Genomic DNA, 49,512 nt, shown 5'->3' with positions numbered 1-49,512 from the left:
ATGCAAAAGTAGTGAAAAAGGACGATATTGAGAGAATCATTAAAAATTTCTCAACTCCAATCTTTGAATATTCCAAAGTTGTCAATTTAAAAGCCATTAATAATATACTTCGTGAAACTAATGACATTAAAATTAAAAAATTCTTTGGATTCAAAACATGGATGGTGAAATATCCTTACATCTTTACGCACACATTTACATTTAACCCATATGTTGAATTCGAAAATGTGGATGATATTTCTGGGTATTTCTACTATTATTATGACTTTTCAGACCCTATACTACTTATCCCAAACATAAAAATCGAAAGATACGACATGGTCACGAAAAAGAAAATACCCATAATAAGCATAGATGACTACATAAAATTCGTTAATGATGTATATCGTTTACTGGATTACAAAAATAAAAAACCTATTTTTGTACCAGTGTCTCTTAGATTTGGAATGAACGATATTAAAAAATTAGCAAAGTACTATATAAAAAATGATTTCTTATGCGTATGGTTCGATTTTGAGGGTTCTGCAATTACTAAACCAAAAATCTCGAGAATAAGAGCCTTTGTTAGAGAATATGAACGAATCGAAAGATTAGACAACCTTGTAATATATTCTACAAATATTAAAAGAGAGATTATCTCAAACTTGAAAAGTGAAAAAACTCCCGCATCTGATGTGCTAATATCTCTGACGGGATCCAATTTGGTTGGGGTTAATAGAGAGCCACCAAGACCAATAGGCATAACTTTGAGCAATGAGGAACGTAAAGAATTAAGAAAACATAAAGCCAGAGTGTTTGATCCTTCTACATATTACTATACTAAGGTTGCAAAATATAATTCCCATGCTTATGATTTGTTAATGAGACAGTCATACAATATCTTATTTAATTCACAACTTCTTGATACTGAATTTAGAACTCAAACAGAGCATCTTTTAGAGACAGGGGAACTTGAAGAATATATAACCAAAAAACAGATGATAAAAGAATATAAAAGAGGAGAACTTGGAAAAGTTCTCTTTCATAAAAAAGTAAAAAAGATTACAGAGTGGTTCTAAATTGAGGGAGAGAAATGAGCGGGGTTCGGGATTCTTGCAATCCTTCGGATTTGACTCGGCATTTTGGAGGGACGTTTTACCCCATTTTGATGTTTACGTCTCAGAAGTGGTTCTTGATGAAATCAGAGCAACAGCGGAAGCGAATCTACGAAAAGCATTGGAGAACCTGATAAATGACTTTGAGGTTCTGGAAATGACGGAAGAAGTTATTGAATTGGCAGATATATATTTATCTTACAGACGCTTGCCTCGTGGTGATGCTCTTCATCTTGCTTCGGCAAGTATTGGAGAGATGAATTTCTTAGTCACATGGAATCTCCGACATATTTATAAGCGTGGAACACAAGAAATGATACGTGAGGTGAATACAAGGTTAAGGATTCCCGTCCCCACAATTGTAACACCCGAAGATTTCTTTGGGGAGGAGTAAAATGACAAGAAGAGAAGTTACTGAGAAGCAAAAAGAAGAAATACGAAAGAAAGTAAAACGGGAATTCCCGGGATGCAAGGCCTTACAGGACATTCACTACTATCGCTATGTGAAAGAGATAAAATGGCAAACGATGACGCCCTCCGAGATTGTAGAGGATATAAAGAGGGGTGCTGGCGAGATCAAAAAGGAAATGAAGGCGTCCACGATAAGATGAAACCGCCACTTCATATAACAGAGCGTATCTGGCTTCGTGCCTTTGGCACTCCGTCCAAGTCCAGCCTTACGGCTGGACTTCAGATACGCTCGGAACGTTGTTCGAAATTCTGAACTCCGCTCAACAATTGGAGATGTATAGTAAAATGGAAATATACCAGAAGTCTTTATGTAAGGCTTCTTTCCCGCTTAAGAAGGACAGTATGTTTCTCACGCCTTATTATATTCCTGTTTACTCTGTCCCTTACCTTTCAATTTCAGTGTGATTTTCTTCTTTGGCTTCTTTTCTGCCTCAGTGCTTTCCGCAACGCCGAGTAGCTTCCTTGCAGCTCGCACGAGTGCGTGTCGCATGAATCTTGTAAAGTCGAAAACGTCTTCTACCGGGATATCCTCATCGCTCATCTCCCGCCCATAGAGCACACGAAGCTCGTTCTCGAACTCCGGCTCGTAAAGCTGTAGGAAGAAGAAAATACGGAGGTAGGACAGTGGGCGGAACATGATGCACCACTCCGTAGCGTCGTCGAGGGCAGCGTCCACAAGCTCGCCGCCCGCAAGCTCCGCCAGCTCCTCAGCCTTATCCCTTCTCACGTTCCAGAGAATCTCGGCGCCCCCTACCATCATGCGTTTTAGCTCCTCGGTCATATACCAGCCGCCCTTCATCTCGTCTATCGACATCAATTCGCTTAGCCTCACGCCCTTCATCTCACACACCTCACAACTCAACCTCGTCTTTCCACTTTTCGTAAGCACTCTCAAAACCATTTTCCTTCAGCACAAAGTCAATAAATCTTATGTGTTCGCCGATGAGCCGCCGCACGACGTCATCAGACACCCGCTCCCCGAACAGAATCTCACGCCGCAGTCTCGCCGCCAAGACGTCCAGCGGCTTACGTGAGCGTTCGATGCTTATTACGCTGACCTCAAACCCCTCGCTCTTGAGGTGTTCGATGATGTCATCAGATAGGTTCAAGCAAACGTCGCCGTCCTCCGCCGCTCTCGCAATATACTTGCCTTCTTTCCTCGAAAACTCAGCCTCAAGGAGGATATAGTCAGCAAGAATCCGCCGCCACTCCCCCACGTCTATGCCCCGCACTTTCGCCCTGAAGGTTTCCATCAGGATGTCGTCCAAGAGCCTGAGCTTAAAGTCGTGGTGTCGTGGATGCACGTAGCAGCGAACCTCGCAGTCGAGACCTCGCAACCCCTCAAAAAGATGCTTGCTCGTCTTATATGTGTGCGCTTCTTCAGGCTTCACCACGCCACGTGCCTCCAACTCCGACAAAACACGCTCGTAGTCCCGCACGCTCCTTACTATGCAATTAACGAGTTCCTCATGCCCCATTGGCAAATCCAAGAAGAAATTCTTGAAGCTCCCCGCCTCCTTCAACACTTTTAACCGCTGCGCCGCCCTCATCAAAGCGTTGCTCGTCCTTGTCGTGTTTATCGCCACAAGCATCGGAGCGCTCATCTTTGTTATTTTGTGCTTCACGTATATGTCTTTTATGCCACTTGCGTTACCATTTTTCCACCAAGAAAGCCTCGCCGGGCGGGGATGAATTGGATAGGTATGGAGTTGGTGCAGATGAAGCGAACAAACATCTTTAAGCTAAATCCGGGGAAGGAAGAAGAAGCAATACTGCGCAAGTGGGCGGACAACTGCTCTCGAATGTTCAACGAGATAAACTATAAGCGTAGGCAATCATTCTTCAGCGGCGAATTCGACTGGAACACTGACGAATTCTATCACAAATATAAGAAGCTTATAGGTTCGGCGACGGCACAGCAGATAATAATTAAGAACAACGAAGCTTGGAAATCGTTTTTTGCACTGCTTAAAGCCTACAAGGCGGGAAAGATCGAGGATAGACCTCATCCGCCGGGCTACTGGAAGGACAGAGCCACGGGTAAGCGGATATTAAGGATACTGGTAAGGAACGATGCTTATAAGCTCGATAATAAGTATCTGAGGCTGCCGTTCAAACTAAAAGCGAGGGGGAAGGGGAAAAACAGATGGGAGGGTAAGCAGGGGAGACTGGAAATAGTTTATGACGAGCTCTCGAACAGATGGGTATGCTACCAGCCGGTAGAGGTGAAACCTCTACATCAGCCAAAAGGTGATAAGATAGCATATGTTGATCTGGGAGTGAAATGCCCGATAGTGGTGAATATAGAAGGGGAAACATGGGGTTACAGAGCGAATTCAATGCTTGCGGACTGGTGGTATCTAACGAAGGAGATAGCGAGGGTGCAGGGAGAGTTAGAGAAGATAGGGAAAAAGAGCAGCAAGAGACTGAGGAAGTTGCACAGGAAGCGGAAGAGGCGGTTTAGAGATAGTATAAACAAGATAGCGGCGGATTTCGTCAGGAAATGCTGGGAGCTGGGAGTGGCGGAGATGGTATGCGGCGGCGACCTGCGAGGAATAAAAATGATGCAAAGTTCAACCCGAAGGCAAATGCATGATTCATAATTTCTGGCCTTCCAGCTATCTATATAAGCGGATAAGCGAGAAGGCGGAAGAATACGGAATAAGAACGAGAAGGGCGGATGAAAGGGGCAGCACAAGCAGCAAATGCCCACGCTGCGGCGGCTCAAAACACGTAACAAAGAGCGGCAGACTGTTAAATGCATGAAATGCGGGCTGGAAGCCCATAGAGATGCAGTAGGTTGTATAAATATAAGGCTCGCTCAGGGAGAAAGATTCCCCTGCGGGGGTCATTAACCGGGCGGTGAGGATGTCAGAGGCGTTGAGCTGGACAAAGCAACTCAGCCGACGCTACCGAACAGAAACTCGCACGCAAGGCACTTGTATTTGTATTCGCCGAGTAGGATGGCGATGCTGCCGTCGGCTCTAAACCTGCCCCGCACCACTGACATCTTCCCGCATCTTGGGCATTGGAAATTAGGCACCGGTTCATATGGCGTCCGCACCATTTTCTTCCCCTTTTAAGTGTCCGCATGTGAGCACAAAAAAATAACTCCTATGCATCTCAAACAGGCACATGCACGCCCCAGCATTTTGACGCCGTCCTTCTCGATTTGTGACCATCGGGTTCGGGGCTCACGCTTCTGCCCGAACCGCAGTCGGGTTCCTGCCTGCACTGTTGCTCGGCACCTCGTTGTTGTTAAAATCACCGATGATGCCTAGTAGTTCTCGTAGCACGTTTTTTGTCATCGCAATGTTGCTGCTGGTATTCCCAGAGGCAGATGCCGCCGTAATGATTGTTGTTGCATGTGGTATTCATGCTTACAATGGTCAGCGTTGAGACGGGCTTAAAAGAATGTATCTTCGAGAGGGAGTCAGAGACGTTCACGTGTCGGCGGAGATGCTGAAAATGTGATAGACGGAGTTAGCGGCGTGGATGATGCGCGTGACCGTCACTTGAATTAAAGAGCGTGGGCACGTAAATGACGGCGGGTTCGCAGTCGTCATAAGCGCTAAGAAAGCAATGAAGCCCAACGTTAAAAGCATCGACCTCTCATGCTCTTCTCGTCCTCCGTTTCAAAATTCTTTCCACGTGCATTTGTTTGCGATGAAGTGCGACGACAAGCCTGTTTCTTACGTCCATGCCAAGCGGCTTAGAGTTTAAAATCCCCCGCCGTTCCATCACATCGGGTCGGCATAGGGTTAAATGCAGCGATGTATATTTATTAATGAGAGTGGTAAAGGTAAATTGGGCTCGTAGCTCAGCCAGGTAGAGCAGCAGGCTTTTAACCTGTTGGTCGGGGGTTCAAATCCCCCCGAGCCCGTAATGAAGAGGCGTGAGAGAATCGTGGTGACGGAGCACGTGCTCGTGCCGAAGCACGAGATATTATCTGAGGAGGAAGTGGAGGCGCTCCTCCGGAAATACGAAATTAGGAAGGAGCAGTTGCCGAAGATAAAGGCAAATGACCCCGTCATAAAGGAAATAGGAGCGAAAGTCGGCGATGTCGTCAGGATAATACGGAGGAGCAGGACGGCAGGAAAGTTTTTGGCATACCGGTTGGTTGTAAAGTAGGAGGAGGTAATGAGGATGCTTGATCGGAAAGTCCTTTCTAATGCATATTTCACGAAGGAGAAAATCGTGCAGCACCAGCTTGATTCATATAACCATTTCATAGAGCACGGGCTGCAAAGCGTGGTGGACGAGCAGGGTGTCATCGAGACGAGTATTGAGGACGAGGACGAGAAAGGTCTCTACAAAATATATGTGCGTCTCGACAGGGTGCGTGTCGGGAAACCTCGTGTCAAGGAGGCTGATGGCTCCTACAACGAGATCTTCCCAATGCAGGCGAGGCTCCGCAACCTCACTTATGCCGCCCCGATCTACCTAAAAATGCGTATTGTCAAGGAATACGAGGACGGCACCGAAGAAATAATCGACGATAAGGAGGTGGAGATTGGCGAGCTGCCTGTGATGCTGAAGTCCAAAATTTGCAACCTCCACGGGCTTTCCGACGAGGAGCTCATAGAAGTGGGTGAAGACCCGCTCGACCCCGGTGGCTATTTCGTAATCAATGGCGCAGAGCGCGTCATCATCACGCTCGAAGACCTCGCCCCGAATAAAATCCTCGTGAGCCGTGAGGAGAGTTACGACACGAAAATAGAAGTGGCGAAGGTGTTCTCGCAAAAACATGGCTTTAGAGTGCCAGTATCGGTGGGACGTGGCAGGAAGTCGATACTGGAGGTCTCGCTACCGTCCATACCGGGGAAAGTGAATTTCATAACCTTGATGCGGGCTTTGGGACTTGAAAGCGATGAAGAAATAATAAAGGCGGTTTCTGACGACGAAGAGATAATAAAATTCATAAAGGACAACCTGGAAGTGGCGGACACGAAGACCAAAGAGGATGCAACGCTCGCTCTTGAGCGACGGGTAGCGCCGGCACAGCCCAAAGAATACAAGGAGCGGCGTCTCAATTACATCCTCGACCGATACCTGCTGCCGCACCTCGAAGACCGCATCACAAAGGCTCACTTCCTCGGCAAAATGGCGGAGGCATGCCTCGAACTCACACTCGGACGACGTGAGGAGGACGACAAAGACCATTACGCAAACAAAAGGCTTAAGCTTGCCGGCGACCTCTTAGAAGACTTATTCCGAGTCTCTTTCGGAAAGCTCGTCAGGGACATCAGATACCAACTCGAAAGGGCGAACATGCGGGGCAGGGAGCTTAATATAACCACTGCTGTCCGCTCAGATGTGCTGACGGAACGCATAATGCACGCCCTCGCCACCGGGAACTGGGTCGGCGGACGCACAGGCGTCTCGCAACTCCTCGACAGGAACAACTTCATGAGCACGCTCTCGCACCTCCGCAGGGTGATTTCGCCGCTATCGAGGTCGCAGCCGCACTTCGAAGCTCGTGATTTACACCCGACGCAGTGGGGGCGCATCTGCCCGTGCGAGACGCCTGAAGGTCCGAACTGCGGACTCGTGAAGAATTTCTCGCAACTCGTCGAAATTTCGACCGGTATCGAGCACGACGACCTCAAAAAGCTTTTATACGACATCGGCGTCGTGCCGCTCCCAGCCGAGGTAAGCACGATGTTCAATGTCAAAGTTTTCATCAATGGCGAGTTCCTGGGCATTTGCACCGACCCCGAGAAAGTTGTCTCTGAAGTCAGAAGGCGAAGGAGAAGCGGTGAGCTGTCCCATCAAGTGAATATTGCTTACTACGAGCGGCGACGCGAGATTATAATCAACACCGACCGTGGCAGGGTGCGACGCCCCTTAATAATAGTGGAGGACGGCAAGCCCTTGGTCACCGAAACGCACATAGAAAAATTAAAGCGAGGCGAGCTCACCTTCGACGACCTCGTGCGTGCAGGCGTCATCGAGTATTTGGATGCAGAGGAGGAGGAGAACGCATACATTGCGGTGGGCGAGGATGAACTGACGAAGGAGCACACGCACCTCGAAATAGACCCGTCGCTGATTGTAGGCATCTGCGCCGGTATGATCCCATATCCAGAATACAATTCCTCGCCTCGTAATACGATGGGCGCCGCCATGCTCAAGCAATCTTTGGGACTGAACGCCGCAAACTTCAGAATTCGCCCCGATACCCGTGGGCACTTGCTACACTACCCGCAGAAACCTCTCGTAACAACGAGAACCGCCGATGCTATCCTCTACGACAAGCGTCCTGCGGGTCAAAACTTTGTCGTCGCAATCCTCTGCTACGAGGGTTACAACATGGAAGACGCTGTGATACTGAACAGGGCGGCGATAGACCGAGGCTTAGGAAGAAGTCACTTCTTTAGAAGCTACGAGTGCGAGGAGCGCCGCTACCCTGGCGGGCAGGAAGACCACTTCGAAATACCGGACTCAGAAGTCGTGGGCGCTCGTGGTATGGACGCCTACGTCCAGCTCGACGAACACGGCATCATCAATCCCGAGACGGAAGTCGCACCAAACGAGGTTTTAGTCGGCAGGACGTCGCCTCCAAGATTCCTCGAGGAGAGCACCGAGCTCATAAGCCCGCTACGCCGTCGGGACACTTCCATCTGCACGAGGTCTAACGAGAAGGGCATCGTGGACTCGGTGATGCTCATGGAGTCGAGCGGCGGACGCAAGCTCGTAAAAATAAAGGTGCGAGACCAGAGAATTCCCGAAATCGGAGACAAGTTTGCATCTCGCCACGGGCAGAAGGGTGTCGTCGGGCTGATTGCGAACCCTGAAGACCTGCCGTTCACCGAAGACGGCATCATCCCTGACATGATTCTGAACCCGCACGCGATACCCTCAAGAATGACCGTCGGGCACATCCTTGAGATGATTGGTGGGAAGGTTGGCGCCTTGGAGGGGCGCAGGATAGACGGGACGGTGTTTTCAGGGGAGGTTGAAGACGAGCTTAGGAAAGCGTTGCTAAAGGCAGGCTTCTCGCATACCGGGCGTGAAGTCATGTATGATGGCATCACCGGCGAGAAACTGGAGGCGGATATCTTCGTCGGCATTGTTTATTATCAAAAACTGTATCACATGGTTTCCTCGAAAATACATGCGAGGTCGAGAGGACCTGTCCAGATACTTACAAGGCAGCCCACCGAAGGACGAGCTCGTGAGGGCGGTCTGCGTTTCGGCGAGATGGAGCGGGACGTCCTCATCGGGCATGGAGCGGCGATGGCGCTCAAAGATAGGCTTCTTGACGAATCTGATAAGGTAATAGAGCTCGTCTGCGGTAACTGCGGTATGATTGCATCGCTTAGCAAGACGGGGGATGTTTATTGTCCAAGCTGCGGCTCCGATACTGATATTTACCCCGTGGAGATGAGCTACGCCTTCAAACTCCTGCTCGACGAGATGAAAGCGATGTGCATAGCGCCAAGGCTTGGGCTGGAGGACGCCATATAACGAGGTGAAACGATGCCGCCGAAGAGGATAAAACTGATAAAGTTCGGGTTGCTGTCGCCGAAGGAAATAAGGAAGATGAGCGTGACGAAGATCATAACGCCAGATACCTACGACGAGGACGGCTTCCCAATAGATATGGGGTTAATGGACCAGCGGCTTGGCGTCATCGACCCGGGGCTGAGATGCAAGACGTGTGGCGGGAAGATGGGCGAGTGCCCCGGGCATTTCGGGCATATTGAGCTTGCGGCTCCCGTTATTCACATCGGCTATGCGAAACAAATCGCCAAAATCTTACGCTCCACCTGCCGGAGTTGCGGGCGTGTTCTTCTTACCGAGGCGAGGAAGAAGGAGTTTTTAGAGGAACTTGAGAAGAACAAGGACAACGTTGATAGAGTGGTCAAGGCGGTCATCAAAGAGGCTTCGAAGGCGTCGGAGTGCCCTTATTGCGGCGAGAAGCAGCGGGATATAAAGTTCGAAAAGCCTCTGACATTCTTAGAGAAGGATGAAAGCGGCGAGGAACACAAACTCATGCCGACAAACATTCGAGAACGCCTTGAAAGAATCCCGGACGACGACGTTCGTGTTTTCGGAATGGACCCTAAGAACGCAAGACCGGAATGGATGGTCCTGACCGTGCTGCCAGTGCCTCCTGTTACCGTGCGCCCTTCAATCACCCTCGAAAGCGGGCAGCGCAGCGAAGACGACCTCACGCATAAACTCGTCGACATCATCAGAATTAACCAGCGCTTCATGGAGAACAGGGACGCTGGGGCGCCGCAGCTCATCATCGAAGACCTTTGGGAGCTGCTTCAGTATCACGTCGCCACATACTTCGACAACGAGGTTTCGGGGCTGCCCGCCGCCAGACACCGCAGCGGTCGCCCGCTGAAGACCCTCGCTCAAAGGATGAAAGGCAAGGAAGGTAGGTTCCGTGGCTCGCTCTCCGGAAAGCGTGTGAATTTCTCAGCTCGCACTGTCATCTCTCCAGACCCTAACATCAGCATCACCGAAGTCGGTGTTCCCGAGGCGATTGCTAAGGAGCTTACGATTACCGTGACGGCGACGCCCCGCAACATCGAGGAGCTGCGGGAAATCGTGCGCCGTGGACCGAGGCACCCCGGCGCCAATTACGTGCGCAGACTCGACGGGCGGCGTGTCAAAATCACAGAGCGCAACTGCGAGGAGCTCGCAAATCAGCTCGAGCTCGGCTGGAAGGTCGACCGCCACCTGCGAGACGGCGACATCGTCCTCTTCAACCGCCAACCCTCCCTGCATCGAATGAGCATCATGGCACACCGGGTTAAAGTCATGCCCGGTAAGACCTTTAGGCTCAACCCGGCGGTCTGTCCGCCCTATAACGCGGACTATGATGGCGACGAAATGAATTTACACGTCCTGCAGACAGAAGAGGCGAGAGCGGAGGCAAAGATTCTGATGGAAGTGCCGAACCAGATAATCTCAGTGCGTTTCGGCGGTCCGATAATCGGCGGCATCCATGAGCACGTCTCAGGCTTGTTCCTCCTCACGAACGGTGAGAAGCTATTCACAAAGGAGCAGGCGGTAGAGATTCTGAGAAAGACCGATGTGCGTGCGTTGCCCGAGCCTGCAGGCTTTTTCGAAAGTGATGACAAAATGCCGTATTGGACCGGAAAACAGCTCTTCAGCCTCATACTGCCGAGAGATTTGAATATGGAGTTCCACGCAGAGATATGCGAGAAATGCTACAAGAGAGGAGAGCCATGCTTAAAAGAGAAGTGTCCAAGAGATGCTTACGTGGTGATAAGGGAGGGGGAGCTGGTATGCGGCACCATAGACGAAGCTGCGGTCGGCGCATTTAAAGGCAAAATCATAGACAAGATCTTCAGGAAATATGGGGCGGAGGAGGCTCGCAGGTTCATAGATGAGGCGACACGCCTTGCAATCCAATACATAACAAAGACCGGCTTTAGCTTCGGAATAAGCGATGAAGACATTCCGAAGGAAGCTGAAGACCAGATAATGGGGGAGATACTGACGCAGGCAGAAAGAAGGGTCAACGAGCTGATACGGGCATACCTCGATGGGGAACTCGTGGCGTTGCCGGGGCGCACGCTTGAGGAGACGCTCGAATTAATGATAATGCAAGAGCTTGCTCGTGCGAGAGATTCCGCCGGTGAGATTGCAGGCGAATATCTCGGCTTGGAGAACCCGGGCGTCGTGATGGCGAGGTCTGGCGCTCGGGGTTCGATGCTGAACCTCACGCAAATGGCAGCCTGCGTCGGGCAGCAGTCCGTCCGTGGCGAGCGCATAAACCGTGGTTATCTTGGCAGGACGCTCCCACACTTCAAACGTGGCGACCTCAGTGCCGAGGCGCACGGCTTCGTCCGCTCTTCGTTCAAGAAGGGACTTTCGCCTGTGGAGTTCTTCTTCCACGCCGTCGGCGGGCGTGAGGGGCTCGTGGACACGGCTGTCAGAACGTCGCAAAGTGGATATTTCCAGAGACGCCTCATAAATGCGCTGCAAGACCTCGAAGTCCGTTACGACGGGACCGTTCGGGACACGAGGGACGTTGTCGTGCAATTCTTATACGGCGAAGATGGCGTTGACCCCTCGAAGAGTGAGTTCGGCAGGGTTGTGGATGTTGAGGAGCTTGTGCAAGATGCTTTGAAGGAGGCGCTGGGCGAGAGCGCAAAGGTAAAAGAGGCGACAGGCGAGGGAGGGGTGAGATTATGAGCGTAGCGAACTTAACGGAGCTCGAAAAGAACATAATAAAGGAGCTTTCAGAGAAGTTTGAGATCAAGGAGTTCGACGTTGAGGCTTTCGGAAACTTGTTTAAAAGCTTGAGCGAGGAGTTTGGTGTCGAAACTCTGGACGAGAAGGAACTTAAAAAGATTCTGATGACGCTGAAGGCTAAGGAGGGTGAGCTCACTGAGGAAGAAAAGGAGTGGGAAATCAGTGCGCTTCCAGTGCCTGAGAGCATCAAAGAGGAGCTTCTGAGAAGATTACGGGGCATAAAGCTGGATAGGCAGCTCTTTGCTAAGATTTTGAATACCGTTGTGGAAAAATACGAGACGGCAAAAGTAGAACCATGCGAAGCCGTGGGCATAGTCGCCGCGCAGTCCATAGGTGAGCCCGGCACGCAAATGTCCCTGCCCTACGGCGAGCGGATTATAGTAAAGGAGGGTGAGGAAATAAAACCCGTAGAGATAGGAGCGCTTGTAGATCGCTGCATTTCAAAATACGGCTGTTTAAAGTTTGGTGGCAGTGATGCCGAGGTTTGTGAGCTGCCTCTCGACGTGAACATCCTCGTTCCGAGCTTAGACGCCAACGGGAAAATCCGCTGGAAGAGAGTTCTGGCATGCATAAGGCACAAAGCCCCCCAACGGCTGTTAAAGGTGAGAACGGCGTCCGGCAGGGAGATAATCGCCACTGATTACCACTCCTTCGTAATCAAAGAAGAAAACAAAATTGTCCCAGTAAGGGGAAGCGAGCTCAGACTCGGGGACAGGATTCCCGTAGTGAAATTCTTGCCCGTGAGCAGTATTGAGACCTTGAATTTTGAGGGTCGCAAGGTTAAGCTTGACTACGATTTGGGGCGCGCCTTAGGAGCATACTTCAGCAGCGGCAATGCAACGGCAGCAGCGCCCAAGCTTGATTGGGAGTCTAAGATGCTGCAAAGACTTACAGGCAGGAACAGATTGCCAAATTTTGTGTATAACGCAAATGAAGAATTTGTAAGAGGCTTGTTGCATGAGTATTTTGATGTGAGCGGCGAGGTTGAGCTGCGTTTGCGCTCAAAGGAGCTGGCGGACGGATTTGCACTACTCCTCACGAGGTTTGGGATTTTCTCCACGAAGAGGCGTGAGGGTAGTCAGTATGTATTGAGGATTCCAGAAGCGGCAGACGGCGGCAACAACGACGACGGGGACGCAGAGGACGTTGTCTGGGATGAAATAGTGGAGCTTTGCGAGGTTAAGTGTGGCGACGAGCACGTTTACGATGTCTCAGTCGAGGGTTTCGAGACGTTCATGACGTTTGAGGGCATAATCACGCACAACACGATGCGGACGTTCCACTATGCGGGGGTCGGAGCGATATATGTGACGCTGGGCTTGCCGCGCATTATAGAAATCGTGGATGCGAGGAAAAACCCCTCAACGCCGGTGATGACGGTCTATCTTGAGGACAAATACGCGCACGACAAGAATAAGGCGGAGGGGCTCGCCATGGAGATTGAGGAGACGAGAGTCTCGCACATAGCAGAGGTTAGGGCTGACGTGGACAGGATGCTCGTCGTTGTGCGGCTGAAGGAAGAGATGCTTGAAAAGAAGCGGATAACCGTGGAAGATGCGATTGCAAAGATTGAGGAAGGACTTTCAAAGAAGGGGTTTGGATTAGAATTTATTGAGGAAGAGAAGTGCATATTGGTGCATTTGGGTGAGAAATCGTATCGCAAGCTCCTGCGGCTCGAAGAAGAAATAGCAAACATCCTCGTCAAAGGTATAGAGGGCATAAAAAGGGTCATCATACGGATGGATGAAAAGAGTCGGGAATACGTGCTTTATACCGAGGGGTCCGCCCTGAAGAAGGTCATGCAGATTGAAGGTATCGACTACCGGAGGACGACGACGAACAACGTCCATGAAATAGCTGAAGTCCTCGGCATAGAGGCTGCACGCAACGCAATAATCGAAGAGATGATAAACACGCTTGAGGAACAAGGGTTGAACGTGGACGTGCGGCACATCATGCTCGTTGCGGACATGATGACCGTGGACGGCGAGATCAAGCAGATAGGACGGCACGGCGTCGCTGGCGAGAAGGCATCCGTGCTCTCAAGGGCAGCGTTCGAGGTCACGGTAAACCATCTGCTCGACGCTGCGATGTATGGGTATGTTGATGAGCTCCGTGGCGTCACCGAAAACGTAATCGTCGGGCAGCCGATAAGGCTTGGGACCGGCGATGTGGAGCTTGTTGCGAAAAGGTTTGACCAATTGATGAAGGAGCTGAAAAAAGCTAAGGCGTAAGGGGAGAGAGCATGCTTGATGTGAACAGGGAGTTGCAGATTGCAATACGGACGGGGACCGTGCTCATGGGGACGAAACAGACGCTGAAGGCGCTGGAAAGCGGGAAAGGGAAGCTCGTGATATATGCGGCGAACTGCCCCGTAGAAGTAAAAGAGAAAATGAAAGCTTTTCAAGAAATCGCTTATGAATATCCCGGGACGAACATGGAGCTCGGACGGGCGTGCGGCAAGCCTTTCTCAGTAGCGGCACTCTGTGTCATCGATAGCGGGGAGTCTGAAATCCTACATTTGAAACGTGAAAGCGAGTAAGTCCCGCTCCTGCGATTCCATGGCTGCAAAAGCTTTATAAATAATAAATGAGGAGAAGGAGGCAGAGGACGGTGAGTGGGGGCAGGGAAGGTGCGTATGCATGAATTTAAGGCTTGATACTGACAAAATAAGATATATAAGCCTATTTGAGAGCCTGACTGGTGCTACCGTTAAAGACTGTGTCATCGACGAGGATGGCAACAAGCTGATAATGGTGGTCAAGCAAGGGCACATGGGACTCGCCATCGGGCGGCGGGGGTGCAATATCAACAAGGTGAGACGCCTCTTAGGCAAAGAGATAGAGGTCGTCGAGCATTCTCCTGACGTTCGTGAGTTTCTCGAAAATCTCCTTCGTCCGATTTGTGTGAAGAACGTGCAGATTTTCGACAGGAACAACAAGAAATGGGCTTACGTCGAGGTGCTGGCGAGGGACAAAGCCATCGCCATCGGGAAGAACGGGCGAAATATCCGGAAGATAAAGCTTTTAATGCAGCGGAACTTAGGAATTGATAACGTGATAATAAAGTGAGGGGAATGAGCTACGGGCTATATGCGGTAAGGAAGCTGAAAAAGGACCGGAGGAGGTGGAAGAAGAAGGACAAGGACTACGTGCGGCGCCTGTTCCGCCTGAAGCAGAAGCACGACCCCCTCGAAGGCTCGCACATGGCGAGGGGTATCGTCCTTGAAAAAGTGGGTATTGAGGCAAAACAGCCATGCTCCGGCATACGGAAATGCGTCCGCGTCCAGCTCATCAAGAACGGCAAGCAGATTACAGCCTTCGCCCCCGGCGACGGCGCCATCAAGTTCATCGACGAGCACGACGAGGTTCTCGTGGAGGGCATCGGCGGACGTAAAGGACGTTCGATGGGAGACATCCCCGGCGTCCGCTACCGAGTAATTGCGGTGAACGACGTTTCGCTGAAAGAATTGGTCAAGGGTAAGAAGGAGAAACCGATAAGGTGAGACTGAGGAGAGAGGCGAACTGGACTGGGCTGAAATTTGAACTGGGGAGCCGCAATGCCGCAGAATTTGATATTTAGGAAGTGGGACCCCACAGAGGTTGATATTAAGGACATAGCGCTGCACCGCTACATCGCTCTGGAGCCGAAGTCCGCACTCCATACCGGCGGACGTCACGCAAAGAAGCCGTTTGCGAAGGCGGAGGTCTGCATCGTCGAGCGGCTGATAAACAAGATGATGCGCTCTGGGAAGAACACGGGCAAGAAGCTCAAAGCTTACAACATCGTCAAAGACGCCTTCGACATCATCTACGAGCGGACAAAAGAAAACCCCCTACAATTGCTTGTGGATGCCATCATGAACGCAGGACCAAGGGAAGAGACCGTCCGCCTCAAATATGGCGGCATTGCAGTCCCGAAAGCGGTTGACACGTCAACGCAGCGTCGAGTCGACCAAGCTCTGATGTTCATAGCCAAAGGCGCGCAGAGAGCAGCATTCAAGAGTGGGCGCAGCATAGAGGAGTGCCTCGCAGAAGAAATAATTTCGGCAGCGAAAAACAGAAAGTGCTTCTCCATAAGTCAGAAGGAAGAGAAAGAACGAATAGCAAAGGGCGCCAGGTAACTCTTGACCATCTCGAGCGAGCCCGAAACCGCTAAGGGGCTAAGTGGCGGAGAATGTTGCCTACAAGGGATGCCTTTTCTCATCATTAGAGGTTTTAAATAATTAAAGATTAAATACTGCTTGGTGGTGGGAATGGCGCATGATGCCATCATACTGCTCGCTGTTGAGACCTTTGTGGGCAGGGAGATGGAGGTTGCAGAGGAGCTTGTGAGAGCGAAGGAGGCATCTGAGGTTTATCTCGTAACTGGTGACTTCGATATCCTCGTAAAAATCGAAGTCGAGCGTGTGGATGACGCTTTAGATTTTGTGATGAATAAAGTGCGGAAGATGGATGGCGTCCTGAGGACGAGGACTGTGTTTACTAAACGGCTGAAGTGAGGGGGTAGGAATGAGTTGCCCGAGATGTGGGAAGGATGACACTGTTGTAGCGCTCGGACTTAGGGATTTGGAAGTCGAGCGGACAAGAAAGGAAAGGGTGAGCGTGAAGAAGTGCGGATTAGCAGCAATTTACGCTCACGGCATTTGGGTCCCAGACTCAAGTCCTTTGGACGGGGTGGTCTACAGTAGCTCTGCTCTCAGCACGAGAACCCTGTTGTTTTCTCACGAGCGCTTAGACTGGAGGAATTCGCACAACGTAACCGGCTTCTCAACTCTCACTAATTAAATATCCTGGTCTTAAAGAGCCGCTGGGGGGATTTGAACCCCCGACCTGCTGATTACGAGTCAGCCGCTCTTCCGGGCTAAGCTACAGCGGCTTTATTACTAATTACGTTGCCATTTAAAAAATTTGTTAGAAGTAATCAGCGGCGTTTTCGAGGGCTTTAGCTAGCAGCTCCGCACACCTATCGAGGTCTTTTAGGCTCAAAACTTCGACAGGGGAGTGGATGTAACGAGCGGGCACGCTCACGACGCCCGCAGGCACGCCGCTCCGCGTCAGGAAAATTGCGGTGGCGTCGGTCGTGCCGCCCTCAGAGACGCTCAGTTGGTACTCAATTTTGTGTTTTTCTGCCGTTTCGGTGAGCCAGCGGAGCACGAGCGGTGGCGTTATTATGCCGCGACCGGCGGCGTCCGAGACTGTGATTACAGGACCTTTGTCGAGCTCTATAGCAGCGTCTTTCTTCTCGACGCCGAGCTGTCTCGCAACCGCAATTTCGGTGGCGACGGCGACGTCAGGATTCAGCTCGAACGCTGACGTCCGGGCGCCCTTCAGTCCGACTTCCTCCTGAACAGTCGCAACTGCGTGAATCGTGCACTTCGCATCCGTTCGCCTTAATGCTTCAATCATCATCGTAACGCCCGCTCTGTTGTCAAGCGCCTTTCCAGTCACCCTCCCGTTCACGAGCGTTGTCAGCTCCCTGTCAAGCGTCACAGGCGTGCCGGACATGATTCCCATGTCCTCGACTTCTTTGCGGCTGCTTGCGCCGACGTCGATAAACATATCCTTAGCCTCCACAGCCTTCTTTCGCTCCTCCTCTTTCATGAGGTGCGGGGGCTTCGAGCCGACGACGCCGACGATTTTGCCTTTGCGTCCGTGGAGGACGACCCGCTGGCTCAGGAGAGTCTGGTCGAACCAGCCGCCAATTTTTGTGAACCTGATGAAGCCGTCGTCCTCGATATACTTGACCATCAGTCCAATTTCGTCCATATGCGCTGCAAGCATCACGGATGGCGGGCTGCCGTGCTTCGTCGCCACGAGATTTCCAAGTTTGTCCACTTTTATCTCGTCAACGTAATCTTCAAGCTCCTCAGCCACGATCTGTCGAACCTCGTCTTCATAGCCCGCAATGCCATGGGCGTCCGATAACCTCGTCAATAGGGCCTTTAGCTCTTCCATCTCAACCAACCCTCGATGTTGTTTCAATCTCCCTTCTATTTATCTTTCTGTTATTACACGCTCATTCTGCGCATGTTTTGCAAAGCGGCAGGGATAACTGGGAAGACGCTTACGTGCCTTCCCAGCAGGCATCTCTTAGTATGAGGCAGAGGGGGAGGAAAAGTTTAAATATAAGTTCAAAGCTACTTCCAGTAGGCTGGGACGCATGCTCCAGCAAGCTACCTTGGCGGTGGGCAGGCTGAGCATGATGAGCGTAACCTGCCCACGACGTCGAAGCCGCTGAGGAGCTGGAGCCGCCGGTCGGCGGTGAGACGATAACAGAAAGCGGGTGGGAACATGCCGGAGGACAACGTGATATACGTAGGTAACAAACCTGTGATGAGCTACGTGTTGGCGGTCGTGACGCAGTTCAACAACGGCAGCGAGGAAGTGGTGATAAAAGCCCGAGGACGTTCTATTTCGAGGGCTGTGGATACCGCAGAGGTCGTGCGCAACAAGTTTATGCCGAACGCTGAGGTAAGAGACATAAAAATAAGCACCGAAGAAATCGAAGGAGAAGGAGGACAAAAAGCGAACGTCTCCTCGATAGAAATCGTGCTGGGCATAAAGAAATAGTTTTTTATTTTATTCCCTTTTTTGATTTTCAGGGCTGTAATTTTATCTGTTAGCATTATGCACTATTTGTGATGACTGGTAGTGGGTTGCGATTTGTTAGCAAGGATGTTAGCGCTTTTAAGAAGCGGCACATAATTTCGATGCGGGATTTCACTAGAGAGGAAATTGATTTCATTTTGGAGGTTGCAGAACGTCTCGAACACTATGCAAGAGGGGAGCGCCGCAGCGACGCTCTCGCCGGCAAGCTCCTCGCAAACCTGTTTTTCGAGCCGTCAACACGAACCCGCATGTCGTTCGAGACCGCCATGAAGCGGCTCGGCGGCGACGTTCTGAACATGAGCGGCGTCGAAGCTTCCTCGATAGCGAAAGGCGAGAACCTTGCCGACACCATTCGTGTCATCAGCAAATATTGCGACGTCATCGTGCTGCGGCACCCGAAGGAGGGCGCCTCGAGGCTTGCCGCTGAATTCTCGGAAGTTCCGGTGGTGAATGCAGGAGACGGCGCCGGGCAGCACCCCACACAGACGCTTCTCGACCTTTACACGATGAAGAAAGAGTTAGGGCGGCTTGAGGGTCTTAAAGTCGCACTCGTCGGCGACCTCAAATACGGGCGGACCGTGCACTCCTTGGCTTACGCGCTCTCGCTCTACGGCGCCGAAATTTATCTCGTGTCGCCGGAGTTGCTAAAAATGCCGCAGGAGATAAAGGAGGACTTGCGTGGCGCTGAAATTTACGAGACTTCAGACATAAAGGAAGTAATAAGCGATGTCGACGTTTTGTATGTTACGAGAATCCAGCGTGAACGCTTCCCAGACCCCACCGAGTATATGAAGGTCGCAGGCTCTTACCGCATAATTCCCGACATGCTGAAAGAGAACGAACGATTAATAGTCATGCACCCCCTGCCCAGAGTGGATGAAATTGCCCCCGAAATCGACAAGACGAAATACGCAAGATACTTCGAGCAGGCGTTCTACGGCGTCCCCGTGCGGATGGCAATTCTCGTAACGCTCCTCGGAGCTGAAGTGTAAGCTGTAACGAGCTGCAGCAAAGTTCCCTAAGCATCACCAGACGGCGTTGTGCGTTAGCTTGAAATGCTCAGCGCCTAAAGGAAGCTTATGAAACGCGGGATAACCGGGTTGTTAGATGCGTTTAGGGAGAGTCTCAAGGATGTAAAAGAAGACGCAAAGGTGGTTTTTACGGGCACGGTCGGCGTCTGCACGCCGTTTGCCGAACTTCTCGCATACGCCGTCCGCAACAGAAATTTCAAGATGGTTTACGTGCCGAACGCTGACGTTAACGAGGCAAGGAGTATGAAGCTTGTCGAGAACGTCGGCTATTGCGTCATGGACGAGCCTGCTGACCCGAAGAATGCAGATGCAGTCGTCGTGCTTGGCGGGCTGGCGATGCCGAAGTATCCGTGCGACGCCGACGACGTTCTTAAATTCCTAAAAGAGGTCTGCAAGCCGTCGGCGAGGGTCATCGGCTTCTGCTTCATGAACATCTTCGAACGGCAGAACTGGCTCTCAAAAATAAAGTTCGACGCCGTCATAAACGGTGTAATTGACGTTGCGAGCGGCGGCTATCCTTAACCGCACGCCTCGACTAAGGGCTCACTACTGTTCCAAGAACTTTCTCGCCGCGTAAGAATTTCAAAACGTTACCCTCCTTTTCAGCATTAAAAATAAGAGAGGGCACGCTGTGCGCCGTCGCCAGCCCCAAGAGCCTCTCGACCTTCGACAGCATGCGTCCCGTGACGTCGTGCTCTTCCGCCGCCGCCGTCGCCACCGACTCCGACAACAGAAAACGCTCGAACTCCTCAATTTCGGGGCGTAATGCCTCAAAATTTGAGGGCGTTATTTCACGGAGCATATAAATTTTGGAATCTTGCTTTGCGAAGACGCCGTCTTCTCGCACGCCTGCCCCCGCTTTTGATGCTTTGAAAGCGGCGGAGACGTGCACGAGAATTTCGTCGCCAGAGAGTATGGAGAAGCCGCGAAGCTCGTCTAAGCAGATGTCGCCGTGCAGCACCGGGATCACACGCTTCGTCAAAGCAAGACGGACGGGCTCAAGGCTCATCGTCCTCAGAACGCCGCCACGCATCACTGCACAGCTCATCGGGTGCACAGGCACGACTTCAAGACCGACATCGCTTAAAGCTTCGAGGAACATGCCGTTCAGCCTTTTGACGGCGGCATGCGTTTTTAAAGCGTCACGAACGTCCTTGCTCTCGAAATACTTCTTTGCCTGTGGGTGTCCGAAGGAACCGGCGCCGTGTATTAAGACCAGTTTTGAAACGCCACTTCTTTTTACCTCTTCAGAAATCCGCCGCATCTGGTCGGGTTTGGGAGTCTCCTCTTTGCTTTTATTGGTAATGACGCTGCCGCCGATTTTGAGGACACGCAACTCACTCATTTTCAAGTTAAGGACCAACGAGCCTCTCCACAAGCCAAGTGGCATCAAACTTCTGGAGGTCGTCGTAGCCTTGTCCAGTGCCGACGAAGATTATTGGTTTGCCAGTAACATGGGCTATTGAGATGGCGGCACCCCCCTTAGGGTCGGCATCGAGCTTTGTTAATATGGAAGCGTCAATCCCGACGGCGTCGTTGAAGCGAGTCGCCCGCTCGACGGCGTCATTGCCCGCGACAGCTTCGTCAACGAAGATTTTTAGGTGTGGTGAGTTCACTCGGCAGATTTTGCGGAGCTGCTCCATCAGGTTAATGTTCGTGTGCATCCTGCCGGCAGTGTCCGCAAGAACAACATCGCGGCGGTGCGCCCTTGCATATTCGACGGCGTCGTAAACGACGGCGGCGGGATCTGCGCCGTATTGGTGTTTTATGAGTTTCACGCCGAGGTTCCTTGCGTGCGTTTCGAGCTGCTCGGCAGCGCCCGCTCTAAAAGTATCGGCACAGGCGAGCACGACAGAATATCCATTGTCAAGGAGGCGTTTTGCGAGTTTTGCGATCGTGGTAGTTTTACCTGTACCGTTCACGCCGACAAAGACTATGCGAACGGGCTTCTCGCAATGCTTGACGAACTCGTCGAAGTCGAACTCACACGGAAAGAGCGAGCGCAGCAACGCCTCCCGCAAAGCCTCCATGACGACATCTTCAGTGCGCCGTAGCAACTTCTTCCGCCGCCCCACAAGCTCGTTTTTTACAGCCTCAATGATGCTCTCAGCCACGGGCAACGCCACGTCGCTCTCGAGCAGTGCGAGCTCCAACTCCTCCAGCGGCTCTTCTAAGTCTTTACTGTCGAGGATTACTTCGCCTTCAGTGATGACTGTTTTGACCTCCTGCACCTTCTCCCCAACGCTCTTCGTAAACGCCTTGAACTTCTGCCTCAGCCGCTCGAACATCTGAACCACGTCGCCGTGCGTATTGTTATCCTTGTCTCGCCTGCTCCTGCCTTGCGAGTATTTCTTGGAGCCGTGCCTGCACCTTTTGCGCCTCCTGCTCCAACCTCTGTAGCAGTTCTGTTATTTCAGCCCGCCGCTTATCCAACTCGTCCCTTCGCTCCTTCAAGCTCTCAATGGCGCTGTCGGGGTCCTTTTCGGCGCTCACACCCGCCCCCAAATTTATTATTACCTTTTCAGGAGTGCTCAGCGTCGCATACACCGAAGCGCCAGCGCCGACGGACACAAGCAGCTCATCGCCCGCCTTCAATTTCTTCAGGTATTTTATGGTCTCCATAGCCCTCTCATACTCGGCTACCGATTGCTGAACAAGGACGAGCTCCTGCGTCAGGGCGTCCGCTTGCGTCTGGTATTGTCGAAGCCGCATCATTAACGCCTGCGCCTCTTGCGCCTCCGCACGCTCATTCCTCCCAGCACGCTCTTCCATCTTTTACCACCCCTGAACTAATTGATTTTCTTTATATTGGAACTTAATGGCAAGAAGCCCCCTCCCCTTCACCGAACAACATACCGCCTAACGGTCCCCATCCAGCAGACTTATAAATTCTGGCGGGATGAAGTCCGCGACGTAAACACGGTCGGTCGCCTTTTCTATCCGAACGCCCTCCGCCAGCGCTGCCTTCGCATCTATTCTCAAAACGACAGGTCTGTCCGTCCTTCTCTTTCCGACTTCGATGGCGTCCTCGACGCTCGCCGACAGGTGCACTTTACGCCGGCCCACGGGCTTCAATCCCTCTCGCAGAATCTCAGCGGCAGCATCTTCGGTCGTGCCGTGGTAGAGTGTGGCGACGTCCGCCGCTGGGAGCTTTATTTGAACGTCTATCGAGTGTCCATATCTCGCCCGTATCATCCCATCCCTAAGCTCGTAACGCCCTTTGGGGTCGTTTTCCACGACCTCAACTATAAGCTCTTCATTCGCATAAGGGACCCTCTTGCGCAAATCTTTTAAAAGCGCTTTTAAGCTCATGAAGCCGTCTTTCCGCATTTTCGGCGACGGCTTGTGCCTTAGGATATAACTTATCGCCTTGCTTATCTTTATTTTGGTCTCAAGCTCCATAAGTGGTCTTATTTTTAAAATTCTACTGTTGTCAATGCGTTTCCAATCTATACCCACCGGTCTTTTCCTCGGCTTTTCTATCTTGATCATTTGGGAAGGCGTGACAATGAAGTTCACGGCAACGTCGTTTTTGTCATGAGGCAGTTCGTCAAAGACTTGTGAGTCGTGGACGACGGCAATGATGGGCGTGGTCTCGCCGACACTTCCTATTTCCTTAAGGATTGCGTATTCGAGGTCGAAGAAGCCGGTGCCCTTGCCGATGCGGCACCCATCACCCCGGCTCACGGCAACGGCGCCAGTGACCATCAAATCAACCTTTCCGATATCCTCAAGCGAAGTTTTCAGCCGCCTACCGTATTTAAAGACCTCCTTGCTGCGGACAGCTAAGCGCCACACCTTTTCGTCGACGGCGGTGGGATCGAGCTCGTAAAAGCCTTCGGCAAGCGCAGGCGTTGCCATTATGACCACCTTTCCGTCTTTCAGAGCGTTAAGTCTAACATGGTATTGAGCGGCGTCCGGAGGCACGAATATCCTCGCAGCGTCTTTATAAACGTCAAGTGTCCGCAAGAGGGAGGCAGCGGCTTCCTGCCCGGGGAACGGGGGAATTTTGTTAAAAGGGCGGGCGACGTCCAACTCGAGCATTCTCCCCCACACCTCCGCCCTCACTTGCTTCTTGCTCTTAAATGCTGCCATAATACCACCGGCAAGCTCTCTGCTCAAATTAGCATTGCCCTTGATATAAGGCTTGCGTGCTGCGAGGAGCGGAGCGCCGCAACGCAGCTTAATGGCTGGTTCGAGCTTTACACACTTTTTCAGGCGTCAGCAATGTATGATGCCTGATTTCGACCGATAATTTTATATATGCTCAAATCATAAAGTTGCTGCGATTACCGACAAGCCGGCGCTGAGCCGAAGCACGCAGTCGGCATCGCAAGCAATCCCGGAAGCGTTTGCGGACGGGATAGAGGGTGTGGGTTGCACCCGGTGCGATGGACGAAAGATGACATCGCACGAAGCATTTTGAGTTTTTCGGCTCAAAATGTATAACCTGGCTCTGTTTTCATATCTCGTCCTTAGTCACAAGGAATCTTTTTTCACTCGTGGATGCCACTCGTAGCCGCAGAATTCATATCTCGTCCTTAGTCACAAGGAATCTTGACTCTCACAATCGCCACAATGACGGTTCGGGAATCTTCACGCCAGCAATAACTCTTAGCGTATCTTCTCGTGTTCTTCCCCTGGCTCCCTCTCCGCCTCTTGGAAAACTCGCTCCCCTCTTCGCCTTCAAGAGGTTTTTATCCGCCTCACAGCCCGCAACTGACAAGTCACACTTTACTCAGCAGTTCGACGACACGCCGCCACGCCGCCCTCAGGGGGCGCCAGATTTTCTCCCGTTTTTCCTCGTCCAGTTCGTATTTCCGTAGCCAGAGCGCCGCAATTAGGAACACGAAAAATGCGGCGCCGAAGATTTTCCTCAACCCGCTTATTTCCACGTTGTGCAGAATTGCAAAGCTGTTACAAAAAAGAATGCCGAGCGAGAAGATGCATACTGTCGTGAGAACATGCCAGAGGGAGAGCTTCCGCTCTGCATAAACGCAAACAGCAAATATTAATAGCGGCATAACGTAAAAATCCAGCAGCGAAAGCCCGAAAAGGATGCTGCCGATGCCTGAAGCCAAAGACTTCTCGATGCAACTTTCCACGGCGGAAATGTGCTCAATGTAACCAGCTACGACCAATGTCTCGAAAGACATGCCGTCAAAATAATCATAATCATGCCAGTCCACATACCACTCCGCAATCTTGTCCTTAACGAGCAGAACGTCACCTTCGGAAACGCCGCTGTCACCTCTCACAACGACGAGCGTTCTCTCTCCAGAAACGCTATCTTCAAGCAGTAAAAGGAAGTAGTCGTTCCCACCGTCAGTTGGCAGTATCTCAGAAATTTCGTGCGGAGAGAGCTTCTTAACGGCTACTACGACGCCCGCATCCCCAAGTCCCTCATGAACGGCGTAAGGCAGTAGCAACGCAACGTATGCGACTAACAGTACCAGCAGCATTGCTCTCGCTCTCATTCTCCCCTCCTCTGCACGAAATAAATTCCAACGAGCAATATAATCGTAATTATCAAAAATGCAACCACGTAACTGAGTGGGATGGGCGAAGCTTTTTCCAGAACGCTCACCTCATAAATCCTCGTGTAGTTATATTCCTTGCCGAACCGGTCGCTGTAATAAACATTTATCTTAAGGGCATACCGACCGACCCTCGCATCGTCGGCGACGTAAATGCCGAATGCCGCCGTTTCTGAGGCGTCAGGCGGAATCTCGCCGATGAAGTAATAAGACTCCGAGAGAAGTCCAACGCTCGAAACTTCGACTCTCACGTCCTCAGCGTCCTCAGAGCCTACATTCGTCAGTTTTAGTAAAAATATGCCCTCGCTCCCCTGCTGCAGGGTGCTCGGCTCCAGCGTTATTTCTTGGATATAGATCGAAGGCTCACCACGCACAAGAACGCCCACCTTTTTTCTCTCTACGTTGTTCCTGCTCGTCTCGTCCTCGTAACGGAGCGTAAGCTCGAAGACATGCTGCGAGGTCTTTGCGTCTGCAGCGACGCTGAAGTTGAACTCCACAAACGCCTCCTCCCCGCTCTTGAGCACGCCTAAGTATTCCTCGACGTCGCCGCCAACGGGCATAAACGGCTCCTTTACCGAAATATTCGCACGCAAGTTCCTTGCATCCGAAATTCCAACGTTCCTCAGCCGTATCCTTAGGGAAAAAGTCTCCCCGGGCTCTACAACCTCTGGAACTGTTTCCACGCTCAAAACCTCAAGCTCCGCCTTTTTAAGCGAGCCTGTGACTCTTAACGAGAAATAAATGATTTCGCTATACAGCTCGCCCTCTGCACCCCACTCGTCGTTCCAAAAAACCTTCAGCGGGATGTAATAAACGCCAACGTCAGCCCCCTTGTCCACGTAGACTTCATAGGTCACAGAAGCTTCCTTGCCGCCGGCGACGGTGCCTATCTCTTTGCGGGTTGCCCCCACGATTTTTATCGGCGACTCAACGGCGGCTACGACCTCGACCGCAACGTGGTAGACCTCAGTGGTGCCAAGGTTGCGAATTGAGATCTCCACCCCCCTCTGCTCCCCCGGAGATAGCCCCTTCGGCGAGACTTGAGAGACGCAAAACTTGGAAACCTCGGCAGCCAATGGCGACGTAACGAAAGACAAAAGCAAAAAAGCAACGACCGCAAGAGGCGCACTGCTGAGCAAAGTCGCCTTGCTGCTCCACGCCGCTCGCCGCTCCATAAAATCACCGCTTTAGGTTCAGTGGTCCCAAAGTTTTCACGGTCTCAGTAAACTCGCGCACGACGTTTGCGAACTTTTGCCCCTCAGAGGCGGAAATCCACTCCAAACGAAGGCGTTCCGCCTCAATGCCCAGCAGCTCCAAAGCTTTTTTTGTGCGTTTCACTCGCTCTTCAGCCTTTAAATTTCCTGTCTGGTAATGGCAGTCGCCGATGTGGCAGCCGGCGACGAGGACGCCGTCCGCCCCGTTTTTAAACGATTCGAGGATGAACGACGGCTCCACCCTCCCCGAACACATCACCCTGATGATGCGGACGTTCGTCGGATACTGGAAGCGGGAGACGCCTGCGAGGTCGGCGCCTGCATAGGAACACCAGTTGCAGCAAAAAGCTACTATCTTCGGCTCGAACATATTTCCTCATCAATATTTTCCCTGATATTTTTAATATTGCATGTATGGCAGGGTCAGCGGGAATGTTATAAATGCTTCGATGGCAGCAGCAACGGCGAGCAGCGGCACGACTACGGCAGCAAAAAATCTTAACCCCTCTAAAAGCTCTATTTTGAGCTTTTTCTTATCGTTTCTGCCGAGGGCGGCGTTCAGCGTTTCGTGCCCGAATTTTATGCCCACGGCGATACTTAGAATCATGGCTGGGACTTCAAGGACGCCGTGCGGCAGCACGCCGATGACGAAGGCCGCCCAGCCAAGCCGCTCCCTGACGACTGCTGCTAATATCCCCAAAAGTGCGCCGTTGGACGCTGCAAACAGTATTGGAACTATACCGAGAGCCACACCCAAGAGCATCGCAACCAAGCTCAGCAAGGTGTTATGGAAGAAAATGTAAAGAGCGATTTGGGGGCTGCTCATCTCCATAATCGGGCGGAAAGCCTCGCTTATGATATCAATGAGCGTAGAAGCGTTTTCAGGATACGTCATCGTGTAGAAGTAGCCAAACACTCCTGAGAGCAAGAACGTAAGAGCCGAGAGCGCGATGTGGAATTTTATCCCTCGCAAGTATCCCCGAATGTTGATCATCAAAACACGATTGTCATTTTTACTTTTATCAGGTGCGAATGGCGTAAAGGCGTTTACAAGAGGCAGCAAACAATTTTGCCCGCTCTTCAATTAAGGCGTTGCTTAAACATTGCCCCACATGCAACATTCAATATGAGACGAAATTTCCAAAAATTATTTATATACGCAATATTTTCACCCCATCACGGGCATAATTGGACAAAATAGCCTGTTCTACGGAGGAATGGTGCGTAATCGGCGGCTTGGCGGCGAACGCCTTCGTCACGACAAACACGGCGGCGGCTTCTGCGGCGCTCACATGGATGATTTTGAGCCGGCTTCGGGAGGGGGAGCCGAGCACTTTGGGAACGATAACAGGCGACATCGCAGGACTCGCCCCGCGCCGCAGGTTTCGTATCGCCTTTGCTGCGGCGATTGCAATAGGAATTGGTGCGGGCATCGTCTGCTATTTCGCAGTCCGAATGAAAAAGAACATGAACGCCCCCTTAGACGTTTGGGGCGTGCACGGCATAAGCGGGATGCTCGGCACGTTAGCTGTCGGGATTTTCGCAAGCGTCGCCGTGTTGTGAGGGGGATGGCGGAGTATCTCCCAGTTTACAAGAAGCTTAATTACATACTTTTATCCAATTTTTTGGCATAGGGGGGTGTGCACGTGGACGGCGGCGTGCTTGAAGGCGTGAGGGCGTTTCTGATAGACATGGACGGCACGCTCTACGTCGGGAAGAGTCCGGTGGAGGGCGCGAACGAGATTATTACCTTCCTGCGGGAGAGGGGATACAAGTTCAGAATCGTGACGAACGCAACAAGGAGGAGCCGCCACTCTCTTTGTGAAAGGCTTAAAGGTCTCGGCTTTGAAGTTTCTGAGGCTGAAATTTTCAGTGCGCCGCTTGCAACGGCTCGTTATGTGACGAACAAAGCCAAAGAGCTGGAGTATGAGCCCAAGTGTTTTTTACTCACCACAGGGGACGTTCACAAGGATTTTGAGGAGGTTGGCGTTATAATAACCGATAAAAGCCCAAAGTTTGTGGTCTTGGGCGATGCAGGCGACAACTTCACGTATGCAAGCCTTAACAAGGCGTTTCGTTTTGTTTTAGACGGTGCGGAGCTTGTCGCCATGGAAAAAGACAGATATTGGATGGGTTCTGACGGTTTAATGCTTGGGGCTGGGCCTTTCGTTGCCGCCGTCGAATACGCAGCGGGCGTAGAAGCTAAGCTCATTGGGAAGCCTTCCAGAAATTTCTTTGAGCTTGCGCTTCGAGACATGAGTGTGAAGGCTGAGGAAGCGGCTGTGATAGGCGATGACGTGGTGAGCGACGTTGCAGGCGGCAAGAAGCTCGGAATGAAGGGCATACTCGTGAAAACAGGGAAGTTCCGCAAGGAAGCTTTGGAGAAGGCTGAAGTGAAGCCTGACTTGATTTTAGATTCCGTGGCTGAGTTGCGAGGGTTTATTTAGGGCAGAATGCGCGCTCGTTTCTGGCATCAGTAGTGGTGTTAAGCAGAAAGTGAGAGAGACTTCCTCCCCTTTCGAAATGGGCTTCTGACTTTTCCTCTGCTATTTTACGCCAACATACCTTCGGCGCGCATTTTGCCCGAAGCTGCGGGAGGACTTCTACTTCACGAGAGAGCCTTGCTCTCATCGACTGCCTTCTCAACCGCCTCGCCGCCCCTCTACAGACGTCCATAGGCACTCCGCCCCACATACATACAAGAACAAAGAGCCGACAATTCCAGCTCTTAGCTTCTCCTTCCGGGAAGGAGATTTCCTGCCGATAAAGTTAAAGCAACTTCATCAAATTACAGACTCATCTAAAAGTTCTCAGCCATAAGCTATATGTCCGAATATATTCGGCGTGCGGCCAGAGGAGCGGCGTCGTCACATAGGCAAAACCGTCCTTCCACTTCGGGTGCTGCTTTATGCCGTTTATCATCACTAGTTTCTTGTCGGTAAGGATATTGGCATTCCGGTAGGTTTCGAGCCAGAGTTCGAAGCGCTCGATGGTTGAAATATGCTCAGGCAGCAAGTCCTCATAAGCAATTTCCACACACCACCCAATATATTGCTCTGCGGTATCTTCGTCGCCGATATTGATGAAATGTCTCGCCAACTGCAGCGTGAAGTGCGGCCACGGTCCGTAGCCGCCGTTGTTACGGTCCCAGTATTCTGGGTAGCGGTTCAGCCCGCCAAGCTCCTCGTCCCAGAGGGCACGGTGAATACGACGGGCGGTGCTTACGATTCTGAGGTCATCATCAGCAATAAGCCCAAAGTAGGCAGGCGAGTATTCCGCAACGTCGACGTCGGTAACGACTGAGACCAATGGGTCGTAGCCTAAGGGCTTGCTGTTCTGGTGTTTGATTCTGATATTTTTGATGAAGGAGCGGAGCCTTGAGCTCCAGAGGCGAGTGAAGATGGCGTTCTTGACTTTTTCGGCTTCTTTCTCCCACCTGCGGACGTCCTTGTCCAGCGCCTTTCCCATCTTGACAGCTGCAAATATTCCGGCGCAGCAAGCGGCATTCGCAAAAATCTCAAAGCCGTGCTCATATGCGGGATACTCATGGATGCTGTTGAGCGTGTGTATTAAATCTATCTCGTCATTCTTGTGCCGCAGTATATACTCGACAGCCCTCTCAATGACGTCCCAGAACTCGATGCATAACTCATCGTCTTTCGTTACCTCGTAATATTTGCCGAGCGTAAAGAGCACGAGCCCGTTGCCGTCGATTTGTAAGTCCTTGTAACTCGTGTCCACGCCATCGGTATCGTAGCGTTGCGAGAACTCCCCGCTCGGCTTTTGCGCATCTAAGATGAACACCAACGCCCGCCGCGCCTCCTTAAACATTCTTGCATCGAGGGCGCCAAGTGTGATGACAGAGTGATCACGAGTATAAATGTAAGGATATCTCGTGCCGGGCGGGCTTGCGTAGAAGCCCCCATTTTTATGCTGATTTTCCTTTATGACTGTGATGCTGTGCCGGTATAACTTATCAGCCTTTTTCTCATTCATGCTCTCTCCCTTTACAGCATGGAACCATAATGCTGCCGCATGCGGCAGAGCTCACTTTAGCAGATTGTTATAATATAACTTTCGGATGATTTAAAAATTTCTAAAAAGTAAAGAAAAGCGACATGTCGTCCATAATTATATCTCATCGCTTTCCAGATACATGAAAACGCAGACGGCTTTCGTCTTCAGAAGCTTTTCAATTTCCTTCTTGCTCTTACCCACGGCTCTTATCGCTTCTTCGTTGAAGGCCATGCTTCCGGTCATGGGGCACTTTGCGGCAAGATGGACGCACTCCTTACCAGCAAGCTCCGCCCGCTTTCGCCGGTAGGCGTGATGCACCACACAAATGATGTCGGCGCATGCAGGCTTGTCCGCACCCCCCGCTCTTGGAATCTCCACGCATATGCTTTCCTGCCCCGGCAGGATTTCGCAATAGTGTGTCGTTTCGAGCTGCGCGGCGAGCGGGCAAAAGGGTTCGTAACGCAAGTCTCCGCTTTTTTCCCCCTCTAACCCTTTCCCCTCCATTTCTGCCAGTCTCTCACCGATTGTCCACAACCAATCGTATAATCCTTGAGCTCCAACCCTACTGCTTATCTCGATCATACCTATGAGAAGTGCCTTTGCCAAGGTTTTACTTTTCATCGCCCTTCCCCTTAATAACAATATTCTCTATCGCCCATTTCCACCCGCTTGGACCTATGCCTTCTGCCTTTAAGAGCTTACCTTCCATCATCCGTTCAATATCCATATCGTAAGTCCCATCCCTCTTTTTTACTAAGACGGGAATGTCCACCGTCATTAACATCGGAAGGTCGTTCAAGCTATCTCCTATCCCTATTGTTTTTACATCTTTAAACTTTTTGCTATACAACTCAGTTAAGATATGCACAGCCCGTCCTTTATCGTTATTGCCGATTATATGGTAATATCTACCTCCTTTTGTATAATTCAACCCCGCCTCTCTTATCAACCTTAATATCTCCCTTTCATCCCCCTCTAATATGGAAAATGCCTCGTCGTATTCCCGCAACTTCGCAAGCTTCGCTTCCTTCAGCGATAGCCCACAGTCCCTTGCCACCTCTTCTACAGTCATGTCCCCAAATCCAACAATCTCGTAACCCGTCGTCCGTCTTATCCGCTCCAACGTCTCTCTTAATACCGAATATTCGGTGCCCAATTCGATGACGTTGTAGTCGTCGAGTTGCTTTGTGTATGCGTAAGGAAAGTCGAAGTAGTATTTGGGAATGAAAATAGCGGCGCCGTTTTCCGAGATGAAGGGGTCCTTTATGCCCATCTCCCTACGATAAACTTCAATTTCAGCCCTCGTCTTGCTGCTACAAAACACAATCGGGATGTTCGAGCGAAGCAAGTAGTTCAGAGCGGGCTTTGCAGCTTCGTATGAGTAATTCTCATCGAGCAGCGTGCCGTCCAAGTCTGTGAAGACGACAATCATTTGACGACAACCTCCACCAATCTCTCTCTGAGGTCGGGCATTGCTGAAATCGCCCGTATCCAGTCGGGGAGCAAGGAAGAGGTGGGGTTCTTCAAATATTTCCTACCAGCCTCGACTATAACCCTTGCGAGGGTTTCAGCATGCGTTTCTTCCTGATGTCTGTCGTAATTCAGGCCATTGCAAATGGCGTCTGCGTGATATTGCCTTATTTTGTCTTGGGCAACCCGCCTGTAAATCACTTGGAGGCTCACTAGGAAAGCGTCTGTGACCTCAATGCCGTCGGTCTCGGTAAGCGTCCTTAGAAGCGTGAAGAGGCAGTCGCTGGCGGTCTTTACCAACTCCTCCTCGCACAGCTCTCGGTGCTTATGCTCGTAGAAGCCGAGGTCGACCTGACACATGCGCTTGTAGGATATGTTCCGGTAGAGCTCGGCGAGCATCCCTAACTCCAAACCCCAGTCGCACGGGATCCGTAGGTTCAGGGCTAAGTCGCTGGTAATCGCGACCTCGCCTGAGAGCGCATACTTGAAAGCCCGTAAATATCTTAGGAATTCTGATTTATGTCCGAACTTCTCATGCAGCGCCTCCAGCAAAGGGAGGATAAAAAGGCGGTAAATCCGCCCATACATCCGCTTCCCTAAGACGTCCAACCTTGCATAATAGCCTTTAGCGAAAAGGAAATCAAGGTGCGGCTCCACCACGGGATAAAGGAGCTTTGTCGGGAGAATTTCGGAGTAATAGGCAATATCGGCGTCGTGAATGGCGAAGGCATAAAGTTCGAGAGATGCAACACCGATTGCAATCCATATGTCCTTCCCTTTACCGCTCAGTCTCGTGACATCCAGCCCCTCTCTCTTTAACTCCTCCAGGAGGGCATTGACTTCAGGTCCATTGCACCAGATTACCTCAAACGGCATTTCAAGCTCCTCGAAAGTTTCCAACGCAGACTCATAACCACTCTCCGCAGAAAGGGCAATTAGCACCTTCTTCAAATAATCACATTCATTCAACCCCCTAACGATTTTCTGAATGGCAGGACTCGAAAGCTCGCTCTCCAAAACCGGAATTATTACGCCCATCGGATATTTTATGCTCAAACGCCTCAAACGCCTTCTTAACCCTTCAAAATCCATCCCAAAATCGTGTATGGTAGTTATTACCTCCTGACCGAAGTCCATCAATAGTTATATAGTGCTACGTTCTTTAAAACCTTTAGCATTTTCGAGGGAGAGACTGCTGAGCAGCATGAATTTTTGCGATGCGGATTTAACTTACCTTACCCTTTAAGGAGGAAGGGGGGAAGGGATGTTGCTGAGCGAGTTGGAGTGGTTTTTGCGGGAAGACTTGGAAGGCGTGGAGGTGTATCCGTTCATGCCGCCAGAGGTCGCAGAGCGGGAGTGCATCGCCGAGGTTGTATTGGGAAGCGAGCGGTGCGTGCTTGCAGGACTTGCGGAAGCGATGCAAGTATTTGAGTATTTCGGTGTGCGGGCGGCGTCGCAGTTTAAGGACGGCGCCGTTGTGGGAAAAGGACAAGTAATTCTCAGGGTCGAAGGGACGGGCGTTGGGGTTCTGAGTGCGGAGCGACTGGCATTGAACTTCCTTGGGAAAATGAGCGGGATTGCGACGCTGACTGCGGAGTTCGTGCGTGCTGCGAGGCAAATGAACGAGCGGGTGCGGATTGCGGGCACGAGGAAAACGACGCCGGGCTTTCGGAAATACGAGAAGAAGGCAGTTCTGCTCGGCGGCGGCGACCCGCATCGCTTGGGGCTTTACGACGCGATCATAATAAAAGACAACCACCTAAAGCTGATGAGCTTAGAAGACGCAGTTAGGGAGGCGAGGCGGCGCTGTAGCTTCACGAGAAAAATAGAGGTGGAGGTGGAGAGCGTTGAGGATGCGGTGCGGGCGGCAGAGCTCGGCGTTGACATAATAATGCTTGACAACATGACTGCGAGCGAGGTGCGGCGAGTGGTCGAGGAGTTACAGCATTTGCGGTTGCGGGAAAAAGTTATCTTGGAGGTCTCGGGCGAGATAACTCTGGAGAACGTCGTCGATTTCGCAGCAGCGGGCGTCGACGTCATCTCAATTGGCATGCTCACACACTCCGCAAAAGCGATTAACTTCTCGCTCGAAATCGTGAAAGTTCTTTAGCATCGTCGATTTAAGTTCGCCCGCTCCTTATTGCGTGCCCATTGGGGTCACATGCATGCCGCTGGTCTGAGTATTGCTTGTTGGTTAAAAAGTTTGCTACTGCTCACCGCCGGCGGCGCAGGTCGATGATTTCGTTCAGCCCAGGACCGGTGGAAATAAGAGTCACAGGGACGCCAACATCCCTCTCAACCCTCGCCACGAACTCTTTCGCCTTTTCAGAGAGCTTTTCGAACTCAGTGACGCCTCGGCAGACGGGGTCAATCCTGTCAATACCTGTGATTGCGATTTGCGTCGCGCCATTGAGTGTCGCCGCATATCTTGCCATCTCTGCGTCCCAACGCCCGATGCGGCGTTTCCTGCCTGTAACCGTCCCGAACTCTTCGATGCCCAGCGTCTTTGCTTCAGCATCGCTCATTTCCGTTTTAAATGGACCGGCGCCAACCCTCGTCGGAAATGCCTTGAAGACGACGACGACTTCATCAACTTTGGTAGGACCCAAACCGACGTCAGCGGCGATTTGCGATGCTGTTGTGTCTTTTGATGTGACATACGGGTAAGTGCCATAGAACAGGGAGATCCCGAAACCTTGCGTGCCTTCAATCAGCACCCGCTTCCCCTCGTCCAAAGCTGCGTTCAGCTCCGCAGGCACATCGCAGAGGAACGGCTTCAGCACCTCCACGTCCTTTGCCTGCTTTAGTTTTCGCAAGGCTCGTTCAGCATTTGCGGGACCACAGCCCGTGCCTGTCGTTCCGATTTTATCCTTCAAGCGGGCGTCGCTTCTGTCGGCTTCGATGTGCCGTTCTTCGATGATGCCGCAGCGGAAGTCCACGCCCACACGCTTCTCGACGCCAAGCATCTCGACCTCGCGCAAGAAGACGTTGGGATTCACCAGCACGCCAGCCCCTATTAAAAGGCGAGCCGCTTCGTGGATGAAGCCGCTTGGCACCATCCTTAGCCCGAACTTTTTGCCACGGAACTCGACGCTATGCCCGGCGTTCGGACCGACGCCGCCACGAGCCACGATTGCAGGGCGGTCAGCGAGCGCCAAGTATGCGAGTATCTTGCCCTTGCCCTCGTCTCCAAAAAATCCTCCCACCACGATTGTCGAAGGCATGCGTTTATCCCTTCTTTTGCCTCGGTTAACTTCTTAAGATTTTATTATTCTTTGCTAATTCTTCTCCAGCGCCGAGAACCTTAAGCACTAAAACCGTGTCGCCATCCTCCGCATAGCTCTTCCTCGGTCGCTCTAAGCGCTCCGCAATATCCCGCCATATCCGTGCGTCGTTCTCTCTGGATGCTTTCCGCAGCGCTTCCAAAAGCCTCAATATTCTCAGGTCTGCCTTCCTTGCCTTCGCCCGCTCTCTCGCTCGCATTCCACTGACTTTCTCCCTTTCCCCACTTTTAAAACTTTGGCTCGGAAGCGAATGTTCTTGTGAAAGCGAGAGATTGCCCAGCAGAGACCCCCGGCACCGGCTCTGCGGATTTAATTTAAACTTTTCGTAAAAGAAGAAAAGCGAGAATTTTTTAAAGGAAGCGCCCCTCTAGAGACAGGAGTCAAGAGATGGCGACTATCAAAGATGCTGTTAATCTATCTGAAAAGATGAAACGATAATAAGGGAATATCATGTGTTTCAAGCTATCCCCACATCCTTACTACTCATAATGGTCTCCCACTTCTTGATAAGATAAAATTGAGAGAGAAGAAGAGGAACTGATGCAACAGCCTCCTTAAAGAGGTTAAACTTTTTCGCCTCACTAAGTTTTAATCCCCACTTAGTCGTCAGATGTAAGCGGGTGAGGTCGGGGTTGGGGGGGGATGTGCGGTGGGAGGCGCTCGTGAGGAACGTTTGATGCGTTTGATGGAGGCGCTTCGGAGCGTGCTGCGGGAGTCCGACGAGGTGCTCGCAGGACTTGCAAAGATCCTTTATATGTCTTTGGGGAGGGTAGTGTCTCGGAGGGAGGTCGTGGGGCTTGTTGGTAGGGATGCCGAGGAGCTTTTGCTGGTGGCGAACGAGTACAGGCTGTTGCTGTCAGAATGTCATGATATGATGTGGGTGCGGCGCTGCGTGCCGGGGGGCGAGGAGGAGCGGTACGTCATGCCGCTGGTCGTGGAGGAGGCTGTGAGGCTCGCCTGCGAGACGGGGCGGTGGCGTGCGGAGGAGGCGATACGGCGCTGCTTCGAGCGATTGGGGGAGTCGCTTTCGGACAGGCTGCCTTCGGTGTTCAAGCGTTTAAAGGAGATGGCGGAGGAGGACAGGAAGGTTAGTACCTTCGAAATAAGGGAGGTGGCTGAAAGCTTTGGTTTCGAGCCCGGCACGCTAATTGCCGAGCTGAAGGCATCGGGCTTGATAACGCCACGCCCTCCGACTACTGCGAAACTCCTTTACGAACTGCATCCCCTTTTCTGAGGCTGCTATGCGGTCGCTTGTCGAACCACAGTATATTTTCGGAGCGCCGCAAGCGCCCGCACTGCCCGCTCTGGCGACGGATACGTTGGGATGCCGGCGCTCTCCAACGATTTTATCTGCTTTTCAACGTCTTTTATCACGTGTATGCCGTTGACGCCACAGAACACCACCGGCTTCCTTAGTTCTCGTTCCGCCACGCCTTTCAGCGCCTCAACGACCCTTTCAAGCCCCGCAGCCCAAAAGACGACCACGATTACGATGCCGTCTATATTGCTATCGGCAAGCAGAGCGTCTAAAACTTTAGAATAAACGTCAGAGTCGCCGCCCGCCTGCCCGAGGTCTAAGGGATTGCCTTTCAGGTAAGGGCATCTTTTTATAACCCTTAGGGTCGTCACAGAAAATTTTCCAAGGCTGAGCCCGTATTTGCCGAGGGCGTCGGCGGCGACGACACCGAGCCCGCCAGAGGTGCTCATGACCGCAATGTTCCCCCCTCGCATTAAAGGTTGCGTCGCAAAGCACTTCGCATAATCGAAAAGCTCCTCAAGAGTCTCGGCACGGAGCGCTCCCGCCTGTTTGAAGGCGGCATCCACGACGCTATCGTCAGCAATCATGGCGCCAGTATGCGACTTTGCGGCATTCATCCCCGTCGTGAATCTCCCGGCTTTGAGCACGAGCACGGGCTTCTTCCGCACGGCGATTTTCACGGCATTGAGCAATCGCCTGCCATTCTTCACTCCTTCCATGTAAATCATCACGACCTTCGTCTCAGCGTCTTCAGCAAGATATTCGAGGAGGTCAGCTTCGTCCACGTCGCACTTATTGCCCAGCCCCACGAACTTACTCAACCCTAAATTCTCGCAAACCCAGTCTAACAACAGGAGACCGACGCCACCACTCTGCGCAATTATCGCTACGTGCCCTTTTCGCGCATGATACTTGACGAAGATACTTACGAGGTTGTTAGCGGTGTTAATGCTCCCGAGGCAATTTGGACCTACGACCCGCATGCTGTTTTCCTTAGCGATTTTGATGACTTCTTCCTCAAGCCTCTTGCCAGCTTCACCAGCCTCCGAGAAACCTGCAGATTCGATTATCACGTATTCAACACCTCGTTCTGCGCAGTCTCGCATCACATTGGGCACGTCGCTCGCCGGAATCAACAGGACAGCGAGGTCAACAGGCTCGGAGGTGGGAATTTCGGAGACGCTGCCATAAGCATGCACGCCGAGCACTTCAGCATCTTTCGGGTTTACAGGATAGATTTTGCCTGCAAAGCCGGCATCCTGCATGTTTTTCATGACCACGTATCCTAAGTTTGCGGCGTTGTTTGAGGCGCCTACGACCGCCACGCCTCTTGGCACGAAAAACCGCAACATCAAATAACCTTTGTCATCTTCAACCAAATACCACTTTGGAACTCAGCTTTGAAGCCGAGCGTCTCGTAGAACTTTTGTGCGGGGTTCGTGATGCCGACCCAGAGTTCTACCCGCTCGAGTCCTAACTCCCTGAAACGGTGGATGGCGACGTTCATGAGCGTCTTGCCGATTCCAAGATTTCGGCGTGTGGGGCTGACGACGAGCTCGTGGATGGCGCCGACCCTACCGCTCTCTGAAAGCCAGAAGGCGTCGGAGGCGACAAAACCCACTATCCTATGGTCGTCCTCGGCGCCGCTACCGCCGCTGTCGTCGCCTTCATCGGCGTTAGCGCCGCTTCTGTTTTCGACGGCGACGAAAAAGCCCGCCCTGTCTCGTCGATACAACCACTTTATGTATCTAACGGCGTTTTTCCGTCGTGTATAAAAATAATTTCCAAGGTCTTTGTAGCCATTGAGGTAAAGGTCAACGACACGTTTTAGCTCTTGCGCTCTTGCCTGCCTGATACGCATGCGACATGCACACCTCGGCTAAATTGATTTTCTTTTCATGTTTATAACTTTTTTGCGGGGGCAGGGGCTTTGAGTGAAGGGTTACAACCGTGGACGAGCCTCTTTTATCATACGTTCCGCAACGTCCGCATCGATGAGGATGCCGGGCGGAAGGACTGCGGGGCGTCTTGCTTCCTCTCCATATATTATCCTCGTGCGGTGGGTCGCTGGGTATTCATACTCGGCGCCGTAGCGCACTTTCGCCCGCAGCGACTCCGAAGGCGTCGGAGGTATTTCCTCACGCCCTATGCTCTCGAAGATGACGTCTGCACGTGTGAGCGGTGAAAAATTAGAATACCAGCGCCCTCCGTAGAACCAGCTTTCAAGGCGTTCCACGAAGACTTCCTTTGCGTCCACACCCTCCAGCGGTGGCAGCTCCGGAAACATGCCCTCGTAGGGTCTCGAGCGCCAGCCTAGGCGTTCTGCGTCAAGAGCGTCGAAATGCCTTGAAAAGACATCGAAGGAGCTTCTTTCCACAACGCCTTTGTCCACGAGGGCAGAGGCGTGCGAAAAAAACGTAAACAGCGTGTCGCATTCGACGCCCAAATTCCTAAGGACTTCTTTCTGAACGTCAGCAACGAGGAGGGCGCCCTCGCTTGCGGGTCGGTGGACGCAAAGCTCTTTCAGCGGCTCCGCAGTCTTAGGGTGTCTCTGTTCAAGCTCTTCGATTCCTGTTATGTGCTTTAACGCTGCTCGCTCGTGAACGTAAACGAAAGAAAAATTGAGCTCCAGAGAAAAGTCGTCTAAGCAGTTTAGAGAGGCGACAGCATGCCCGCCGCCGAAGAGCAGTATTGCGGCTTTGTTGTGTTCCTTGGTGCCGAAGAGGAAGAAATAGGCGAGCGCCGGCGAGATGTGCGTTCCTATCTCAACACTACCGAGGGCAGCGGCGTTCCGCATCTCGTATTCCTGTAACGTTTCGGACAGAAAAGCCCCGTATCTCGCCATATTTAACTTGCGTGGCGCTGGCACCCGAATTTTGGGGAAAAAGAGAGAAGGAGCTGCCATGCGATACCAATTCCTCTCTATGTTCCAGAAGATGCGGGCGTCGTATATCGGTCTTGCTTGCCTTTCCATCTTTTATCTTACTGATGCCTTAAATAACAAATTAGAAAGGTTCAGAAAAAAGCAAAAAAAGAAAAATTATGGGTAAGTGCCGGTGCCGCTCATCAGCACCCAATAGCCCTTGCCGGGTTCGAATTCTGTAACTTCTTGGAAGCTGCCGTCCTGCCAAGTGTAGATTTTCACGACGGTGCCGCTTATGTAATTGGAAGCGTTAACGGCAGCTCTTGAGCGGACGCCGATGAGGTTCCAGCCGTCGTAGAGCAAGTATTCTCCGCCAGTGGGTTCTACGTAAGTGCCGCTGATTTCAAGTGTGTCGTTGGCGTTCATGCGCACCCAGTAGGCAAACTGCGGCGACACTTCCGAGAGAGTATCCGTGAAGCCGCCGCCGGTTCCGTCATACCAACTCCACCGCTCGGTCAGGGGCTTGCTGGCGTCGTAGGCATATACCATGAGCATGTTGTCGAGAATGCTTGCGAATACTGCGTCGGCGCTCGCATCTACCGGGATTATCGGGAAGGAAATGAGGTTCCAGCCGGCGACGAGTTCGACTGTGAAGGGGTTAACAGTCCACGTCCATGTGTGCTGCACCGTTATAGTTTCGTTGCTTGCGATTGCGGTTACGTTCCAGACGCCTGTTGTGAGTGTTGCGTTCGTGTAATTGCACCACGTATCGGCGGGCACGCTCACGTTTTCTTGCACAACATTACCATTGATGAGCCATGTGACGTTGCACTCTGATATGGACTTGACTCCGAAGGTTCGGATTGCGGTAACGTCGTCCTCGATTTCAGACTCCGCAGGCGTCCACTCCGCTATTAGCTCAGGCACAGCAGTGGCACTCAGGTCAAGCGTTTGCGGCGGCAACATTTCGTATCTGTAAGTTGCGGTCTCGTTAGCCACAGCCTCATGGAAGTCCGGCGCTTTTATGTAGAATTTAATAGTTTTGCCATCATCATTTCGCAAATCTGAGGAGATGAGGAGTCCTGAATATTGCCCCGGCGTCGTTACCGTTGCTGGCGTGCACTGGACGTTGCCCTCGGCGCCTTCAATCTCAGCACGTATCTCAGTGCCAACAGGTGCAGGCAGCCCGTTCACCGTAACGCTCCCCCTAAATTCATTGGGCATAGGCTGACCCGCAACCGCTGTGAGCGGGAGCAGTGCCAAGAGCAGCGCAGCGATGCTTACGAGCGTCAAAATCCCTTTCATCCTACCACCTCTACTTCCTTTCATTCAGGCGGCGCCTTAAATAGATTGCTGTTATTGTTGCTATGCTCATTATTATCAAGCTAAAACCGGGCGTCGGGGTTGGCGATGTTGGGGTTTCGGAAGGTGATTCTGGCGGCGTTGTCGCTGCGGATGGTGTTCCTGCGGTCGTCGGCGACATTGGCGTTTCCGTTGTCGTTGGAATTTCTGTAGGTGTTGGCAAAGGGACTGTTGGTGTAGTTGTAGTGGTTGTCGTTGGGGATTCGGTTGGCGAGGTGGTGGGCGTCGGCGAGAGGCTTGGTGATGGCGTTGGTGATGGCGTTGGTGACTGCGTTGGTGATGGCGGCGGCGTCGCTACGAGCGTCAAACTCACTTCAATCAATGGATATTTCAAGACCGCAGAGCTTATAGTTAAGTTGGTTTCGGCGTAGTTGCCGAAAGCATCTTGGGCGCTTATCAGGATTTCGTCGCCGATTTTCCAGTCTGCGGAGCTGGGAATTGCGCACGCACAGCTACCGTTTTCATCGGTGGAGTCGTTTATGACGGCATTGGTATTCAGGTTTTTAATCTCGACGAGTGCATCGGGGACGGGCGTGCCATCTTCGTAAGTAACGATGACATGGACGACAGCGAGCGGCGGTAATTGAGCACAGACATATTGAGCGCAGGCAGTATGAAATACAAGAACCACCGACAAGATTAGCAAGCGTCGCATTAACTCGTTCATGCCTTTCTCCTCCCTTTGGCTGCAAGGAGAGCGGCGGTGAGTGCGAGCAGTGAAGACATGATTTCGAAGCCAGGCGGCGTCGGCGTGGGCATTTGCGTTTTAGCGCTGATGTCGAGCTTGAAAATGCCGCCGGAGTGCCAGGCGGCAGTCTGTTCCGCCTTGATACCATCGACGTAGAACGTTATGTTTTTACCTTCGTCGCTCATGTTGCCAACGACTATGAGTTTTTGCGCGTGCGAGCCACCGTATTTGCCCTCTTCGACGACGGTTATATTGCCACGCACCTCACCGTCGATTTTCGCAACGATTTCAGTGCCGACGGGCGCCGGAGCGCCGTCAATCGTGACGTTGCCGTAGAACTGGCAGGGTAGCGCTGGCGGCTGCTGAGCCGTCGTAATACTCGCAGCAGCAGTAGCTACTAACACCACTACTGCCAATACAAAAATTGCGTGTCTCATCATTACTCACCAAATAAGACAGAAAAAATAAGGGGTTAAATTTTTTGCTTTTGGCCTTTTAGGCTGCTACGTTTAGGCGCTGAGTGCCGCAAGCGTGCAGTTCTCGGTGACGAAGAGCCAGTAGCCCTCGCCCGGATACATCTCGACGCTCGGAGAGTTACCGTACCCGCCATTATTGTTCATTATCGGGTCTTCGAAGGCTTGAGCGGTAGCGTTCCAGCCGATTGCAGTCACCCAGTCTTCGTCAACGGACATGAGAGCCACTTCTGCCGTGTAAGGCTCTGTAGCTGAGAAGCCGATGGCGTTCCACGCCCCACCTACGAGGTCCTTGGTCGGCGGCACGAACATGCCACTCTCGTAAGTGAGCGGGATGTCGTAAGCTTCGGTTGTGTAAACCCAGTAGCCGTCGAGCACGTTGATGTAGTCGCTGGTGTTTATCTTGCTAGACCAGCCGGTAGTCGGGTCGTAGTAGAGTATCGAACTTATGTTCGGATACAGCGACGTGTTGAACAGCTCGTTGAACTGGTCGCAGCTGCTGTTGAGCAGTTTTGGCACTGATACGAAGTTCCAGCCGGCTTTGAGATGCAGCGTGTCGTCGAACTCGTATGGGCGTGAGAGCGTCTCTGTGTGGATGCCCCAGTTGCCGACGTTCACGACGACTTCAGCGGTCTCGCCGGGGTCGAGTTCGAGGGTTGCGCTGCACTTGCCGTTGTCAAATGCGGCGCTGCTCGGCGTTATCGTGCCGGCAGTCGTGTAGAAGTATGCTGTAGAGTTCCAGTATGGCTGGACAAGATTACCTTTCTCCGCCTTGAAGTAAACGTTGATTTGCCACTTGCCGGTCTCGACTTCCTCGACAACTACGTCGCAGAAGGTAGGCAGCGACCAATTGCATGGGTCCACATCGTTAAGCGCCCAGAAGCGTAGCGTTTCAGTGTCGCTGATGAGCGTCGTTGAGTTCTCGGAGTAAGCGGTGATGCTTGCGGTGACGTATTGCGCTTCGGAGTCAGTGTAATTGAATATCGGCTTGTAGTATGCGTGTGGAATGACGCAACCGTGCTGCGTGAGTGCGACGACCTTGCCGTCTATGATTGAATCATTGGTCTTGATGACGCCGCCCGTAGCTCCGAACCATACTTGCGTGCCGTCCCTTACGATGTTGTCATAGGCATCTGTAACCACCACTAAGAGGCTCAAGCCCGAGTCGTCCTCCTGATTAGCACCAGCATAGGGCTCAAGCTCAAGGTGGTCGACCTTCCAGATGCCATCAGTAACCGTAGTCTGAAGGTCAACCTGTGCAGGCTCGTCAGGACCGACTGATATGTTAGCGGCGCCGGTCTTGTAGCCATAAGGCGTCGAAGCGTTTGCTTCTACATTCATGGACTGTATCGGGCTGTCGGTGCATGCGGTTGCGTTCGTCGCCGTTGCGTTTATGTAGAGTCCCGTTACATTGCCGTAGATGACTCCGTTCGTCGGAACGGCGGTGACAACGGCACTTGCAAGCGTGCCGATTCTGCTTGCGCAGGCAGAGGCGTTGCATATCCAGCCTTCGGACTTGTTATTAGCGTCGTAAACGAGCTTGAACGACGTCGTGAAATTCGTGCCGTCAGCGGTCGTGACGGGGTTATCATCGGAGTCAACAAGATATGCGATGATATAGGCGACGTCTGAGCCGTTTGCGATAAGCTCGCTCTTCGTAGCGTTGTTGATGTTAACGAAAACTATTTTAACGTGGTCCACGTACCACGGCGTCACAATAACTGTGGTGCTCGTGTTCGTCAGCCCCTGGAGGTTCGTCAGGTTCACAGTGAGAGTGTAATTCTGCGTTATCGGTATGTCCGACCAGAGGTAAATCTTTGCGATGGCGATGCCGAGCGTCGTATTTTCTACTGCCACGTTCACAGGACCTGAAGTGTCGTCGTCTGGCGTTATGTCGGCGGAAAGGTACGCATACGTCCTGTTGTCTGTGATGTTGAACGTCACATATATTTGTGCGCCGGTGGCGTTCGTCGTTTTTATGCAATAGTTATCGTATTGATCACTAATGGCCGCTGTGATGTTGTAAGCTTCTTCAATCTTTTTGTTAGCCTGGAAGTCATTGCACTGCTTCAGGATAACTATCTTGTTGGCGTCGGCAGGCTCGACTTCAAGCGTTCTGAGTATTGTCGAGTTCGTCGTCAGATTCACTTCTGTGGATATTCCTGACGGCACCGGCAAGCCGGCGTCTTCAGGCTTCTTCGGCGTCAGCCACGTCCCCTCACCGACGGTGGCGTTCACTGTAATGTTAAAGCACGGCTGAGTGACCCAAGCATCCGGCATCGTGGCGTTCGCTATCCTAATGCGGAACGTGCCTTCCCCTCCTGTGAATGCGAGCCACGTCATGGCATTAACTCCGAAATCTCCCGGTGTTGTAGCATTCGTAACGTTCGTGCCTGCTGCCGGCGAGCTTACCGCGATGTTCACATCAGCCACGGCTGTGGTGTTAATGTTGTTGAAAACGTCTAGGATATAGAACGTGCAGTTGGTGTAGTTCGTGGTGGCGCCGGCAACCATACTGTCTCTGTCAACAGTAGCAGTTATGTATCTCGCTGCCGCCGGGTTGATTGTAATTTGCATTGTGTCGTTCTGCAGCCACGGCGCTCCCGTGACGTTCACCGTCAGGTTATAAACGCCCGCTTGCGTGCCGTTGACTTTTATATAGCAGAGACCTTGTGACATCTGAACATCGGCAGGGAATGAGGCTATAGTTGTATCATGTATTAGCCATACGTTCGCCGTTTTGTTCAGCGTGAACCTGACAATCTCTCCATATTCAGTATCCCGGTAATTACCAGTAGCGCCCGTTGCCCTTACAGTTATTGTAGTGGACTCCTGTCCGGCGGTTGTTGTTATGGAGGGTTCACTGAAATTAAGTCTTGAAGCATCGAAATCCAGATCTTCTGCTGTGCTGAAATTTGCTGCGGGGTTACCGACATCTTTAAACTGAACATCAAACGAGCCCAATGGCTCTGTCGAGTTTATGCGTAGGCAGAGAATGCCCGTGACAGTATACCAACTTCTGTTCACAGTGCATTCTTCATCCTTCGAAGGTCCTTCCTTAATTACTTCCCAGTTCCCGCTGCCTGCATTCAACCCGTATAGCGTGACGAAGCTCAATGAAGGTGGATAACTGGCGTATACTACTGAGACATTGGTATCATTGTTGGTGTTAAACACTGTGAAATTCAGCTGTATGTAATCTACGCCGTTTGCGAGCGCTGTATCTTTTACTCTGTGAATGTTGCCCGGTTGTGCGACAGCGGTGCTTGCGAGGAGCAGGACGGCAGCGACGCCCAGAACCGCCGTGAACACTAACGTCCTTGACCTCATTATCTCCCTTTTTCTCATTGTTAATCCCCCTTTTTTCATGCGTGGCTACCCTTATATATATTTTTTGCTTCCTTTCCAAACCCCGCCCGCTTCATTTCCTTAGATTGTTTAAAACTTCAAAAATCGGAAACAAAACTTCAAAAATCGGAAACAAATTTTTCAAGGACGCAAAGATTTATAATACGGGTCTCAATAGCTTGCAAATTTCTTAAAACGAGGGCGTGTGCAGACCACTATTTTCCCTTCCCTGTTTTCTGTGGTAGCACGCAGATACGCCGATATACGTCAGTAGCTATAAGCTGACGGCACAAAAGGCTAAGGAATTCAAAACGGCTCAAGAACACACCCGAAGTTCGAGGCGTCGGGGGGCGGAGCTGCGGGGTGTTGAGTCGGCACAAACGTCGTGGCGCTTGTGAGCTACTACACGGCTAAGCCGGGAGCTTCACGTTAAGCCTCTCCACTCCGACTCCTTGAGGAGCACCGCTCCGGTTCCGAGCTTCACGACGGGGCTGGCTCACCGCAGCCCCTGCCCGCAGGATAACCCGCCGCATCCCCGCCCTGCGAGGCTTTCTGCGAGGTAGAATGGTAATCGCTTCTGCTAACGCTCTTGGCGTGAGCATCCACACAGAAACGCCTTAACTCTTTTCCTTTTACCCTGTTGCGATAAATGCCGCCGCGGCAGCACGTGCTTATTCTTTCTTCTTCGAAACGCCCGCCTCCTCGAAGGTTGCCATTTCGTTCAGAATCTTGCAAGCAGCCTCCACGATACTAATTGCGAGGGCGGCACCGGTGCCTTCGCCGAGGCGCATCCGCAAGTCGAAAAGCGGCTTTAATCCAATATACTCGTAAATGGCATCGTGTCCTTTTTCTACGGAGCGGTGCGACGCTATCAAATAATTTTTGACTTGCGGCATCAGCTCATAAGCGATGAGCGCGGCGGCGCCAGAGATGAAGCCGTCGATGACTACTGGCGTCCTTTTTGCGGCGGCTGCGAGAATCACGCCCACCATCCCGCCAATTTCAAAGCCGCCGAGCTTTGCGAGTACGTCAATGGCATCGTCCCGCCTCGGCTTATTCACTTCTAAAGCTCGCTTTATCGCATTTATCTTGCGTTGCAGCCCCGAGTCGTCGACGCCAGTGCCACGACCCGTGACTTCCTCGACGGGGCGCCCTGTGATGAACGCCGCAATAGCGCTGCTCGGCGTGGTGTTTCCGATGCCCATGTCACCGACGCCCACGATGTCGGCATCGCTGCAAAACTCCTCAAAAACTTCAATTCCCGCCTCAATGCTGCGGACGGCGTCATTATAGCCCATCGCAGCGCCCTTCGCAATGTTATTCGTGCCGTAGCCGACTTTCTTGTTAATAAGCCCCTGCTCGAACGCTGTCGCTTCAAAGTCGTGAGCGACACCCATATCCACAACCACGACTTCGGCGCCGACGTGTCGTGCGAGCACGTTTATTGCCGCTCTGCCGCTGAGAAAGCCGTAAACCATCTGCGGTGTTACTTCCCTTGGGTATGCGCTCACGTCTTCCTCAATAACGCCGTGGTCTCCCGCCATCGTGACTATCATCTTCTTTTCGATTGCTGGGCGAGGGTTGCCGGTGATGCCTGCCACCATTATCGAAAGTTCCTCAAGCTGCCCTAAGGCGCCCAATGGCTTTATCAAGGAGTCCTGCCGCCTCTGAGCTTCTTTCATGGCGTCGTCGTCTAAAGGTGCAATTTTCTTAATTACCTCCTCGATGCGCATTTTCCCACCGCAAGTATTTTTGACTGTTGTAAAATCAACTTTGTCAACGTTGCTCGGATAAGCTTTTCGTTTTCCACCCTGGGGCAACGCCGTGAATACCAACCCACTATCTCGCACGGCGCTAAGCAGCCCTTATGACGTGTGCTCTACGGACAAATCATAAAGCTGCGTGGGGGCGCGACACGAGTTCCGCAGCAGCTATGCTATAGGCATGGGGAAATTTTGCGAGAGTTAGGTAACTAAGGGGAAAGTCTGAGTCGCCGGATGCCCAACGAGCTTCTTGAAGAGCTTTGGAAGCAAGAGGCGCATTATATTAAAGAGCATTCAGGGAGGAAACTGCGAGGTATTGTCGAGGAGCGTTGTGTAACACGCCACCGTCGAGCAATGATAAAAACGAAAGTGAGAAATGGTAGCACGAAGAAAAGAGCACCATGCCGACATGTCCAGGCTGTGCCTGCCTCTGCGACGACATTGAAGTTGTGGGCGCCGAGATAAGGAACGTTTGCAGGAAAGGTTACGGAATTTTCAAAAGCCGGCAGAAAAGCAGGCTTACGGCGGCGGTTGCAGATAGAGTTACTGACGTGGATGCAGCCATAGAGAAGGCTGCCGAGATTTTATGCGAGGCGAGTAGTCCGGTCATTTACGGGCTTGATAATTCGACATGTGAGGCACAAAGGCTTGGCTTAAAGCTCGCGAAGGAGCTTAATGCTTTCGTGGACGATACGTCTTCAGTCTGCCAAGGTGTCATCCTTGAAGCCATTTATAAGAGTAGACTCCCAAGCTGCACACTCGACGCCGTTAGGGACAATGCCGACCTCGTTATTTTTTGGGGCGCCGACCCCGCAAGCTCACACCCTCGCCATCTCTCTAAATATTCTTACTTCCCTCGGGGCAAGAAAATTCAAAAAGGCTACGAGGAGCGCAAAGCGTTTTGCATCGACGTTCGCCGCTCGCCAACGGCAGAGGTCTGCAAGAACTTAGTCAAAATTCCCGCAGGCGCTGATGCGGCGTTAATCAACGCCCTCATAAGCTTCATTGAGGGGAAGGCGCCACAGCTCCCCCAAGGGACTGACAAGCGGGAGGTCATGGAACTCGCCGCCGCAATGCGGAGAGCAGAATTCGTAACCATATTTACGGGCTTAGGTCTCGTTTACTCGCTTGCGGATGTTACGCTGCTGGAAACGTTGCTAAGGACGCTGACGGAGCGTTGCGGCTGCGAGGCCTATATCATACCAATGGTAGGGCATTTTAACATGCGTGGCATGACGCAGACCCTTTTCAAAGAAACTTCGCTGCCGAACAAAGTGAAATTCGATGGTGGCGGTGCGAAAAGCGGAGCTTCGATGACTGAAATCCTGCGTGAGGGGTTTGCGGACGCAGCTCTCATCATCGGAAGCGACCCGCTGTCATCGTTGCCATTCGCTGCCGCTCGGCGTCTCTTTGAAATAAAAACCATAACGATAGACCCGCACGTAACGCCGACGACCGAAATCTCTACTGTTCGAATACCGTGTGCGATAAGCGGTGTGGAGTGCAGCGGGAACACGGTGAGGATGGATGGCGTGGAGGTTAAACTCGAAAAGATGTTCGACGTAGAATTTCTTAGTGATGAGGAGATTTTAAGGGGGATTCTTGAGAGAGTGTGAACTACCACCCGTTAAAACGAGTGGCTTCCCCCAGATAAACACGCCACTACGGCTGGGGTCGGGCTGTTCACGAGCCCCGCTGCCACCCATCTCACCTTCCTCAAAGCAGGAAGTCTCTTGACGGGCGGCACATTTTACACAGGGGACGCCTGTGCTTAAAATAACATGCATTCAAGGCATAAAAAAACTTTCCCTCCCACCTCCCCTAATTCACCCACCGATTGAAATCGGTGGCCCTCTTAGCGACATTTTGTAGATGTCAAAAAGCGGAAAATGGCTGTGGTGACGATTTAAGAATATGTTGCTGCTGATTCCTACCTTTTCATAGCAGGGGGTGGGAGGGAGAGTATTTATATGTGGTATCTTATGTTCGAGGCAAGAGGTGGAATGATAACCTACAAGTTCAGGTTATATCCGACGGAGGAGCAGGAGGGGAAGTTGTCATTCGTATTAGAGCGATGCAGGTGGCTCTACAACCGTCTCTTGGAGGAGGTGAACAGGGCGAGGGAGAAGGGAGGAAGCTAAAGCAGAAGGATACGCAGGCTCTTATCGTCCTCCTCAAGGAGGAGAGACCTGAGCTGAATGAAGTCAACTCTAAGGTTTTGCAGATGGTGAACCATCGGGTTTGGTCGAACATAAGGGTGCTTCACGAGCTAAAGAAGAAGGGGAGGAAGGTTGGGAAGCTGCGGTATAAGAAGTGCGGGAGGTATAAGAGTTTCGTGCTCAACCAATCTGGCTTCAAGATAATAAGGACAGGTGGCAGATTAGATAAACTTTACATCTCGAAGGTTGGGGAAGTTCCTATAAGAGTTCATCGCGCCGTCGGAGGGGAGATAAAGCAGGTGATAATAAAGCGCTACGGGAGTGGCGAATGGTATGCGCTTATCTGCGTTGAGGGGGCAAGGGTCGAAAGGGAGAAGAAAGAGAGCGAGAGGGCGATAGGCATAGATGTGGGAGTGAGGAGTTTCCTCACCGACAGCGATGGTAGAGAGATAGAGAATCCGAGGTTCTATGAGCGAGCTTTGGAGCGTTTGAGGGTTGAACATCGGAAATTGTCGAGGAAGAAAAAAGGCTCGAAGAACTGGCTGAAGCAGTTGAGGCGGCTGTGCAAGGTCTATGAGAAAATAGAGAGGAAGAGGGATGACTTCCTGCACAAGCTTTCGAGGTTCT

General features: G+C 51.9%; 53 protein-coding genes and 2 tRNA genes. 28 read left to right on the top strand and 27 right to left on the bottom strand.

The window, feature by feature from the left end; genetic code table 11:
* From ACXJJA_RS06320 to ACXJJA_RS06310, 3 genes are all read left to right on the top strand, one after another.
* Window positions 1-1,058, top strand: a 1,058-nt coding sequence (locus ACXJJA_RS06320) for a hypothetical protein (protein WP_456487372.1), incomplete at its 5' end; no start/stop codon positions are given.
* Window position 1,059: 1 nt separating this feature from the next.
* Entirely contained in the window at window positions 1,060-1,488 is a 429-nt protein-coding gene (locus ACXJJA_RS06315; RefSeq protein WP_456487371.1) for a PIN domain-containing protein, read from the top strand.
* Window position 1,489: 1 nt separating this feature from the next.
* A complete protein-coding gene (locus ACXJJA_RS06310; RefSeq protein ID WP_456487370.1) occupies window positions 1,490-1,705 on the top strand; it encodes a hypothetical protein in 216 nt (71 codons plus the stop codon).
* A gap of 209 nt (window positions 1,706-1,914) precedes the next feature.
* Here the strand turns inward: ACXJJA_RS06310 and ACXJJA_RS06305 are convergent, their stop codons facing one another.
* Window positions 1,915-2,406, bottom strand: a complete 492-nt coding sequence (locus ACXJJA_RS06305; protein ID WP_456487369.1) for a hypothetical protein — start codon at window positions 2,404-2,406, stop codon at window positions 1,915-1,917.
* 10 nt (window positions 2,407-2,416) lie between these two features.
* Window positions 2,417-3,169: a hypothetical protein gene (locus ACXJJA_RS06300; protein WP_456487368.1), complete on the bottom strand. Its 753-nt coding sequence runs from the start codon at window positions 3,167-3,169 to the stop codon at window positions 2,417-2,419.
* A gap of 84 nt (window positions 3,170-3,253) precedes the next feature.
* Here ACXJJA_RS06300 and ACXJJA_RS06295 point away from each other — a divergent pair, with 84 nt between their 5' ends.
* Together ACXJJA_RS06295 and ACXJJA_RS06290 are read left to right on the top strand one after the other, a co-directional pair.
* The gene (locus tag ACXJJA_RS06295) at window positions 3,254-4,168 is read left to right on the top strand and encodes a transposase (protein ID WP_456487367.1); all 915 of its coding nucleotides are present in this window, start codon (window positions 3,254-3,256) and stop codon (window positions 4,166-4,168) included.
* On the top strand, window positions 4,158-4,331 hold the full coding sequence (locus tag ACXJJA_RS06290; protein WP_456487366.1) for a zinc ribbon domain-containing protein: 174 nt from the start codon (window positions 4,158-4,160) through the stop codon (window positions 4,329-4,331). Before ACXJJA_RS06295 ends, ACXJJA_RS06290 begins: the two co-directional genes overlap by 11 nt.
* Before the next feature lie 133 nt (window positions 4,332-4,464).
* Here ACXJJA_RS06290 and ACXJJA_RS06285 read toward each other — a convergent pair whose 3' ends face one another.
* On the bottom strand, window positions 4,465-4,632 hold the full coding sequence (locus tag ACXJJA_RS06285) for a hypothetical protein (RefSeq protein WP_456487365.1): 168 nt from the start codon (window positions 4,630-4,632) through the stop codon (window positions 4,465-4,467).
* A gap of 376 nt (window positions 4,633-5,008) precedes the next feature.
* The gene (locus ACXJJA_RS06280) at window positions 5,009-5,170 is read right to left on the bottom strand and encodes a hypothetical protein (protein WP_456487364.1); all 162 of its coding nucleotides are present in this window, start codon (window positions 5,168-5,170) and stop codon (window positions 5,009-5,011) included.
* A 204-nt stretch (window positions 5,171-5,374) separates the two neighbouring features.
* Here ACXJJA_RS06280 and ACXJJA_RS06275 point away from each other — a divergent pair.
* The 11 genes from ACXJJA_RS06275 to ACXJJA_RS06225 all read left to right on the top strand — a co-directional run bounded on the left by ACXJJA_RS06275 (window position 5,375) and on the right by ACXJJA_RS06225 (window position 16,594).
* Window positions 5,375-5,448: transfer RNA gene (locus tag ACXJJA_RS06275), tRNA-Lys, on the top strand.
* A 2-nt stretch (window positions 5,449-5,450) separates the two neighbouring features.
* A complete protein-coding gene (locus ACXJJA_RS06270; protein ID WP_456487363.1) occupies window positions 5,451-5,696 on the top strand; it encodes a DNA-directed RNA polymerase subunit H in 246 nt (81 codons plus the stop codon).
* Window positions 5,697-5,705: 9 nt separating this feature from the next.
* Entirely contained in the window at window positions 5,706-9,035 is a 3,330-nt protein-coding gene (locus ACXJJA_RS06265; protein ID WP_456487362.1) for a DNA-directed RNA polymerase subunit B, read from the top strand.
* A 12-nt stretch (window positions 9,036-9,047) separates the two neighbouring features.
* The gene (locus tag ACXJJA_RS06260) at window positions 9,048-11,747 is read left to right on the top strand and encodes a DNA-directed RNA polymerase subunit A' (protein WP_456487361.1); all 2,700 of its coding nucleotides are present in this window, start codon (window positions 9,048-9,050) and stop codon (window positions 11,745-11,747) included.
* The gene (rpoA2, locus tag ACXJJA_RS06255) at window positions 11,744-14,041 is read left to right on the top strand and encodes a DNA-directed RNA polymerase subunit A'' (RefSeq protein ID WP_456487360.1); all 2,298 of its coding nucleotides are present in this window, start codon (window positions 11,744-11,746) and stop codon (window positions 14,039-14,041) included. Before ACXJJA_RS06260 ends, rpoA2 begins: the two co-directional genes overlap by 4 nt.
* A gap of 11 nt (window positions 14,042-14,052) precedes the next feature.
* Entirely contained in the window at window positions 14,053-14,349 is a 297-nt protein-coding gene (locus ACXJJA_RS06250; protein WP_456487359.1) for a 50S ribosomal protein L30e, read from the top strand.
* A gap of 100 nt (window positions 14,350-14,449) precedes the next feature.
* Window positions 14,450-14,878: a NusA-like transcription termination signal-binding factor gene (locus ACXJJA_RS06245; RefSeq protein ID WP_456487358.1), complete on the top strand. Its 429-nt coding sequence runs from the start codon at window positions 14,450-14,452 to the stop codon at window positions 14,876-14,878.
* A gap of 5 nt (window positions 14,879-14,883) precedes the next feature.
* Complete coding sequence (locus ACXJJA_RS06240; protein ID WP_456487357.1) at window positions 14,884-15,312, top strand: 30S ribosomal protein S12; 429 nt, start codon at window positions 14,884-14,886, stop codon at window positions 15,310-15,312.
* A gap of 54 nt (window positions 15,313-15,366) precedes the next feature.
* The gene (locus ACXJJA_RS06235; protein ID WP_456487356.1) at window positions 15,367-15,930 is read left to right on the top strand and encodes a 30S ribosomal protein S7; all 564 of its coding nucleotides are present in this window, start codon (window positions 15,367-15,369) and stop codon (window positions 15,928-15,930) included.
* Between the two features lie 132 nt (window positions 15,931-16,062).
* Entirely contained in the window at window positions 16,063-16,308 is a 246-nt protein-coding gene (locus ACXJJA_RS06230; RefSeq protein ID WP_456487373.1) for an Lrp/AsnC ligand binding domain-containing protein, read from the top strand.
* Between the two features lie 10 nt (window positions 16,309-16,318).
* Window positions 16,319-16,594, top strand: coding sequence for a hypothetical protein (locus tag ACXJJA_RS06225; RefSeq protein ID WP_456487355.1), 276 nt, complete (start codon window positions 16,319-16,321; stop codon window positions 16,592-16,594).
* A gap of 17 nt (window positions 16,595-16,611) precedes the next feature.
* Here ACXJJA_RS06225 and ACXJJA_RS06220 read toward each other — a convergent pair.
* Together ACXJJA_RS06220 and ACXJJA_RS06215 are read right to left on the bottom strand one after the other, a co-directional pair.
* Window positions 16,612-16,685, bottom strand: a tRNA-Thr gene (locus ACXJJA_RS06220).
* Window positions 16,686-16,720: 35 nt separating this feature from the next.
* Complete coding sequence (locus tag ACXJJA_RS06215) at window positions 16,721-17,764, bottom strand: M42 family metallopeptidase (protein ID WP_456487354.1); 1,044 nt, start codon at window positions 17,762-17,764, stop codon at window positions 16,721-16,723.
* Window positions 17,765-18,100: 336 nt separating this feature from the next.
* Between ACXJJA_RS06215 and albA the strand changes: the two genes are divergently transcribed.
* From albA to ACXJJA_RS06200, 3 genes are all read left to right on the top strand, one after another.
* Window positions 18,101-18,379 carry a DNA-binding protein Alba gene (gene albA, locus ACXJJA_RS06210; protein ID WP_456487353.1) on the top strand — a complete coding sequence of 93 codons (279 nt, stop codon included), beginning with the start codon at window positions 18,101-18,103 and terminating at the stop codon, window positions 18,377-18,379.
* 71 nt (window positions 18,380-18,450) lie between these two features.
* On the top strand, window positions 18,451-19,410 hold the full coding sequence (gene pyrB, locus ACXJJA_RS06205) for an aspartate carbamoyltransferase (RefSeq protein WP_456487352.1): 960 nt from the start codon (window positions 18,451-18,453) through the stop codon (window positions 19,408-19,410).
* Between the two features lie 87 nt (window positions 19,411-19,497).
* The gene (locus ACXJJA_RS06200; RefSeq protein ID WP_456487351.1) at window positions 19,498-19,971 is read left to right on the top strand and encodes a DUF2124 family protein; all 474 of its coding nucleotides are present in this window, start codon (window positions 19,498-19,500) and stop codon (window positions 19,969-19,971) included.
* A 13-nt stretch (window positions 19,972-19,984) separates the two neighbouring features.
* Here ACXJJA_RS06200 and ACXJJA_RS06195 read toward each other — a convergent pair whose 3' ends face one another.
* The 8 genes from ACXJJA_RS06195 to ACXJJA_RS06160 all read right to left on the bottom strand — a co-directional run bounded on the left by ACXJJA_RS06195 (window position 19,985) and on the right by ACXJJA_RS06160 (window position 27,194).
* A complete protein-coding gene (locus tag ACXJJA_RS06195; RefSeq protein WP_456487350.1) occupies window positions 19,985-20,794 on the bottom strand; it encodes an isopentenyl phosphate kinase in 810 nt (269 codons plus the stop codon).
* Window positions 20,795-20,801: 7 nt separating this feature from the next.
* Window positions 20,802-21,737 (bottom strand): signal recognition particle-docking protein FtsY, encoded by a 936-nt coding sequence (gene ftsY / locus ACXJJA_RS06190; protein ID WP_456487349.1) that lies wholly within the window; start codon window positions 21,735-21,737, stop codon window positions 20,802-20,804.
* Between the two features lie 25 nt (window positions 21,738-21,762).
* Window positions 21,763-22,221 (bottom strand): prefoldin subunit alpha, encoded by a 459-nt coding sequence (gene pfdA / locus ACXJJA_RS06185; RefSeq protein WP_456487348.1) that lies wholly within the window; start codon window positions 22,219-22,221, stop codon window positions 21,763-21,765.
* 87 nt (window positions 22,222-22,308) lie between these two features.
* Window positions 22,309-23,544, bottom strand: coding sequence for a 5-formyltetrahydrofolate cyclo-ligase (locus tag ACXJJA_RS06180; protein WP_456487347.1), 1,236 nt, complete (start codon window positions 23,542-23,544; stop codon window positions 22,309-22,311).
* A 632-nt stretch (window positions 23,545-24,176) separates the two neighbouring features.
* Window positions 24,177-24,926, bottom strand: a complete 750-nt coding sequence (locus ACXJJA_RS06175) for a hypothetical protein (RefSeq protein WP_456487346.1) — start codon at window positions 24,924-24,926, stop codon at window positions 24,177-24,179.
* On the bottom strand, window positions 24,923-26,161 hold the full coding sequence (locus tag ACXJJA_RS06170; RefSeq protein ID WP_456487345.1) for a COG1361 S-layer family protein: 1,239 nt from the start codon (window positions 26,159-26,161) through the stop codon (window positions 24,923-24,925). The genes ACXJJA_RS06175 and ACXJJA_RS06170 overlap by 4 nt, the downstream gene beginning before the upstream one ends.
* Window positions 26,162-26,165: 4 nt before the next feature.
* The gene (locus tag ACXJJA_RS06165; RefSeq protein WP_456487344.1) at window positions 26,166-26,570 is read right to left on the bottom strand and encodes a hydrogenase iron-sulfur subunit; all 405 of its coding nucleotides are present in this window, start codon (window positions 26,568-26,570) and stop codon (window positions 26,166-26,168) included.
* 30 nt (window positions 26,571-26,600) lie between these two features.
* Complete coding sequence (locus ACXJJA_RS06160) at window positions 26,601-27,194, bottom strand: stage II sporulation protein M (protein ID WP_456487343.1); 594 nt, start codon at window positions 27,192-27,194, stop codon at window positions 26,601-26,603.
* A 194-nt stretch (window positions 27,195-27,388) separates the two neighbouring features.
* Between ACXJJA_RS06160 and ACXJJA_RS06155 the strand changes: the two genes are divergently transcribed.
* Both ACXJJA_RS06155 and ACXJJA_RS06150 read left to right on the top strand, forming a co-directional pair.
* Window positions 27,389-27,763 (top strand): ammonium transporter family protein, encoded by a 375-nt coding sequence (locus ACXJJA_RS06155; RefSeq protein WP_456487342.1) that lies wholly within the window; start codon window positions 27,389-27,391, stop codon window positions 27,761-27,763.
* An 83-nt stretch (window positions 27,764-27,846) separates the two neighbouring features.
* Window positions 27,847-28,647 (top strand): TIGR01458 family HAD-type hydrolase, encoded by an 801-nt coding sequence (locus ACXJJA_RS06150; protein ID WP_456487341.1) that lies wholly within the window; start codon window positions 27,847-27,849, stop codon window positions 28,645-28,647.
* A gap of 349 nt (window positions 28,648-28,996) precedes the next feature.
* On the opposite strand, the gene ACXJJA_RS06145 is transcribed toward ACXJJA_RS06150, so the two are convergent.
* The 4 genes from ACXJJA_RS06145 to ACXJJA_RS06130 form a co-directional block, all read right to left on the bottom strand.
* Entirely contained in the window at window positions 28,997-30,196 is a 1,200-nt protein-coding gene (locus tag ACXJJA_RS06145) for a glycoside hydrolase family 15 protein (protein ID WP_456487340.1), read from the bottom strand.
* Between the two features lie 135 nt (window positions 30,197-30,331).
* Window positions 30,332-30,838 carry a hypothetical protein gene (locus ACXJJA_RS06140; RefSeq protein WP_456487339.1) on the bottom strand — a complete coding sequence of 169 codons (507 nt, stop codon included), beginning with the start codon at window positions 30,836-30,838 and terminating at the stop codon, window positions 30,332-30,334.
* Window positions 30,828-31,649: a mannosyl-3-phosphoglycerate phosphatase gene (gene mpgP, locus ACXJJA_RS06135; protein WP_456487338.1), complete on the bottom strand. Its 822-nt coding sequence runs from the start codon at window positions 31,647-31,649 to the stop codon at window positions 30,828-30,830. Before mpgP ends, ACXJJA_RS06140 begins: the two co-directional genes overlap by 11 nt.
* Window positions 31,646-32,824, bottom strand: a complete 1,179-nt coding sequence (locus tag ACXJJA_RS06130) for a glucosyl-3-phosphoglycerate synthase (RefSeq protein WP_456487337.1) — start codon at window positions 32,822-32,824, stop codon at window positions 31,646-31,648. The genes mpgP and ACXJJA_RS06130 overlap by 4 nt, the downstream gene beginning before the upstream one ends.
* Before the next feature lie 127 nt (window positions 32,825-32,951).
* Between ACXJJA_RS06130 and nadC the strand changes: the two genes are divergently transcribed.
* Entirely contained in the window at window positions 32,952-33,797 is an 846-nt protein-coding gene (nadC, locus tag ACXJJA_RS06125) for a carboxylating nicotinate-nucleotide diphosphorylase (protein ID WP_456487336.1), read from the top strand.
* A 103-nt stretch (window positions 33,798-33,900) separates the two neighbouring features.
* On the opposite strand, the gene ACXJJA_RS06120 is transcribed toward nadC, so the two are convergent.
* Window positions 33,901-34,911 carry an adenylosuccinate synthetase gene (locus ACXJJA_RS06120; protein ID WP_456487335.1) on the bottom strand — a complete coding sequence of 337 codons (1,011 nt, stop codon included), beginning with the start codon at window positions 34,909-34,911 and terminating at the stop codon, window positions 33,901-33,903.
* 25 nt (window positions 34,912-34,936) lie between these two features.
* Window positions 34,937-35,170 (bottom strand): hypothetical protein, encoded by a 234-nt coding sequence (locus tag ACXJJA_RS06115; protein ID WP_456487334.1) that lies wholly within the window; start codon window positions 35,168-35,170, stop codon window positions 34,937-34,939.
* 477 nt (window positions 35,171-35,647) lie between these two features.
* Between ACXJJA_RS06115 and ACXJJA_RS06110 the strand changes: the two genes are divergently transcribed.
* Window positions 35,648-36,205 carry a hypothetical protein gene (locus ACXJJA_RS06110; protein ID WP_456487333.1) on the top strand — a complete coding sequence of 186 codons (558 nt, stop codon included), beginning with the start codon at window positions 35,648-35,650 and terminating at the stop codon, window positions 36,203-36,205.
* Window positions 36,206-36,210: 5 nt separating this feature from the next.
* Here the strand turns inward: ACXJJA_RS06110 and ACXJJA_RS06105 are convergent, their stop codons facing one another.
* From ACXJJA_RS06105 to ACXJJA_RS06090, 4 genes are all read right to left on the bottom strand, one after another.
* Complete coding sequence (locus ACXJJA_RS06105) at window positions 36,211-37,581, bottom strand: acetate--CoA ligase family protein (RefSeq protein ID WP_456487332.1); 1,371 nt, start codon at window positions 37,579-37,581, stop codon at window positions 36,211-36,213.
* Window positions 37,581-38,090, bottom strand: coding sequence for a GNAT family N-acetyltransferase (locus ACXJJA_RS06100; RefSeq protein ID WP_456487331.1), 510 nt, complete (start codon window positions 38,088-38,090; stop codon window positions 37,581-37,583). The genes ACXJJA_RS06105 and ACXJJA_RS06100 overlap by 1 nt, the downstream gene beginning before the upstream one ends.
* Window positions 38,091-38,171: 81 nt before the next feature.
* Window positions 38,172-39,203, bottom strand: coding sequence for a hypothetical protein (locus tag ACXJJA_RS06095; protein ID WP_456487330.1), 1,032 nt, complete (start codon window positions 39,201-39,203; stop codon window positions 38,172-38,174).
* 66 nt (window positions 39,204-39,269) lie between these two features.
* Window positions 39,270-40,397 (bottom strand): hypothetical protein, encoded by a 1,128-nt coding sequence (locus ACXJJA_RS06090; RefSeq protein ID WP_456487329.1) that lies wholly within the window; start codon window positions 40,395-40,397, stop codon window positions 39,270-39,272.
* 62 nt (window positions 40,398-40,459) lie between these two features.
* Here ACXJJA_RS06090 and ACXJJA_RS06085 point away from each other — a divergent pair, with 62 nt between their 5' ends.
* Entirely contained in the window at window positions 40,460-40,825 is a 366-nt protein-coding gene (locus tag ACXJJA_RS06085) for a hypothetical protein (RefSeq protein WP_456487328.1), read from the top strand.
* Between the two features lie 14 nt (window positions 40,826-40,839).
* Window positions 40,840-41,037, top strand: coding sequence for a hypothetical protein (locus ACXJJA_RS06080; protein ID WP_456487327.1), 198 nt, complete (start codon window positions 40,840-40,842; stop codon window positions 41,035-41,037).
* Between the two features lie 80 nt (window positions 41,038-41,117).
* Here ACXJJA_RS06080 and ACXJJA_RS06075 read toward each other — a convergent pair whose 3' ends face one another.
* The 3 genes from ACXJJA_RS06075 to cobT form a co-directional block, all read right to left on the bottom strand.
* The gene (locus ACXJJA_RS06075; RefSeq protein WP_456487326.1) at window positions 41,118-41,558 is read right to left on the bottom strand and encodes a hypothetical protein; all 441 of its coding nucleotides are present in this window, start codon (window positions 41,556-41,558) and stop codon (window positions 41,118-41,120) included.
* A 93-nt stretch (window positions 41,559-41,651) separates the two neighbouring features.
* Window positions 41,652-44,945 carry a hypothetical protein gene (locus ACXJJA_RS06070; RefSeq protein ID WP_456487325.1) on the bottom strand — a complete coding sequence of 1,098 codons (3,294 nt, stop codon included), beginning with the start codon at window positions 44,943-44,945 and terminating at the stop codon, window positions 41,652-41,654.
* Window positions 44,946-45,634: 689 nt separating this feature from the next.
* Complete coding sequence (cobT, locus tag ACXJJA_RS06065) at window positions 45,635-46,696, bottom strand: nicotinate-nucleotide--dimethylbenzimidazole phosphoribosyltransferase (RefSeq protein WP_456487324.1); 1,062 nt, start codon at window positions 46,694-46,696, stop codon at window positions 45,635-45,637.
* Window positions 46,697-47,127: 431 nt separating this feature from the next.
* On the opposite strand from cobT, the gene ACXJJA_RS06060 reads away from it, so the two are divergent.
* From ACXJJA_RS06060 to ACXJJA_RS06050, 3 genes are all read left to right on the top strand, one after another.
* Window positions 47,128-48,342: a formylmethanofuran dehydrogenase subunit B gene (locus ACXJJA_RS06060; RefSeq protein ID WP_456487323.1), complete on the top strand. Its 1,215-nt coding sequence runs from the start codon at window positions 47,128-47,130 to the stop codon at window positions 48,340-48,342.
* A gap of 366 nt (window positions 48,343-48,708) precedes the next feature.
* Window positions 48,709-48,867 carry a helix-turn-helix domain-containing protein gene (locus tag ACXJJA_RS06055; RefSeq protein ID WP_456487322.1) on the top strand — a complete coding sequence of 53 codons (159 nt, stop codon included), beginning with the start codon at window positions 48,709-48,711 and terminating at the stop codon, window positions 48,865-48,867.
* Window positions 48,801-49,512, top strand: a 712-nt coding sequence (locus tag ACXJJA_RS06050) for an RNA-guided endonuclease InsQ/TnpB family protein (RefSeq protein ID WP_456487321.1), incomplete at its 3' end; no start/stop codon positions are given. The genes ACXJJA_RS06055 and ACXJJA_RS06050, both read left to right, overlap by 67 nt.

The organism is Candidatus Alkanophaga liquidiphilum, from assembly GCF_053996935.1.
The sequence above is the reverse complement of the archived record's forward strand: the minus strand, read 5'-3'. Positions and strand labels throughout refer to the sequence as shown.

Bases quoted from the DNA above. Each gene is read 5' to 3' on its own strand.
- cobT (WP_456487324.1), bottom strand. From the start codon at position 46,696: ATGCGCATCGAGGAGGTAATTAAGAAAATTGCACCTTTAGACGACGAC.
- ACXJJA_RS06295 (WP_456487367.1), top strand. From the start codon at position 3,254: ATGAATTGGATAGGTATGGAGTTGGTGCAGATGAAGCGAACAAACATC.
- ACXJJA_RS06165 (WP_456487344.1), bottom strand. From the start codon at position 26,570: ATGTTCGAGCCGAAGATAGTAGCTTTTTGCTGCAACTGGTGTTCCTAT.
- ACXJJA_RS06200 (WP_456487351.1), top strand. From the start codon at position 19,498: ATGAAACGCGGGATAACCGGGTTGTTAGATGCGTTTAGGGAGAGTCTC.
- ACXJJA_RS06300 (WP_456487368.1), bottom strand. From the start codon at position 3,169: ATGAGCGCTCCGATGCTTGTGGCGATAAACACGACAAGGACGAGCAAC.
- rpoA2 (WP_456487360.1), top strand. From the start codon at position 11,744: ATGAGCGTAGCGAACTTAACGGAGCTCGAAAAGAACATAATAAAGGAG.
- ACXJJA_RS06145 (WP_456487340.1), bottom strand. From the start codon at position 30,196: ATGAATGAGAAAAAGGCTGATAAGTTATACCGGCACAGCATCACAGTC.
- ACXJJA_RS06105 (WP_456487332.1), bottom strand. From the start codon at position 37,581: ATGTTGCGGTTTTTCGTGCCAAGAGGCGTGGCGGTCGTAGGCGCCTCA.
- ACXJJA_RS06095 (WP_456487330.1), bottom strand. From the start codon at position 39,203: ATGGAAAGGCAAGCAAGACCGATATACGACGCCCGCATCTTCTGGAAC.
- ACXJJA_RS06100 (WP_456487331.1), bottom strand. From the start codon at position 38,090: ATGCGTATCAGGCAGGCAAGAGCGCAAGAGCTAAAACGTGTCGTTGAC.
- ACXJJA_RS06230 (WP_456487373.1), top strand. From the start codon at position 16,063: ATGGCGCATGATGCCATCATACTGCTCGCTGTTGAGACCTTTGTGGGC.
- ACXJJA_RS06240 (WP_456487357.1), top strand. From the start codon at position 14,884: ATGAGCTACGGGCTATATGCGGTAAGGAAGCTGAAAAAGGACCGGAGG.
- ACXJJA_RS06180 (WP_456487347.1), bottom strand. From the start codon at position 23,544: ATGGCAGCATTTAAGAGCAAGAAGCAAGTGAGGGCGGAGGTGTGGGGG.
- ACXJJA_RS06110 (WP_456487333.1), top strand. From the start codon at position 35,648: ATGCGTTTGATGGAGGCGCTTCGGAGCGTGCTGCGGGAGTCCGACGAG.
- pyrB (WP_456487352.1), top strand. From the start codon at position 18,451: ATGACTGGTAGTGGGTTGCGATTTGTTAGCAAGGATGTTAGCGCTTTT.
- ACXJJA_RS06085 (WP_456487328.1), top strand. From the start codon at position 40,460: ATGCTCATTATTATCAAGCTAAAACCGGGCGTCGGGGTTGGCGATGTT.
- ACXJJA_RS06235 (WP_456487356.1), top strand. From the start codon at position 15,367: ATGCCGCAGAATTTGATATTTAGGAAGTGGGACCCCACAGAGGTTGAT.
- nadC (WP_456487336.1), top strand. From the start codon at position 32,952: ATGTTGCTGAGCGAGTTGGAGTGGTTTTTGCGGGAAGACTTGGAAGGC.
- ACXJJA_RS06270 (WP_456487363.1), top strand. From the start codon at position 5,451: ATGAAGAGGCGTGAGAGAATCGTGGTGACGGAGCACGTGCTCGTGCCG.
- ACXJJA_RS06130 (WP_456487337.1), bottom strand. From the start codon at position 32,824: ATGGACTTCGGTCAGGAGGTAATAACTACCATACACGATTTTGGGATG.
- ACXJJA_RS06260 (WP_456487361.1), top strand. From the start codon at position 9,048: ATGCCGCCGAAGAGGATAAAACTGATAAAGTTCGGGTTGCTGTCGCCG.
- ACXJJA_RS06055 (WP_456487322.1), top strand. From the start codon at position 48,709: ATGTTCGAGGCAAGAGGTGGAATGATAACCTACAAGTTCAGGTTATAT.
- ACXJJA_RS06225 (WP_456487355.1), top strand. From the start codon at position 16,319: ATGAGTTGCCCGAGATGTGGGAAGGATGACACTGTTGTAGCGCTCGGA.
- ftsY (WP_456487349.1), bottom strand. From the start codon at position 21,737: ATGTTCGAGCGGCTGAGGCAGAAGTTCAAGGCGTTTACGAAGAGCGTT.
- ACXJJA_RS06060 (WP_456487323.1), top strand. From the start codon at position 47,128: ATGCCGACATGTCCAGGCTGTGCCTGCCTCTGCGACGACATTGAAGTT.
- ACXJJA_RS06070 (WP_456487325.1), bottom strand. From the start codon at position 44,945: ATGAGGTCAAGGACGTTAGTGTTCACGGCGGTTCTGGGCGTCGCTGCC.
- albA (WP_456487353.1), top strand. From the start codon at position 18,101: ATGCCGGAGGACAACGTGATATACGTAGGTAACAAACCTGTGATGAGC.
- pfdA (WP_456487348.1), bottom strand. From the start codon at position 22,221: ATGGAAGAGCGTGCTGGGAGGAATGAGCGTGCGGAGGCGCAAGAGGCG.
- ACXJJA_RS06280 (WP_456487364.1), bottom strand. From the start codon at position 5,170: ATGCTTTTAACGTTGGGCTTCATTGCTTTCTTAGCGCTTATGACGACT.
- ACXJJA_RS06250 (WP_456487359.1), top strand. From the start codon at position 14,053: ATGCTTGATGTGAACAGGGAGTTGCAGATTGCAATACGGACGGGGACC.
- ACXJJA_RS06090 (WP_456487329.1), bottom strand. From the start codon at position 40,397: ATGAAAGGGATTTTGACGCTCGTAAGCATCGCTGCGCTGCTCTTGGCA.
- ACXJJA_RS06115 (WP_456487334.1), bottom strand. From the start codon at position 35,170: ATGCGAGCGAGAGAGCGGGCGAAGGCAAGGAAGGCAGACCTGAGAATA.
- ACXJJA_RS06160 (WP_456487343.1), bottom strand. From the start codon at position 27,194: ATGATCAACATTCGGGGATACTTGCGAGGGATAAAATTCCACATCGCG.
- ACXJJA_RS06245 (WP_456487358.1), top strand. From the start codon at position 14,450: ATGAATTTAAGGCTTGATACTGACAAAATAAGATATATAAGCCTATTT.
- ACXJJA_RS06120 (WP_456487335.1), bottom strand. From the start codon at position 34,911: ATGCCTTCGACAATCGTGGTGGGAGGATTTTTTGGAGACGAGGGCAAG.
- ACXJJA_RS06265 (WP_456487362.1), top strand. From the start codon at position 5,706: ATGAGGATGCTTGATCGGAAAGTCCTTTCTAATGCATATTTCACGAAG.
- mpgP (WP_456487338.1), bottom strand. From the start codon at position 31,649: ATGATTGTCGTCTTCACAGACTTGGACGGCACGCTGCTCGATGAGAAT.
- ACXJJA_RS06215 (WP_456487354.1), bottom strand. From the start codon at position 17,764: ATGGAAGAGCTAAAGGCCCTATTGACGAGGTTATCGGACGCCCATGGC.
- ACXJJA_RS06140 (WP_456487339.1), bottom strand. From the start codon at position 30,838: ATGAAAAGTAAAACCTTGGCAAAGGCACTTCTCATAGGTATGATCGAG.
- ACXJJA_RS06310 (WP_456487370.1), top strand. From the start codon at position 1,490: ATGACAAGAAGAGAAGTTACTGAGAAGCAAAAAGAAGAAATACGAAAG.
- ACXJJA_RS06290 (WP_456487366.1), top strand. From the start codon at position 4,158: ATGATTCATAATTTCTGGCCTTCCAGCTATCTATATAAGCGGATAAGC.
- ACXJJA_RS06170 (WP_456487345.1), bottom strand. From the start codon at position 26,161: ATGGAGCGGCGAGCGGCGTGGAGCAGCAAGGCGACTTTGCTCAGCAGT.
- ACXJJA_RS06305 (WP_456487369.1), bottom strand. From the start codon at position 2,406: ATGAAGGGCGTGAGGCTAAGCGAATTGATGTCGATAGACGAGATGAAG.
- ACXJJA_RS06195 (WP_456487350.1), bottom strand. From the start codon at position 20,794: ATGAGTGAGTTGCGTGTCCTCAAAATCGGCGGCAGCGTCATTACCAAT.
- ACXJJA_RS06285 (WP_456487365.1), bottom strand. From the start codon at position 4,632: ATGGTGCGGACGCCATATGAACCGGTGCCTAATTTCCAATGCCCAAGA.
- ACXJJA_RS06175 (WP_456487346.1), bottom strand. From the start codon at position 24,926: ATGAGAGCGAGAGCAATGCTGCTGGTACTGTTAGTCGCATACGTTGCG.